The 57,671-nt window shown below is 60.4% G+C and carries 39 protein-coding genes and 3 pseudogenes; 13 read left to right on the forward strand and 29 right to left on the reverse strand.

Features of this window, described 5'->3' with window-relative positions; all coding sequences use genetic code 11:
• Positions 1 to 80 precede the first annotated feature (80 nt).
• Both F0169_RS07790 and F0169_RS07795 read right to left on the reverse strand, forming a co-directional pair.
• The gene (locus F0169_RS07790) at positions 81 to 2,336 is read right to left on the reverse strand and encodes an ATP-dependent DNA helicase (protein ID WP_152746175.1); all 2,256 of its coding nucleotides are present in this window, start codon (positions 2,334 to 2,336) and stop codon (positions 81 to 83) included.
• The gene (locus F0169_RS07795) at positions 2,333 to 3,979 is read right to left on the reverse strand and encodes a VRR-NUC domain-containing protein (protein WP_152746176.1); all 1,647 of its coding nucleotides are present in this window, start codon (positions 3,977 to 3,979) and stop codon (positions 2,333 to 2,335) included. The genes F0169_RS07790 and F0169_RS07795 overlap by 4 nt, the downstream gene beginning before the upstream one ends.
• 187 nt (positions 3,980 to 4,166) lie before the next feature.
• Between F0169_RS07795 and F0169_RS07800 the strand changes: the two genes are divergently transcribed.
• Positions 4,167 to 4,391, forward strand: a complete 225-nt coding sequence (locus F0169_RS07800) for a YgdI/YgdR family lipoprotein (protein ID WP_058411561.1) — start codon at positions 4,167 to 4,169, stop codon at positions 4,389 to 4,391.
• Positions 4,392 to 4,448: 57 nt separating this feature from the next.
• Here F0169_RS07800 and F0169_RS07805 read toward each other — a convergent pair whose 3' ends face one another.
• The 8 genes and pseudogenes from F0169_RS07805 to F0169_RS07840 form a co-directional block, all read right to left on the reverse strand.
• Positions 4,449 to 5,879 carry a polyurethane esterase gene (locus F0169_RS07805; RefSeq protein ID WP_152746177.1) on the reverse strand — a complete coding sequence of 477 codons (1,431 nt, stop codon included), beginning with the start codon at positions 5,877 to 5,879 and terminating at the stop codon, positions 4,449 to 4,451.
• Between the two features lie 111 nt (positions 5,880 to 5,990).
• Positions 5,991 to 9,010, reverse strand: a pseudogene (locus tag F0169_RS07810) (autotransporter domain-containing protein).
• 239 nt (positions 9,011 to 9,249) lie between these two features.
• Entirely contained in the window at positions 9,250 to 12,207 is a 2,958-nt protein-coding gene (eprS, locus tag F0169_RS07815) for an autotransporter serine peptidase EprS (protein ID WP_152746178.1), read from the reverse strand.
• A gap of 30 nt (positions 12,208 to 12,237) precedes the next feature.
• Positions 12,238 to 13,572, reverse strand: a complete 1,335-nt coding sequence (locus tag F0169_RS07820; protein ID WP_122251189.1) for a TolC family outer membrane protein — start codon at positions 13,570 to 13,572, stop codon at positions 12,238 to 12,240.
• A gap of 2 nt (positions 13,573 to 13,574) precedes the next feature.
• On the reverse strand, positions 13,575 to 14,888 hold the full coding sequence (locus F0169_RS07825; RefSeq protein ID WP_058411566.1) for an HlyD family type I secretion periplasmic adaptor subunit: 1,314 nt from the start codon (positions 14,886 to 14,888) through the stop codon (positions 13,575 to 13,577).
• Positions 14,885 to 16,639 carry a type I secretion system permease/ATPase gene (locus F0169_RS07830; protein ID WP_152746179.1) on the reverse strand — a complete coding sequence of 585 codons (1,755 nt, stop codon included), beginning with the start codon at positions 16,637 to 16,639 and terminating at the stop codon, positions 14,885 to 14,887. Before F0169_RS07830 ends, F0169_RS07825 begins: the two co-directional genes overlap by 4 nt.
• Before the next feature lie 103 nt (positions 16,640 to 16,742).
• Complete coding sequence (locus F0169_RS07835; protein WP_152746180.1) at positions 16,743 to 17,111, reverse strand: AprI/Inh family metalloprotease inhibitor; 369 nt, start codon at positions 17,109 to 17,111, stop codon at positions 16,743 to 16,745.
• A 48-nt stretch (positions 17,112 to 17,159) separates the two neighbouring features.
• On the reverse strand, positions 17,160 to 18,593 hold the full coding sequence (locus F0169_RS07840) for a serralysin family metalloprotease (RefSeq protein ID WP_152746181.1): 1,434 nt from the start codon (positions 18,591 to 18,593) through the stop codon (positions 17,160 to 17,162).
• A 741-nt stretch (positions 18,594 to 19,334) separates the two neighbouring features.
• Between F0169_RS07840 and F0169_RS07845 the strand changes: the two genes are divergently transcribed.
• Entirely contained in the window at positions 19,335 to 19,607 is a 273-nt protein-coding gene (locus F0169_RS07845; RefSeq protein ID WP_058411570.1) for a DUF1652 domain-containing protein, read from the forward strand.
• A 223-nt stretch (positions 19,608 to 19,830) separates the two neighbouring features.
• On the opposite strand, the gene F0169_RS07850 is transcribed toward F0169_RS07845, so the two are convergent.
• Positions 19,831 to 22,278 carry a UvrD-helicase domain-containing protein gene (locus F0169_RS07850; RefSeq protein ID WP_172979369.1) on the reverse strand — a complete coding sequence of 816 codons (2,448 nt, stop codon included), beginning with the start codon at positions 22,276 to 22,278 and terminating at the stop codon, positions 19,831 to 19,833.
• Positions 22,279 to 22,495: 217 nt separating this feature from the next.
• On the opposite strand from F0169_RS07850, the pseudogene F0169_RS07855 reads away from it, so the two are divergent.
• Positions 22,496 to 23,189: pseudogene (locus F0169_RS07855) on the forward strand (pirin family protein).
• A 73-nt stretch (positions 23,190 to 23,262) separates the two neighbouring features.
• Here the strand turns inward: F0169_RS07855 and pgm are convergent.
• From pgm to F0169_RS07875, 4 genes and pseudogenes are all read right to left on the reverse strand, one after another.
• Positions 23,263 to 24,909 (reverse strand): phosphoglucomutase (alpha-D-glucose-1,6-bisphosphate-dependent), encoded by a 1,647-nt coding sequence (gene pgm, locus F0169_RS07860; protein ID WP_152746182.1) that lies wholly within the window; start codon positions 24,907 to 24,909, stop codon positions 23,263 to 23,265.
• Between the two features lie 105 nt (positions 24,910 to 25,014).
• Positions 25,015 to 26,413, reverse strand: a pseudogene (locus F0169_RS07865) (aminotransferase-like domain-containing protein).
• Positions 26,410 to 27,840, reverse strand: coding sequence for a hypothetical protein (locus tag F0169_RS07870; protein ID WP_241679072.1), 1,431 nt, complete (start codon positions 27,838 to 27,840; stop codon positions 26,410 to 26,412). Before F0169_RS07870 ends, F0169_RS07865 begins: the two are co-directional and overlap by 4 nt.
• 719 nt (positions 27,841 to 28,559) lie before the next feature.
• Complete coding sequence (locus tag F0169_RS07875) at positions 28,560 to 29,582, reverse strand: zinc-dependent alcohol dehydrogenase family protein (protein ID WP_099238018.1); 1,023 nt, start codon at positions 29,580 to 29,582, stop codon at positions 28,560 to 28,562.
• A 289-nt stretch (positions 29,583 to 29,871) separates the two neighbouring features.
• On the opposite strand from F0169_RS07875, the gene F0169_RS07880 reads away from it, so the two are divergent.
• Positions 29,872 to 30,786: a LysR family transcriptional regulator gene (locus tag F0169_RS07880; protein WP_058411577.1), complete on the forward strand. Its 915-nt coding sequence runs from the start codon at positions 29,872 to 29,874 to the stop codon at positions 30,784 to 30,786.
• Positions 30,787 to 30,931: 145 nt separating this feature from the next.
• Here the strand turns inward: F0169_RS07880 and F0169_RS07885 are convergent, their stop codons facing one another.
• A complete protein-coding gene (locus F0169_RS07885; protein WP_058411578.1) occupies positions 30,932 to 32,107 on the reverse strand; it encodes a sensor histidine kinase in 1,176 nt (391 codons plus the stop codon).
• A 5-nt stretch (positions 32,108 to 32,112) separates the two neighbouring features.
• Complete coding sequence (locus F0169_RS07890; protein ID WP_058411579.1) at positions 32,113 to 32,802, reverse strand: response regulator; 690 nt, start codon at positions 32,800 to 32,802, stop codon at positions 32,113 to 32,115.
• 97 nt (positions 32,803 to 32,899) lie between these two features.
• Here F0169_RS07890 and F0169_RS07895 point away from each other — a divergent pair, with 97 nt between their 5' ends.
• From F0169_RS07895 to F0169_RS07910, 4 genes are read left to right on the forward strand one after another with little or no spacing between them, the layout of a single operon-like run.
• A complete protein-coding gene (locus tag F0169_RS07895; protein WP_152746183.1) occupies positions 32,900 to 34,381 on the forward strand; it encodes an efflux transporter outer membrane subunit in 1,482 nt (493 codons plus the stop codon).
• On the forward strand, positions 34,378 to 35,190 hold the full coding sequence (locus F0169_RS07900) for a MipA/OmpV family protein (RefSeq protein WP_058411581.1): 813 nt from the start codon (positions 34,378 to 34,380) through the stop codon (positions 35,188 to 35,190). The genes F0169_RS07895 and F0169_RS07900 overlap by 4 nt, the downstream gene beginning before the upstream one ends.
• A 16-nt stretch (positions 35,191 to 35,206) precedes the next feature.
• Entirely contained in the window at positions 35,207 to 36,325 is a 1,119-nt protein-coding gene (locus F0169_RS07905) for an efflux RND transporter periplasmic adaptor subunit (RefSeq protein ID WP_152746184.1), read from the forward strand.
• Entirely contained in the window at positions 36,322 to 39,381 is a 3,060-nt protein-coding gene (locus tag F0169_RS07910) for an efflux RND transporter permease subunit (RefSeq protein WP_152746185.1), read from the forward strand. Before F0169_RS07905 ends, F0169_RS07910 begins: the two co-directional genes overlap by 4 nt.
• Positions 39,382 to 39,598: 217 nt before the next feature.
• Here the strand turns inward: F0169_RS07910 and F0169_RS07915 are convergent, their stop codons facing one another.
• From F0169_RS07915 to F0169_RS07925, 3 genes are all read right to left on the reverse strand, one after another.
• On the reverse strand, positions 39,599 to 39,910 hold the full coding sequence (locus tag F0169_RS07915; RefSeq protein ID WP_058411584.1) for an Mpo1-like protein: 312 nt from the start codon (positions 39,908 to 39,910) through the stop codon (positions 39,599 to 39,601).
• Between the two features lie 16 nt (positions 39,911 to 39,926).
• Complete coding sequence (locus F0169_RS07920) at positions 39,927 to 40,688, reverse strand: SDR family NAD(P)-dependent oxidoreductase (RefSeq protein ID WP_341869086.1); 762 nt, start codon at positions 40,686 to 40,688, stop codon at positions 39,927 to 39,929.
• 98 nt (positions 40,689 to 40,786) lie between these two features.
• The gene (locus F0169_RS07925) at positions 40,787 to 42,211 is read right to left on the reverse strand and encodes a flavin-containing monooxygenase (protein WP_058411586.1); all 1,425 of its coding nucleotides are present in this window, start codon (positions 42,209 to 42,211) and stop codon (positions 40,787 to 40,789) included.
• Between the two features lie 222 nt (positions 42,212 to 42,433).
• On the opposite strand from F0169_RS07925, the gene F0169_RS07930 reads away from it, so the two are divergent.
• The gene (locus F0169_RS07930) at positions 42,434 to 43,480 is read left to right on the forward strand and encodes an AraC family transcriptional regulator (protein ID WP_058411587.1); all 1,047 of its coding nucleotides are present in this window, start codon (positions 42,434 to 42,436) and stop codon (positions 43,478 to 43,480) included.
• Positions 43,481 to 43,623: 143 nt separating this feature from the next.
• Here the strand turns inward: F0169_RS07930 and F0169_RS07935 are convergent, their stop codons facing one another.
• The 8 genes from F0169_RS07935 to F0169_RS07965 are packed head-to-tail and all read right to left on the reverse strand — an operon-like array spanning position 43,624 to position 51,245.
• A complete protein-coding gene (locus F0169_RS07935) occupies positions 43,624 to 45,057 on the reverse strand; it encodes an SDR family oxidoreductase (protein ID WP_241679074.1) in 1,434 nt (477 codons plus the stop codon).
• Positions 44,949 to 45,464, reverse strand: coding sequence for a hypothetical protein (locus F0169_RS27765; RefSeq protein WP_241679075.1), 516 nt, complete (start codon positions 45,462 to 45,464; stop codon positions 44,949 to 44,951). Before F0169_RS27765 ends, F0169_RS07935 begins: the two co-directional genes overlap by 109 nt.
• Before the next feature lie 24 nt (positions 45,465 to 45,488).
• Complete coding sequence (locus F0169_RS07940; protein WP_152746186.1) at positions 45,489 to 46,109, reverse strand: hypothetical protein; 621 nt, start codon at positions 46,107 to 46,109, stop codon at positions 45,489 to 45,491.
• A gap of 10 nt (positions 46,110 to 46,119) precedes the next feature.
• Positions 46,120 to 47,601, reverse strand: a complete 1,482-nt coding sequence (locus F0169_RS07945; RefSeq protein WP_152746187.1) for an aspartate aminotransferase family protein — start codon at positions 47,599 to 47,601, stop codon at positions 46,120 to 46,122.
• Positions 47,598 to 48,275 (reverse strand): class II aldolase/adducin family protein, encoded by a 678-nt coding sequence (locus F0169_RS07950; RefSeq protein WP_152746188.1) that lies wholly within the window; start codon positions 48,273 to 48,275, stop codon positions 47,598 to 47,600. Before F0169_RS07950 ends, F0169_RS07945 begins: the two co-directional genes overlap by 4 nt.
• Positions 48,272 to 49,900, reverse strand: a complete 1,629-nt coding sequence (locus F0169_RS07955) for a xylulokinase (RefSeq protein ID WP_058411592.1) — start codon at positions 49,898 to 49,900, stop codon at positions 48,272 to 48,274. The genes F0169_RS07950 and F0169_RS07955 overlap by 4 nt, the downstream gene beginning before the upstream one ends.
• 10 nt (positions 49,901 to 49,910) lie before the next feature.
• On the reverse strand, positions 49,911 to 50,792 hold the full coding sequence (locus tag F0169_RS07960; protein ID WP_152746189.1) for a TorF family putative porin: 882 nt from the start codon (positions 50,790 to 50,792) through the stop codon (positions 49,911 to 49,913).
• Between the two features lie 27 nt (positions 50,793 to 50,819).
• The gene (locus tag F0169_RS07965; RefSeq protein ID WP_152746190.1) at positions 50,820 to 51,245 is read right to left on the reverse strand and encodes a DUF2147 domain-containing protein; all 426 of its coding nucleotides are present in this window, start codon (positions 51,243 to 51,245) and stop codon (positions 50,820 to 50,822) included.
• A gap of 162 nt (positions 51,246 to 51,407) precedes the next feature.
• Here F0169_RS07965 and F0169_RS07970 point away from each other — a divergent pair, with 162 nt between their 5' ends.
• The 4 genes from F0169_RS07970 (at position 51,408) to F0169_RS07985 (ending at position 55,967) form a co-directional block, all read left to right on the forward strand.
• On the forward strand, positions 51,408 to 52,082 hold the full coding sequence (locus F0169_RS07970; protein ID WP_058411595.1) for a TetR/AcrR family transcriptional regulator: 675 nt from the start codon (positions 51,408 to 51,410) through the stop codon (positions 52,080 to 52,082).
• 210 nt (positions 52,083 to 52,292) lie between these two features.
• A complete protein-coding gene (locus tag F0169_RS07975; protein ID WP_341869087.1) occupies positions 52,293 to 53,441 on the forward strand; it encodes an amino acid deaminase/aldolase in 1,149 nt (382 codons plus the stop codon).
• A 54-nt stretch (positions 53,442 to 53,495) separates the two neighbouring features.
• Positions 53,496 to 54,932 carry a coniferyl aldehyde dehydrogenase gene (locus tag F0169_RS07980; RefSeq protein WP_152746192.1) on the forward strand — a complete coding sequence of 479 codons (1,437 nt, stop codon included), beginning with the start codon at positions 53,496 to 53,498 and terminating at the stop codon, positions 54,930 to 54,932.
• A gap of 21 nt (positions 54,933 to 54,953) precedes the next feature.
• Positions 54,954 to 55,967: an AraC family transcriptional regulator gene (locus F0169_RS07985; RefSeq protein WP_122251365.1), complete on the forward strand. Its 1,014-nt coding sequence runs from the start codon at positions 54,954 to 54,956 to the stop codon at positions 55,965 to 55,967.
• A gap of 9 nt (positions 55,968 to 55,976) precedes the next feature.
• On the opposite strand, the gene F0169_RS07990 is transcribed toward F0169_RS07985, so the two are convergent.
• Entirely contained in the window at positions 55,977 to 57,512 is a 1,536-nt protein-coding gene (locus tag F0169_RS07990; protein ID WP_152746193.1) for an aldehyde dehydrogenase family protein, read from the reverse strand.
• Positions 57,513 to 57,671 lie beyond the last annotated feature (159 nt).

Raw genomic sequence — 57,671 nt, forward strand, 5'->3', positions numbered from 1 at the left:
CTGGGTATGCCTGATGGTCCGAGGTGCCTGCATCGCGAGCAAGCCCGCTCCCACCAGAAGCATCAATAACCCCGGCGCACTTATTCCACTGCCCACCAGCGTGGCAACAACTGCCGCACGCGCGCCTCGCCGAAGCGGTCATCAATCAACATCACCACGCCGCGATCCTGTTGGCTGCGGATCACCCTCCCCGCTGCCTGCACGACTTTTTGAATGCCGGGGTACAGGTAAGTGTAGTCATAGCCTGCGCCGAAAATCGCACCCATGCGTGCCTTCATTTGCTCGTTGACCGGGTTCAGTTGTGGCAACCCCAAGGTCGCGATAAACGCCCCGATCAAGCGTGCGCCCGGCAAATCGATGCCTTCGCCAAACGCGCCGCCCAGCACCGCAAAGCCGATGCCCCGGCTGTGCTGGGTGAACTGATCGAGGAAGGCGTGCCGCTCGGCCTCGGCCATGCCGCGTGATTGCAACCACAGCGCAACCTGCGGGTACCGCTGTGCCATCAACTGCGCCACTTGTTGCAGGTAATCGAAGCTTGAGAAAAACGCCAAATAGTTGCCTGGCTGTTGCGCAAATTGCCGGGCGATCAATTCGACTATCGGTTCGAGGGAGGCGTGGCGATGCACAAAACGCGTCGAGATTTGATCGACGATGCGCACCTGCAATTGCTCGGCCTTGAACGGCGACTCCACATCGATCCACGCGGTGTCTGCCGGCAAGCCGAGCAAGTCGGCGTAATAATGCCGAGGGCTCAAGGTCGCAGAAAACAGCACGCTACTGCGCGCGGCCGTGAGCCTGGGCCGGATAAATTCGGCGGGTACCACATTGCGCAGGCACAGGGTTGAGGCGCTGCGTTTGCCGCCGAACTGGCGCTTGCTGATGTCGAAGATGAAGTGTTCGTTGAACAGCTCGGCGACTTTGGCAAATTGCAGCGCCTCGAAGTAGAAGGCTTGCAGGTCACCGCTGAGGGCTTCGGGGTAATCGTTGAAATAATCGCCCATCGCGCTCGCACAGAGGCTCAGCGCCTGGAGCAGTTTGTCCGGCTTGCTCGCATAGGCCTGGTAAGGCGCGAGCTGGTCCTTGTGCAGGGCGTTCCATTCGCGGTTGAGGCGTTGCAAGGGTTTCTTCAGTGGCTCGGGCGCGGTGTCGCGCACGGTCTTGAGGCTGTATTGGTCAAGGCTCGCGCTGTACATCGAACGCGCACGCTCGACCAGGTTGTGGGCTTCGTCGACCAGCGCCGCGACCCGCCATTGATTCAATTGGGCCAGGCCGAACAGCATGGCGCCGAAGTCAAAATAGTAGTTGTAGTCGGCGACCACAAGGTCGGCCCAGCGCGCCATTTCCTGGCTCAGGTAGTACGGGCACACATCATGCGCCAGCGCCACCTCGCGCAGGTTGCGCTGGTCCAGCAGGCGCACCCTGGAGGCGGCCGTGCGCGCGGCGGGCAAGCGGTCGTAAAAGCCCTTGGCCAACGGGCAGGAGTCGCCATGGCAGGCTTTGTCGAGGTGTTCGCAGGCCTTGTCCCGCGCAACCAGTTCGAGCACCCGCAGCGGTAATTCGGCATGGCTGTCGTACAGCACTTGTGCGGCGTCGAGGGCCAACTTGCGGCCGGGAGTCTTGGCGGTGAGGAAGAAGACTTTGTCCAGTTGTTGTGGCGCCAGCGCCTTGAGCAGCGGGAAAATCGTGCCGACGGTCTTGCCGATGCCGGTGGGCGCCTGAGCCATCAGGCAGCGGCCGGTGCTGACCGCCTTGTACACCGATTCGGCCAAGGCGCGTTGGCCGGGGCGAAAGTCAGCGTGCGGGAACGCCAGCGCTTGCGCGGCGCTGTTGCGCGCTTCGCGGTGCTGCATCTCCTGGCGCGCCCAGCCGAGGAACAGCGCGCATTGCTGGTTGAAAAACAGCGCCAGATCGGCCGCCTGAAAGCGCTGGTTGAGCAGGGTTTCGCCCTCGCCGACAATGTCGAAATACACCAGCGCCAAGTCGATTTCGCCAAGCCCGAGCTTCTGGCACATCAGCCAGCCATAAACCTTGACCTGCGCCCAATGCAACAGCCGGTGGTTAGCCGGCTGGGCGTCGAGGTCGCCGCGATAGGTTTTGACCTCTTCCAGGCGATTGCGGTCAGGGTCGTAGCCGTCCGCCCTGCCCCGCACGGTGAGCTGCTGGTATTCGCCTTCCAGCGCGACTTCATGCTGGTAATGCGCGCTGCGCCGCGAGGCGACGGTGCGGTGGCCGACGATGCCTTCCTGGGCGCTGGGCGACGGTGTGAAACGCAGGTCGAGGTCGCCGACCTTGCCCGTGAACTCGCACAGCGCGCGCACCGCGACCTTATAGCTCAAGCGGGTGTTGCCCAGCGCACATAGCAGACGGTGACCGGCATCTGGTATTCACCACAAAACTCCAGCCAGCGCAGTTGGTTGTCTTGCAGGCGATCGCCGGGGCCTTTGACCTCGATCATGCGGTAGGTCTTTTGCGCCGGCCAGAACTGGATCAGGTCGGGCATGCCGGTCCGGTTGGCGCGAATGTCGAGCAGCAGGCGTTCAAACCAATAGCGCAGGTGTTCGGCGGGCAAACACGCCAGCGCCTGCTCCAACAGCTCTTCGCTGAGCAGGTTCCAGAACACAAAGGGCGATTGAATGCCCCATTTTTGCGCATAGCGTTGGCGGATGGTGGTTTTGTAGCGACCATCCGAGAGTTGTTCAAAACACGCGGCGAACAAGCTGGCGCGGCGCTGATGAAAATCTTCGCTGTGCAGGTCCACCGGCCCGCGCTGGAACGGGTGGAAAAACGCGCCCGGCAACGGCGCGAAAATCACCTCCCAGCACAACAGCCCGAACAGCGAATTGATCAGCCCATTCTCGACGTAATGCACCGGCGCATCGGGCTCGCTGAGGTGCGCCTGCACGCAATATTCCACCGACATCAGCGGCTCCGGCACGGCCAGCGCCAAGTCCAGGCGGGTCACCGCACGCGGCTTGGGCTTGGGCTGCGCCGGCTCGCCAAGTTTGCGCCGCAGGCGCGGCAGCACCCGCAGCATATGCTGGTGTTCGGCGGCGCTTTCCGGCGCTTGTTGCGCGGCGCACGCCAGGGCCATGGCTTGGCTGTAATCGGCTTGGCGCTCGAGCACCCGAATCAGCCGTGAACGCGCGCCGGGGTAGGCGCAAGCACGGTAAATCTGTTGCGCCAGGTCGAGTTCGGCACTGCGCTCGCAGCATTGGCCGATCTGGAACAGCAGTTTGGCACGGCGTTTTTCCAGCCAGGGATTGTCGGTGGCAAGCGTCGCTATTTGCGCTAACACCTCGTCCAGCGCCTGCCCCGCTTCAAAGGCCTGCTGGCAGTGGTGCAGGAACAGAAACCCGTGCACATCGTCGCGATTGCGCAGGCCACGCGACTCGGCGCAGAACTCGACTTTTTCGTAGGTGTAGATGCCCAGGTCAGCCAGCACGAACTCCGACCAGTCCTGGTACAGATTGCCGAAGAACATCAACCGCAGGCGGTCGCAGAGGTCCATCACGGTGAGGCTGTAGAGCGCATCGCCGACCTGCGGGCACCACTGCGTAAAGCTGCGCTGTTCGGTGAACTGCTCGGCCAGCGACGCCAGCCAATCGGCCTTTTTGGCCTTGGGTTGATCAATCCACGGTTTGAACGCGTCGAGAACTTCGCCCTTTTGCAGCAGCGCGAACAGCGCTTCAAACGCCAGCAGGCTGCGCTCATCCACCCAGCCCTGTTCGACCAGCGCGAGCGCGGCGGCGTGGGTGCAACCAATTTCGAGGTAGTTGAGTTTGCTCGCACGAAAGTGCACGCCCTTGCGCATCACCATGCGCACCAGCAGCGCTTGCGAAGCCTGCGGCAACCTGTCGAATTGCTGAATGAAGTGCAATTCATCGGCGTCGAGCAAATCGGCATAGCGCTGCGCAAGCCAATGCAGCACTTGGCGGAAGTTGTGCAGGTAATACAAGGGGTCGTCGAGGGGGTTGGCCATGGCGCGCGCTGATCAAATACTGGTTATGCATACAGAGTGCCGATGCAAACCGCTTGTTGCAATCGCTAATAGATAAATGGCGCACGCAACTTTTCGTATAAAAGTGATCAGATAGGGCTGTTGATCGAGTAACATTTATCGGCCCGCAGCCCATGGCGCGGGACTTTTCAGGGTTAAAGGCAGGGTTATGAACATGAAGAATTTGGGTCTACCGATGGTTGCACTCACTTTTCTGGTACTGGCCGGTTGCGCGACGCAAACCGTGGTGACATTGCAAAATGGCACGCAGTATTTGACGAAAGACACCCCCAAAACCAAAACCGCCGACGGCTTCTATGAATTCACCGACATAGCCGGCAAGCACATCCGCGTGAAAGCGGATGACGTGGCCACAGTGCGCGACGAAAAGTAATCACAACCGTGCCTGTGGCGAGCGGCCCTTTGTGGTTGCTCGCCACAGGGCTTTAACTCAGCCGATCATAATACCGTCCGTCCACAGCCCGCCATGCCCGACGCCCACCAGGGTCACCGAGTCGGCGCCAAACGTGAGCACGGTATCGGCGCCGACGACCTTGGCGTGGTCACGCACGTCGGTGCTCCCCGCCACATCCTTGAACACCAGTTTGTCTGTCGGTTGGTAGCCAATCACGCGGTCGTTGCCGAAGTGGCCGCTGAACAAAAAGGTGTTATGCCCACTGTTGTCGCGGATCGTGTCATTGCCCTTGCCTCCCTCGATAAAGTCCGCACCTTTGCCGCCCTGGATCAGGTCGTCGCCGTGACTGCCGATGATAAACGTGTTGCCCTTATGCGGTTCGGCATTGCGGTTGAGGTCCTGCACCCAGGTGTTGGCCCGCGCCGGGTCGGACAGGTTGGCGACGATCACCGTGGCATCGCGAGTCATCTGGTTGTAGAAGCCGGATTCGAGGATGCGCGTCATACCGTCGCCATACGCCGTGGGCAGGTGCGACACCCAGGTCGGCAGGTTGACGATCGAAAACGGCAGCACATTCCACATCGTCGACGCGTAGTGGTCGTTGAAGCTGACGATATTGTCGGTGGTCGAATCGTGCGGCTTGTCGTGCACGCCAAGCGACGACAGGTTGAAGGAATAGCCGTCCAAAGCGCGGAACACCGGGTCGTTTTCGTAACCGATATTCAGCACCTTGTCGCCGGCACTTTGGGTTGGCGAGGCGAAGGCCACATAGTGGGCGTCCTTGTAGAAACCCGACCATTTGCTGCTGCTTAAATCCGCCAGGCTGTTGACCGCCAGCCCGCCCAGGCTGTGGCCGCTGACCACGATGTCTTTGCCGCTCAAGCCCTGCGCACCGGCATAGTCGGCGACATTTTTGAGCAGGCCGCCGAAGGCTTCACCCGCGTAGTTTTTCGCGTAATCCTTAGGCCCCAAGGCGGCGAGCAGGTCGCTGATCAGGTCGCCGATGGCATCGCTGATCAGGTTTTCGCGTGGCCCCGAGGTGCCACGAAAGCCGATGCCGATTTCGAGCAACTTGCCGGCGTGATCGTATTTGCCCAGCACCTCGACTTGCGCCGTGGTGTAGCCGGCTTTTTCGCCAAAGAAGGTGCCGCGCGCATCGACCTTGCCGCCATAGCCCAACGCACTCGCACTGATCGGCGTCCAACCGGCTTTTTGCACCGCCTCAAGCGCGGCTTTTTCCGAGTCGGGGTTCCAGGGAATGCCGGGAATCACGCCTTGTGAATCGGTGCTGCCGAGCAGCGCACCGACCAGTGTGGCGGGTAAGCCCACGCCCAAACCGTTGTGCTGATAGCCCACGGCAAAGCCGTTATCCAAGTTGTGGTAAGCATACAAGGTGATCGCCATTGCATCGGCGAACAACGTTTTGGAACCCTCGTTGCCAAGGTTTTTATAGTCAAAGATACCCATGGTAATGCCTCTCTTTTGTTGGATTTGTCGAGAAAGCGAAAACACTTGTACCGCTGATGCATAAGCCCGGCGCTAACAAGCGCCCGGCGTATGCATCAGGTTTGTCACCCTTTAGAACGCCCAGTCGAGGCTCAAACCCACCCCGTGCACCTTGTCTTTACTGGCCAGCAGGCCGTTGTAATCAAAGCTCACCCGCGCCTCCTTGCTCAGCGCCAGGCTGACGCGAGCGCCGACCAATGCCGCATCACGCGCGCGCGGCGTACTTTCCACCGCAAACGAAGGCCCGCCCGAGGCAAACGCCAGGTGCTGTTCGGAATCGACGCTGCTCAGGTTGTGCTGCCAGCCCAATGTGCCGGACACCTCCAGTTGCTGGTGGTCGTTGACGTTGAAGGTCTTCAAGGCACGCACGCCCAAGGTGCTCAGCACCACGTCGCGGGTGTCGTCACGGCCTTTCAACGCAGCGGCATCGCCTTTTTCAGTAAAACCATCGCTGTCCAGGTGCACGTAGGCCAGGTTGGCGAACGGTTCCAGCGCCAACGGTTGCAGGTTGACGCGGTACGCCGCTTCGGTGAACACCTGAGTGCTGCGTGCATCGACCTTGGCGGTCTGCTTGCCAGCTACAGCGCCGTATTGCAGGTCGCGCTTCACGTCGCGCGATGCCAGCTGTAGGTCGCGCCGCCACTCAAACGCCAGGCGCCGATCTCACGCCCGGCATAGGCGCCGAAGTGGTAACTGTCGACCGAGGCACGGCTGTGAGTGTCGCTGCCCATGTTCAACGAGGTGTCGCTGTAGCCTGCCACCAAGCCGATGCGGGTGGCGTCGTCCAGCGCGCCGTCGACGCCGGCCAGCAGGCCGCCGATGGCGCTGGTGTAGCCTGCGGTGTCGTTGCGGCTGTCAGTCTTGCCCCACGCACCGAGTGCCTTGACCCACACGTTGCCACGGCTATCGAGGGTTTGGCTGCTCGCGCCCATGTCGCCATTGCGCAAGCGTTCACCCACCGCTTCGCGCACGTAGCGGCTGTCGTTGACCAAGGCATTTTCCAACGCCGGGTAGATTTCGCCGGACAGTTGCTGGAACGCGCCTTGTGCCGAAGCCGCAGTCGGCGCCAACAACAGGCTTTCATACACCGCGTTGCCCGCCCCCAATTGCTCGGCAGCCGCCGCGACGGAACGCTGGTTTGGGGTGGCGGCGACGCTGGCGAAGCTGTTGGCATTGCGCGCCACAGCCAACTGCACGCCGTTGGCGGCGTAGTTCAGGGTGCCACCGATAAACAGGTAGTCGGGCAGTACCGCAGCGAAATTGCCGGTAATGCCACCCGCCGCTTGCAGGATGTTGTACTGACGACCGATCAGGCTTGCGGCCTGCGCGCTGCTCAGCAAGGTCGGGCTGTTTTCCAGGGCCAGGGTCACGGTGCCGCCGTTGAGCGTGGCGGTGCCGCTGGCGACGATTTGGTCGCTGCTGGTCGGCGACAACTCCACCGCATAAGTCGAGCCAGCGTTAAAGGTCACATCGCCCGCCACGTTCAGCGTGCCAATCGAGTTACCCGGCGCCACGGTGCCGCCGCTTTGCGCAGTCAGCGAACCGATGCGCCCCGAGCCACCGACGATGCCGCTCTGGCTGACGGTGACGTCAGACGTCACCGAGCCGTTGATGGCCAGCAAACCCTGGTTAACCAACGTCGGGCCGCTGTAGGTGTTGCTGCCGGTCAGCAGCAACGTACCGATACCCTGCTTGGTCAGGCCGCCATGGCCCGAGATGTCATTGCTCCACACATCGCGGCCACAATGCACGTCGGTGCACACGCGTTCGGTCGGTTTGCCGGCATCCACCACCGCGCCGATGCCTGGCAGGTCAGCTACAAATTGCCCGCTGCCATACGCACCGTCGATGCGAAACTCAGCCGGAATATCTTCAGCCGTGACGAACATTCCCGGCCCGTTTACTGCCTTGCCCAGGTTGATCATGCCCCAGCCATACAACGAATCGATGCCCGGCGCGCCGAGGTCGGTGGCGGTGGTTTTCAGCAACGTGGAAATTTGCTCGCCATTCATGTAAGGGAAGCGCTCCATCAACACCGCCGCGCTGCCGGCCACGTGCGGCGCGGCCATGGAGGTGCCGTTGAAGTTGGCGTAGTCGGTGGTGAGGTTTTCCAGGCTGGTGCCGTTGATGATCGAACTGTAGATGCGCGTGCCGGGGGCCGACACGCAAAAGCTCGCCGCATAGCCGCAGCGCGACGAAAAGGTGCTGATCACATAAGGATTGGCGCTGGTGGTGTCCGGGTTTTGCTGCAAGGCCGCCACCGACAGCCAGTTCGGCGCGATGTCCGGCACAAAATACGCGAGGCCGGAAATCGCGTCCGGGTTGTTGCGGTTGTAATCGTTACCGGCGGCAAAGATCGTCAGCACACCGCTGCGCGCGGCATCAATTGCACCTTGATAAGCGCCACCGGCAAGAGTGCCGAGGATCGGCCGGATGTTATTGAACTGCGCCTGCGCTTCATTCACGGTGAAATTCTGAAAGGCCGGGTCACGCCCGCCTTTCGCGTACTGCTCACCGATGCCGATGCCCCAGCTGTTATTGATGATTCGCGCACCGCTTTCGACCAGTGCGTCCCAGCCGGCTTTGTAGACCGCGCCGTCGTTGCCGAGGATGATCCCGTCTTCCGGGCCAGGGTCGCCGTTTTCGGCGCTGATGATTTGCGCATTGAACGCCACGCCATGCATCGGCCCGCCATCGCGGTTACCCGCAGCGATGCCGCCGACGTGGGTGCCGTGGTTACCCAATTTGCCGTTGGAGCCCAACGACGGCGTGCCGTCGTAGCGGAATGCATCGCCCGCCTTCACCGGAATGTACGGGTCGGTGTATTGGCGAATGCCCTCGGTGACAATCGTCACCACTTTGTTGGGGCTGGCAAATTCCGGGTGCGCGGCGTACACCGGCTGATCGAAGATCCCAAGCTTGACGCCCTTGCCGGTGTAGCCGGCCGCGTAGGTGGTGTCTGCATGCACCGCGCCCAGGCCCCAGTCGGCCTTGAACTCGTCGCTGCGCCAACTGGCGGCGTCGCCCAGTTTGCCGGTTTCTACATAGGGCGCGGCCTGGGCGCTGCCCAGACCTGCCAGGCAGCACAGCAGCGCACTGAGCGGGTAGCCCGGGCCTGTGCGAGTCGGGGAACCCCCCCCCTGATTTGCGTTTGTTCACGTTGACCGTCCTTAGTTTTTATGACGTTTTTGATCGTTGCCACGCGCTGCGTGGGAATGCCGCCCCAGGCGCTCTGCGTCCCGCTGTTGGCGAGGTTGTCAGGCGTCACGGGAGGCATCCTTGGCTGCGCGTGGGAACGCTCAGTGGTGGAGCTGGTTTGAATGAGGGTGTTTTAGAACTGCCAGTTGAGGCTCAAACCCACGCCCTGGGTTTTTTCGCGGCCGCCCAACTGGCCGTTGTAATCCAGGTTGATTCGCGTCTGCGCGCTCAGCGCCAGGCTGGCCTGCACACCGACCAGCGCGGCATCACGCAGCAACGGCGTACTGCGCACCGCGAACGAAGGCCCGCCTGCGACAAACGCCAGGTGCTCGGCGGATTCGACGGCGCTGAGGCTGTGTTGCCAGCCCAGCGAACCGGACAATTGCAGTTGCTGGTGGTCATTCAAAGGAAGGCTTTTCAGCGCCCGCAGACCGAGCGTGCTGAGCAGCGCATCGCGCTGATCGCTGCCGCGCTCAAGCGCTGCGGCATCACCTTTTTCGTGAAAGGAATCGCTGTCCAAATGCACGTAAGCCAGGTTGGCGAACGGCTCCAGCGCCAACGGTTGCAGGTGAATGCGGTAGGCGGCCTCGGTGAACAACTGCGCAGTACGCGCCTCCAGCTTGGCCTTTTGCTTGCCACTGACCTCGCCATAGTTGAGGTCACGCTTTACATCGCCGCGATGCCAGCTGTAAGCGCCGCCGACGCTGACGCGCCAATCACCCAACTCACGCCCGGCGTACGCGCCGAAGTGGTAACTGTCGATGGACGCCGATGAATGCGTGCCGTTGCCCAGGCTCAATGAACTGTCGCTGTAGCCGGCAACCACACCCACGCGCGTCTGCTCATCAAGGGCGCCGTCGACACCCGCGAGCAGGCCGCCGATGGACGTCGTGGCGCCCGCCGTTTCGCTGCGGCTGTCGGCCTTGCCCCAGGCGCCAAGCGCCTTGAACCACAGGTTGCGCTCGCCGCTGACCGGCACATGGCGCAGGCGCTCGCCTACCGCGTCGCGCAGTTGCAGGCTGTCGTTGATCAGCATCGCGCCAAGCGCCGGGTAGATTTCGCCCGACAACTGCTGCAAACCTTGTTGGGCCGCCGCCACCGAATCCGACTGCAGCACGCTTTCATACACCGGGTTGCCCGCGCCCAATTGCTCGGCGGCGCCAGCCACAGCGCGCTGGTTGCGGGTGGCCCCGACGCTGGCGAAGCTGGTCTCATTGCGCACCACGTTCAATTGCACGCCATTCGCCGCGTAGTCGAGCGTGCCGCCAAGGAACAGATAGTCAGGCAGCACCTGACCAAACTGCCCCTGTACGCCGCCGGCAGCCTGAAGAATGTTGTATTGACGGCCGATCAGGCTTTGCGCCTGGCTTTGGCTGAGCAACGTCGGGCTGTTTTCCAGCGCCAGGGTGACCGTGCCGCCACCCAGCACGGCCTTGCCGCCCGCCACAATGCGGTCGCTGCTGGTCGGCGTCAGTTCCACCGCGTAGGTAGAGCCCGCGCCCAAATTCACGTCGCCCGCCACCTGCAAGGTGCCCACGGAATTGCCTGGCGCCACGCGGCCGCCACTGTTCACCTGCAGCGCTGCAATGCGCCCGGAACCGCCAAGCGTGCCGCTGTTGTTGACGGTCACCGCCGAGGTCAACGAACCATTGACCGCCAGCAAGCCGCCATTGATGGTGGTTGCGCCGCGGTAGGTGCTGTCACCGCTGAGCACCAGGCTGCCGGCACCGGACTTGATCAGGCTGCCTGCGTACACGCGGTTCGCCGCAGCCAGGTCGCGTGCGCTGCCCACCGCGTAGTCGGTCTGGTCCTGCTGGCTGGCGGTCGCGCTCACGCCGTTTTGCCAGCCCTTGTCGATCAGGGTTTGCTGCCAGGCGCTGTGTTCGCTGCGATCCTCGGCCTGGCGTTGCAGCAACGCCTGGTCAGAGATGCCGTTGCTCCATACATCGCCCTGCCCGGCCGCCAGGTTTACGTCCATCGCGCCAAGCAATTGCCCTGGCCCGTGCATCGCCCGGCCCAGGTCCGGTACGCCCCAGCCCACGCTGCTGTTGGGGGCTTGGGTAATTGAGCCGTCGAGCTGCGTGGCGGTGGTCAGCAGCACCTGCAAGGCCTGCTCGTTATTCATGTACGGATAGCGTTCCATCACCAGCGCCAAGGCGCCGGTGGCATGCGGCGCCGACATCGAGGTGCCGGATTTTACGCCGTAGCCGCCACCCGGAACGGTGCTGTTGATCAACGCGCCGGGGGTGGAAATGCACCAGTACTTGGCGATGCCGCACTGGTTGTATTTCTGGTTATTCGCCTTGTCCAGGCCCGACACGGCCAGCCAGTGGCCTTCGAGTTCCGGCTGAAAGTACGGCAGCGCCGAACGCACGCTGGCATTCGCGTAGCCGCTGTTGCCGGCGCTGAACACATTGATCACCGAGGCCTTGGCCACGTCCGCCGCCGCATCCAGCCACGTGCCCTGCTGGTAATGCTGCGCGTAGGCGGCATGCAGGTCGCCGAGGGTTTGGTAGCTGACGTCTTTGGGCTGGCTGCCCCAACTGTTGTTGATCGCGCGCACGCCGGAATCGACCAAGGCGCTGTACACGGCCTTGAAGTACTTGGGGTCTGGCGTCGGGCCAAACAGAAAACTGTCATTTGCGTTGGTGTTGCCCACATAGATTTGCGCGTTGTAGGCCACGCCGTGCATGCCCTCGCCATCGCGGGCCGCGCCCATGGTGCCGGTGACATGCGTGCCATGCGAGTCGTTGTTGGGGTTGAGCGTGCCGGTGGTGCTGAACGCGCTGCCATCCACATAAGTACCGGTGGCGCTGACCGCGTGGTAACGCGCTGTGGAGGCTTGCGGGTGATCGGCATCGAACCCCGAGTCCAGCGCACCGATTTTCACCGCGTTGCCGGTGATTCCGGCGGCGTAGGCTTCATCCGCCTTCATGCGGCCCAAGCCCCAGTCGCTCTGGAATTCGGCAGAACGCCAACTGGCCGGGTTACCCGGCTGGCCGGTCTCGGTGTAAGCCGCTTGAGCCGCAACGGACAACAGCAGCAATGAGCCTGCGGTAAAGGGTTTGAAGCGCGGTGAATCGGTGATCATTAAAACCATCCTTATTGTTGTTATGGCGGCTCATTTCACAGGGCCGAAGGCCTCGTCGACTTTTGCCAGGTCGGTGTCGCGCAAGTTGCCCGCGTAGTAGTGCAATTTGGTCCAGGCCATTAAGTAGTCGTAACGCGCCTGGGCCAGGTCGCGACGGGTGCTGTAAAGCTGTTGCTCGGCGTTCAGCGCATCGAGGTTGACGCGCTCGCCGCCGAGGATGCTTTGCTTGGTCGACACCACCAGCGCTTCGGCGGAGCTCAGCGCCTTTTGATAGGCGCGCAGCTTGCTCACGCCCGACAGGCAGGCGCTGAACTGGCGCCGCAGCTCGATCAGGGTTTCGCGGGTTTTGCCTTCCAGCTCAAATTCGGCCTGTTCCATGCCGCGACTGGCCTGGCGGGTGGATGCCGAGATGGCGCCACCGGCATACAGCGGCACGCTGACTTCGATGCCGATGGTGTTGGTGTCGTAGCGCTGGTTGTAGGTGTTACCGCTGTCGGACTCCTGCTTGCGCGAGCTGGCATAGGCGGTGACCCTGGGCAAGTGCCCGGCGCGGTTGCGCTCGACTTCATAGCGCGCCACTTCCACGGCTTGGCGCTGCGACGCAAGGGTCGGGTTATTGCTGATCGCCAGTTCATGCCAGGTGTCGTAGTTGGCCGGGGTCAGCGTGAAGGCGGCAAAGCTCTGGTTCAGCGGTGCCAGGTCATTGATGTTGACGCTCTGCACGCCGATCAACGCGCCCAATTCCCTCAGCGATGCGTCCTGCTCATCCAGCGCCTGGATCTCTTCGGCGGTGGCCAACTCATAACGTGACTCGGCTTCCAGAATGTCGGTGCGCGTGCCCTCGCCTTGCTGGAACAGGTGCTGGTTTTGCTGGAATTGCTGCTCGAAGGCCTTCTTCTTGGCGCGGGCAATGTCGATCTGGTCCTGGGCAAACAACGCCTGCGTGTAATAGGTCAATACGCGCACCAGCAGCGCCTGGCTCTTGTCACGAAAGCTTTCATCGGCAAACAGCGACTGCGCCACGCCCTTGCGGTAGTTGGCATAAGCTTCGTAGTCGAACAACGGCTGTTGCAGGCTGAAGGTCGAGCCGTAACTGTTGTAGTTACGGTCGTCGCGGTAGTTGCCGCCGCGCCCGTCCGGCAGGTGCGCTTCAGAGTTATTGCGGCCCTTGTTGTAGTTGTAGGACAGCCGCGGCAACAGCCCGGCGCGGCCGATGGTGCGGTTCTCCAGGCCCGCATCGCGCTCCTTGATCGCGCCCAAAAACACCGGATCGTTACGCAACGCCTGCTCATACACATCGAACGGGCCCATGGCCGCGTGTGCACTGGTGCAGCACAGCAGCAAGGCAATGAACACAGGTTTCATGCTCATTCCTCAGTCAACGCGGAGCCGGCGCGATCGAGCAGCGGCTTGAACAGGTAATTGAGCAACGAGCGTTCGCCGGTGCGCACAAACATCTCGGCCGGCATGCCTGGCTTGATCACCAGGCCATGCAGTTTTTGCAGGCCGGACTCACTCACCGTGGTGCGCAGCACGTAATACGGCGCGCCGGTTTTTTCATCGAGCATCTGGTCGGCGGAAATCAGGCTGACTTCCCCCGGCACACGCGGCGTGCGGCTCTGGTTGAAGGCGGTGAAGAGAATGTCGACCGGCAAATGCGGGCCGACCTTGTCGACCAGATGCACCGGCAAATGCCCTTCCACTTCCAGGCGAGTGCCTTGGGGCACGATTTCCAGCAAGGTTTCACCGGCACGCACCACGGCGCCGACGGTGTGCACACCGAGGTTGACCGCAATGCCATCGGCCGGCGCGTTGATTTCGCTGTGCTGCAGGTCGAAGCCTGCCGAGGTCAGTTGCTGTTCGAGGGTGACGCTGCGCAATTGCGCGTCGGCCAATTGGCTGCGCACCTCTTTTTGATATTCGTCGCTGTGCTGCTGCAACTTGAGCCGCGATTCAACGATGCCCTGCTCCACACGGCCGGTTTCGCCGCTGTTCTGCGCCAAGTCCTGCTGCACCTGGGACAGCTGGCGCTGGTATTCCATCAGCCGGTTGCGCGGGATATAGCCGTTGTCGGCCAGCGGTTGCAGGTTGCTCAGTTGGTCGCGCAGCGATTGCGCCTGGGCGGTCAAATCGCTGCGGGCGCGGCGCATGCCGTTCAACTGTGCGGTGGCGCCGTCGATATTCGCGCGAATGCCCGCTTGTTCACGGGCAACCGCTTCGCGTCGGCTGCTGAACAGTTGGCGCTGGCCTTCGAGTACCAGCGCCAGCGCCGGGTCGGGGCTGGCGCTCAGTTCGGCCGGAAAGCTGATGCTTGCACGGTTGTCACGCTCGGCCTGCCAGCGTGCCACGCTGGCCCACGCCATGCGGTACTGGGCTTGCAGCGATTGCACATCGGCCTGGTTCTGGGTCTGGTCAAGGCGAAACAGCGGCTGGCCCTGTTTCACCCACTCGCCCTCCTTCACCAGAATCCGGCTGACCACGCCGGGGCTGAAGGTTTGCACGGCTTTGCGCTTGCCCGACACCACCACCGTGCCTTGCACCGGGATGCCTTGATCGAGCGGTGCCAAGCTGGCCCAGAGGAAAAATCCACCCGCGCCGACGAGGGTCATCAGCCAGCCGATGCGCACAAAAAAACCGGCGTCGCGTTCTTTAAAACGAGGTTCAACAGTGAGGCTACTCATGCGCCAGGGTTCCCTGCGGCTTGATACTGACGGCTCAGGCTGACGCCGGCCTTTTCACGCGGTGCTTCGTGCGGCTGGCCCGACAAGGCCCGCAGCACTTCCTGGCTGGGGCCGAAGGCCTGCAAACGCCCGTCGTTCAACACCAGCAACTTGTCGGCCTGGGCCAACGCCGAGGAACGGTGCGTCACCAGCACCACGCTGCTGCCTTGGGCTTTCATCTGCACGATGGCACTGGCCAAGGCGGCTTCGCCGACGGTGTCGAGGTTGGAGTTGGGCTCATCCAGCACGATCAGGCGCGGCCCGCCGTACAGCGCACGCGCCAAGGCGACACGTTGCTTTTGGCCACCGGACAAGCCGCCGCCGCTGTCACCCAGCAGCGTGTCGTAGCCTTGTGGCAGGCGCAGGATCAGCTCATGCACGCCGGCTTGTTGCGCGGCCTTGACCACCAGCGCCGGGTCGGCATCACGAAAACGCGCAATGTTGTCGGCGATGCTGCCGCTGAACAGCTCGATGTCTTGCGGCAAGTAACCGATATGCGGGCCGAGGTCTTCACGGTCCCAGCGATGGATGTCGGCGCCATCCAGGCGCACAGTGCCGGCCAGGGTTGGCCATACGCCCACCAACACGCGGGCGAGGGTCGATTTACCCGAGCCCGAGGCGCCGAGCACACCGAGCACTTCACCGGCGCCGAGGTTAAAGCTGACCTGCTGCAAGGTCGGCACGCGCCGCCCGGGCGGGCCTGCGCTGACCTGCTCGAAGCTCACCTGGCCCTTGGGCGCAGGCAGCGCCATGGGCGCCTCGTCGGCGGCAAATTCACGCAGCAAATCGTCCAACCGATGGTAGGCCAGCTTGGCCGAGCTCCATTGCTTCCATACGGCGATCAACTGGTCGATGGGGCTGAGCACGCGGCCCATCAGGATGGAGCCGGCGATCATCATGCCGGCGGTCATCTCGCCTTTGATCACCAAAAACGCGCCCAGGCCCAGCACCAGCGATTGCAGGCACAGGCGCAGCGACTTGCTCAGCGAGGTGATGATTGAGCCAGTGTCGCTGGCCTTGTTCTGAAAACCGAGAAATTGCGAATGCACGGCAAACCAGCGTTTGCGCAACGCGCCGAGCATGCCCATGGCCTGGATGGTCTCGGCGTTGTGCAAATGGCTGGTGGCCAACTGGGTCGACTGCTGGGAAAACGCGCCCGCCTCGCCCAGCGGTTTTTTGGTCAGGTATTCATTCAGGCACGCCAGCGCAATCAATAGCACCGCGCCCGCCGTGGCCAGCACGCCAAGCCACACGTTGAACAGGAAGATCACCAGCAGATAGATGGGAAACCACGGCGCATCGAAAAACGCGAACAGCGCAGGCCCGGTGATGAATTGACGAATAACCCCGAGGTCGCCCAGCGACTGCCCGGCATTGCCCTGGCCGCGTTGCAGGTTGCGTTCAAACGCGGCTTTGTACACGCGCAAGTTGAACCGCCGCTCTAACTGGCTGCCGATGCGAATCACGATAAAACTGCGCAGGGCTTCGAGTGTGCCAATAAAGGCAAAGAAGCCCACGACCATCAGCGTCAACATCTCCAGCGTGGTTTCATTCTGCGAAGACAACACGCGGTCATACACTTGCAGCATGTAAATCGACGGCACCAGCATCAATACGTTAATCAATGCGGTGAAACAGCCGATGCTGATCAAAATGCTCTTATATTCACCCAGCGCCCTGAATAAGGGTGCAACCGCACGGGACGTCGCCATAGTGTTTGATCTTCCCTGAACCGAATGACGCGCAACAGTTGCCCGCGCCCCTGACACGGGACGGCCAACTATTAAAATCGAGTTATATGCTTATTACTGTTAACTAAGGTATTCGTTGCAGAACAACTTTTGTGCCTGCGGGAGTATACCCTTTATATTCGCCGGGTTTCTCGCGATTTAAATGGGTAATGCCAGTGCCTTCGGCGTTCATCAGCCAAATACCGTCGGGCGTCGGCGACCAGCTCAGCGGTTTATCACCCAGCCATTGCTCGGCGCAGGCGACATCACCGGCCAGGGCGTTGGCCTTTTCCAACAGGTCCAGCGCGCAGACCTGATCCTGCTGGTGCAACTGCCAATGGCCGGCCAATTGCGCGGTTGAGAGTAAAACGAGACTGCTAGCCATTGCATGGGCTCCTGCCGACACGAACAACACCTGTGAAACACAGGCGATCAAATAAAAAAAACGCGGCATCTTTAACTCCGGCAGAGTGCGCGGCGCCGCAGCGCCGCGCGCTTTACATCACGCCACGATGTCGCTGACGGCTGCCTGGCCCACGGTAGTGACGAGGAAATCCGCCACGCCATGCCCAGAGAAGTCTACGGCGAAGGTGCCCAGGTTAGTACCCGAGGCATAACTCAGCACGGCATCGCCGGCATGCCCGGTGAACGCACTGACGAAGCTCAAGCCCGCACCTTTGGTAATGCCGGACACGTCGATCTTGTCCGAACCCGAGGTGAAGTCAAAGATCTTGTCCGAAGCACCTGGCTTGGAGTCGCTGCTGGCGCCGTACACGAAGGTATCGCTGCCGGTGCCGCCCCACAGTTGGTCCGCACCGCCGCCGCCGTAGATGATGTCGTTGCCGGCACCGCCTTTGATTACGTTGGCTGCGCTGTTACCAATGATCAGGTCATTACCCGAACCGCCGAGGGCGTTCTCGATGGTGACCCCCTTGGCGATGGACACGTTGCCGACCATGCCGCCTACGTCGGAGAACGAGGCCTCATTGAGGTTGATTTTCTGGTTCTGGGTAAAACCGGAGAAGTCCAGGGTGTCGTTGCCGCCACCGTCCCATACCGAAAATACCAGCTTGTCGGCACTGGATTTTGCGCTATAGAAATCACGACCGGTGTTGGAGTTGAAACCGTAGGTGGTGTCATCTGCGCGGGTCGCGTAGTTGGCGCCGTAGAGCTTCTGAACCGCGGCAATGTCATCGATCAGCGGGCCGGAAGCATAAGCCTCGACGCCACCTTTACTGAAGTTTTGCTTGGTGTTGCTCTCGTTCCAGTAACTCATGATGCTGTAGCCGCGCGTGTCCTGTCCGTAGGTCGCGTCGTTGTAGGTTGGGTTGCCATTACCGGCGTTGTAGTCGCCAGGGTGGGACAGGCCCAGGGTGTGGCCGATTTCGTGGGTCAGGGTCTGACGGCCGTAGTTATTCACGTCCGGCGTGGTGTTTTCCCTGTAGCCACTGTTGGTCAGGTACCACGAGACGCCGTCGTAGCCTGCGCCGTTGCCGGGCAGGTAGGCGAACGCCGCTGCGCCATCCTGGCCGCCGCTGTAGTTACCGAAGGTCATGTGGGCATCACCGCCGGTGGCTTTTTCGGTAAAGCTCACGTTGGCGACATCCGACCAGGATTGCATGGCCAGGGCGGCCTGTGCTTTCTGCTGGGTATTGAACTGGCTGAACCCGGAGATGCCATGTTTGTTCATGGTGGCCGTGGTAGCCGAGGTCAGGAAGGTGTAAGTCAGGTTGATCTTACCGTTGCCATCGACGTCCCGGTAAGCGGCACCATCACGCAGCAAAAAGTTGGCTGCCTGGTCGACGCTGTAGGACGGTTTGCCATTGACCGTGAGGTTGCCGCCACGGTCGTACAAATGGCTGAAGCTATCGATTTGCGAGTAAGCCGTGCTGGCTTGCGCGGCAGAAACAATAGCCTTCTCTTTTACTTTTGACATAAACGGACTTCCTTGTTTGCAAATGCATCAGTCTTGGTCGATAGGACCCACGCGGGCGAGGTCGTCCTATCACTCGCCTCTTTTGAAGGCGTAAGAAAATTGACACAATTTGAAATCTTCCGTCTACACATATTTCCGCAGTGAATAGGTGGCGCTCATTCAATAAGATAAAGTCGCGCGCAGTGTTTGTTGGGCGCAACTGCTTTTGTCCGACAGTTTCAGACTGGGTGTTATTTAAATATTAAATAGCGTTGCGCACGGACACGTTTTAACAGCCTAGTTGTTGAATGGATCCAATATATTGCCACCGTGCCAATTACCGCATTGGCGACAGGCTACTTGCGCTATTAATCAGGCTTGTCCCCCATTACCGGGCCACAAAAGTGCAAGGCATAGTGCCACTAAGTTGTACTTAGTCGCACTTCGATAGAGCGCGGGCAACAACGCATGACCCAGCGATGGTAAGGCCGAGGCAATACGCGGCATGTGCAGCGCCGTGACGGGCAGACGGCGGTTACATCCTGGGTTTGACCGCGCTGTCAATGGCGAAACGGCGTCTATCAATAGTGGCAATTCGCCTGATTTGCAGACGGGCATGACGCAGATCAAATTAATCGCAAACAACCGCCAAACGGCGCCAAAAAACTCACCTTGGGCGCCCGCGCGAATGCTACTTTGAAGTCCTACACTGCCACGACCAGTGAAGGTTATGGCCCTGCCGCGAGCTTAAGGAAGCGCTCAATGAACCAGGTGGGCAACATGAACAAAGTGACGTTCCCCAACGCCTGCCAGCTGATGCGCTGGCATTTCCATCCGATGGGCTTCGAGGGCAGCATGGACGCCCCCGGCAGCATGGTTGCCCGCCTGTTCGACCGTGCCAGCGGCGAGACGCTGATCGCGATTGCCGGCATCCCGTGCGCCACCGTGATGAATGCCGCCGATGTTGAGCGCATCATCGAATCGGTGGAGTACGAGCTGGAGTGTTTCGTGCCACCGCTGTCCTTGCGCGCCTGATTCGATTCCAGCATTGCTTGCCGGGCAACTGTGTGCGGGCTTGCTCGCGATAGCGGTGTGTCAGCTGAAAAATACGTGTCTGACACACCGCTATCGCGAGCAAGCCCGCTCCCACATAAGCCCGCTCCTACACAAGCCCTCTCCCACACAAGCCCGCCTCCACACAAGCGCGTTTTATCCGACCATTCAGGCCTGCTTTTGGGCCGCCTGCTTTTGAGCCGGTTTAGCCGCGCTGATCGTCAAAAAACGCTTTTGCGCCGTCTACCCGCTCAGATGCTCTGGGCAGATTCACGCCCTGGCCTTCGGGCTTTTCCACATACCAATAACAATGGCTTACCGCCCGCGTGATGCCGACATAGGCCAGGCGCAGCACTTCGTCCTTTTGCGCGGTGTCATACGGTTCACTGTCGCCATCCTTGCCCAAGCCCGCCATGCGGTACACCTGGTTTTTGTAGGGCGAACTCGTGAGGTGCTGACAGTCGCCGAGCAGGAATACCGAATCCGCTTGCAGGCCTTTGGCACTGTGATACGTCAGCTGTTTTAACCGGCGGGCTTGTGGCGGCAAGCTAGAATCCAGATTAACTACGGGCTGAATATGCTGTTCAATCAATAGCTTATCGCTACTTTTTCGATACAGCATTAACACCGAATCGCCCTGTTGATAGCGTTCCAGTAACTGCCGACCCAGCGCAGCGTCGTCGCGCGTCAGCACAGTCACGGGCACCCGCTCTCGGGGTTGACCACTCGCCTTGGCCTTCTTGCCGGGCAGCGACGGCGCTGCACGCACGATATGCTCGGCAGCGTCGATGATGTGTTGATGGCTGCGGTAGTTCTCGCTGAGCATCACGCGCGTAGTGCTGGGTGACGGGAATTGCTGGTCGAATTCTATGAAGTACTTGGGCGAACTGCCGCGCCAGCCATAAATCGATTGCCAGTCATCACCCACACACAGCAACGACGAGCGTTGCGCGCCACGGCCGACGTGCATTGCCGGGCCACGGCTGCGGATTTCGCGCAGGCTGGCGCGCACCCACGAGACGATCTGCGGCGATACGTCCTGGAATTCATCGATCATCAGGTGCGACATCGGTCGCAGCAAGGGGTCACTGAGCAACTTGAGATTTTCCGGGGTGTTCTCGCCGAACAGCGAGAACATGCGGTTATAAGTCATGATCGGCGGCGACTGGTCGAGCAGGTGCTCTTCCAGAGCTTTCCAGAAAATGCTCAGGGCTTCAAAAAAACAGCGGTCCGGGTCGTCCTGCGCAAAGCTCATCTGCCCCACAGCGGCGGGTACGTCCAACCCGAGGTTCTCGATAAACCCGGCGGCCATGACAAAACTGTCCAGTAGCGGTGCTGACGTGAGTTCGCCTTTCACCTTGTAATCAAAGCCAGGCCCGGCGCTGGCATCACCCGCCAGGCTGCTTAAAAGGCGCTTGGAAGACTCGTAGCTATCCAACCATATCAATGGCTTACGGCAGAAAGCTTGAAACAAGGTGCGCTTTACCGCCCACTCTGCGCGTACCGACAGTTTTGAATTCGGCCGGCTGATCCGGGCGTCTTCCCGTGCGTCGAAGCCGAGCACCACCCAGGCATCCAGTTCCGGGATGTAGCCGTGGCAATGAAATTGCGCGCCGTTGATTTCGAAGGCCTGGCGGCTCGGCTCAATGCCCTTTATCGGCCAGGCGCCAGCGCGAAACCACAGGTCTTCGATCACATCACAGAGTTCTTCATCGCGCTTGGCGGCCAGCTCGGTTACCGCTATGCGCTTCTGTACATCCGGGTGATCGCGCTCCAGCTCCTTGAGTTGCAGGCCATGGCGTGCCAATGGCGCGATCAGCTCGCGAAAACGTTCATGTCGGCCCTGCAGCCGGTGATAGCAGGCGTTCATCTGTTGGCGCTGCGCGTCGCTGATGCGCAGGTCGAACGGGTTGCTGTCCGCGTCCTCGACACCGCTGCCGAGGTTCTCGAAGGCTTGCAAGCGCTCGAACCCCGGCAAGCTGCGCACCATCGGCAGAATGCGTGAATGAAAGGTACGCACCACGGCCTGGGCTTCTTTAATGCCAAGGGGTTGGCCCCACAGGCTGAGAATGTGCATGAGCTTGTTGATGAAATCTTTGCGCGACTCGCGGGTGAAGGTCACCACGGTCATCGAGCTCAATTCAAAGCCCAGGTAATGCGTGAGCAACAGAATGCGCAGCACCAGCGAGGTGGATTTACCCGCACCGGCACCGGCAATCACCGAGGTCGAGGGCGTGTCACTGAAAATCATCTTCCATTGCGCGGCACTCGGCTGCGCATGGGCCGGCAGCAAGCGCGCTACATCGGCCTTCATGCGCTTTTTAAGGTCGGCGCCGAGTGGCAGTCGCCAATCGTCGAACAGGTTGTGATCCACGCCTGGCGCCGTGTGCTCATCGGGGCGAAAGTCACGGATCAACAATACTTGCCGCCCCTCCTCGATACCGTCTGCCTTACCCTCGCGGTAGCCATATTCCACACCGGCCTCGTGCCCGCTGCGGAACCCATCGGCTTGCCCGTGCAGCCAGGAAAACCGGTGCTGGGCACGCAAGCGCGTCAGGCCGTGGCCGAACAAACGGGCGGCCAGCCGTTTAAGCAGGGGCATTTGCGCCAGTGGCAGCAGATCGGGGGGCAAATCGGGCGTTTGTTGCGGCACGCGGACTCCAGCGATGAGGATGTTTTGGCGAAGCCGCCATGGTCGCCGGAATCGGCGTTGAGTTCCAGCCAATTGCTTTCACGTCATGCAGTTAGCCGATGAAGTGAAAGTCAAAACGCCAGGAACCAATCGAAATATTGGATGGGAATAAGGCATTTTTTACGCTTTTTATCGATCATGCACGGGTGGATCATGGCGACATCAACAGGAGACGATCATGCTTGAACTTCGACCTTTCAATACCTTGGGCGGCGCCCACCATGGCTGGCTTGATGCCCATCACCACTTTTCATTTGCCGAGTACCACGACCCCGAACGCATGCATTGGGGCAACCTGCGGGTATGGAACGACGACATCATCGCGCCCGGCACCGGCTTCCCGCAGCACGCGCACCGTGACATGGAAATCATCACGTATGTGCGTGAAGGCGCTATCAGCCATGCCGATAATCTGGGCAACAAAGGCCGCACAGAGGCTGGCGATGTGCAGGTAATGAGTGCGGGCACCGGGATTGCGCACAGCGAGTACAACCTGGAAGCGCGCCGACGAAGATTTTTCAGATCTGGATTATTCCGAATGAGGCGGGTTTGCCACCTTCCTGGGGTGCCAAGCCGTTTCCGAAAGGCGACCGTGAGGGCTTTGTGACGCTGGCCAGTGGCAAGGCGGGGGACAGTGAAAGCTTGCGGATTCGTGCGGATGCGCGGTTGGTGGCGGCCAACCTGAAGGCTGGGGAAAGCGCCGAATACAGGCTGGACGGCGGGCGCGCGCGTACTTGGTGCCGGCGACGGGGGTGATTGAGGTGAATGGGCTGCGTGCACAGGCGCGGGATGGTGTGGCGGTGGAAAATGAGCAGGTGTTGCGCGTAACGGCGCTGGAAGACAGCGAGATCGTGCTGGTTGATCTGGCCTGATTGATCGTTCCCGCGCTCCGCGCCAGCTTCTAGAGCTAGACGCAGAGCGTGGGAACATCATGCGGCCGGGTTATCAGTTGGAACTGATCGCACCGTCCACCAACACTTGGGCCTCTTCAACCAACTGCTTGAGGTGATCCTCACCGACGAAGCTCTCGGCGTAGATCTTGTAAATATCCTCGGTGCCCGATGGCCGTGCGGCGAACCAGCCGTTTTCGGTCATCACCTTCAAGCCACCAATCGCCTGGTTGTTGCCCGGCGCATGGCTGAGGATTTGCTGAATGCTCTCGCCAGCCAATTGCGTGGACGTGACCTGCTCAGGCGACAGTTTGCCTAACAAGGCCTTCTGCGCCGGCGTGGCTTTGGCGTCGACGCGAATCGCAAATGGCTCGCCGAGCGCGTCGGTCAGGCCACGGTAGATCTGGCTCGGGTCTTGCCCCTTGCGCGAGGTCATTTCCGCCGCCAGCAAGGCCGGAATCAGGCCGTCCTTGTCGGTGCTCCACACACTGCCATCCTTGCGCAGGAACGAGGCGCCGGCGCTTTCTTCACCGCCAAAACCCAGCGAACCTTCGAACAGGCCATCGGCAAACCACTTGAAGCCAACCGGCACTTCATACAGGCGACGGCCGATACGCGCCGCAACGCGATCAATCAAGCCGCTGCTGACCACGGTTTTGCCCACGGCCGCATCGCTGCGCCAGTCAGGACGGTTCTGAAACAGGTAATCGATGCTCACCGCCAAGTAGTTGTTCGGCGCCAACAGGCCGCCGGACGGGGTGACGATGCCGTGACGGTCGTGGTCCGGGTCGCAGGCAAACGCCACGTCGTAGCGCTCTTTGAGGCCGATCAGGCTTTGCATCGCGTAGCTGGAAGACGGGTCCATGCGGATCTGGCCGTCCCAGTCGACGCTCATGAAGCGGAAGGTGGCATCGACTTCGGTGTTGACCACGTCGAGGTTCAAACGGTAGTGCTCGGCAATCGCCGACCAGTAGCGCACCCCTGCTCCGCCCAATGGATCGACGCCCAGGCGCAGATCGGCGCTGCGGATGGCATCCATGTCGATCACATTGATCAGGTCAGCCACGTAGCTGTTGAGGTAATCATGGCGATGCGTGGTGTCCGCCTTGAGCGCCTGTGCGTGAGTGATGCGCTTGACCCCGGCAAGCTTGTTGGCCAGCAGTTCATTGGCCTTGGCTTCGATCCACTTGGTCACGTGAGTGTCGGCCGGGCCGCCGTTGGGTGGGTTGTACTTGTAACCGCCGCTCTGCGGCGGGTTGTGCGACGGCGTGATCACGATGCCGTCGGCCAGGCCGCTGGTGCGGCCACGGTTGTAGCAAATAATCGCGTGGGAAATCGCCGGCGTCGGCGTGTATTCATCGCCTTCGGCCAGCATCACGTGCACGCCATTCGCGGCCAGCACTTCCAGTGCACTGGCACCGGCCGGTGTCGACAGCGCATGGGTGTCCAAGCCCACGAACAACGGGCCGTTGATGCCTTGCGCTTCACGGTACAGGCAGATGGCCTGGCTGATGGCAAGTACATGCCATTCGTTGAAGCTCAGCTCGAACGAGCTGCCACGGTGCCCGGAAGTACCAAAGGCCACGCGCTGGGTGGAGATCGCTGCATCAGGCTGGCCGGTGTAATAGGCCGTGACCAGTCGCGGGATGTCTACCAGCAACTGGGCTGGCGCTGGCTTGCCCGCAAAAGGACTGATTGTCATGCATAAACCTCGAAAAGAAGGATTCGGAAAAAATGGCAGTTTACTGAGAGTTGGACTACTGCGCGACGGTATCGATCCTACAACCTGAAGAGAAATTTCACAGGCCTAGCCTATCTGCGCCCGGCGCAGTGCTTCGCTCAGCGCCGCCAGCGCAATCTCAAGGTCAGGCTGCCCATGAAACGTGTGGCTCAAGCGAAAATGCTGGTGGTGCAGCCCGCCGACGCTGAACAACTCACCGGGCGCGACAACCACCTGCCGGGCGAGTAAATGCTGGAACACCTGGCGCATGTCGACCGCATGGGTAGAGCCTAACCAGAGGGTGGCGCCACCGGCGGGCATGCGGCAGGTCACTTGATTACCCACGTGTTGCGCCAGGCGCTGACTCATTTCGTCCGCCTGTTGGCTGAGCAACGGGCGCAAATTGCGCAGGTGCTGATCAATGCGCCCGCTGTGGTACAGACGCGCAATTGCGCGCTGGCGAATCGATGATAACCGGAACGAGCGCAGCAAGAATTGGCGCTGCAACTCGCTGCTCATGTGCCGGGACAGCGCATAAGCATACGGCGCCTCCGGCCCGAGTATTTTTTCGAAGGAGGAAAACACCACCAGCCGCTCCGGATTGACCACATCGCGCAGCGCCGCCGGGGGCGGCTTGAACCCCAGCTCTCCGTAGGTATCGTTCTCCAGCAGCCAGCAACCGTACTGGTCCAACAGGCGCGCCACACCCAGACAATCGTGCGGCAGCATGGCGAACCCCGAGGGCAGGTTGATCGCCGACGAAAGCAACACCAGGCGCACCGACTCACCGCGCAACATGCCTTCGAGCGATACCAGGTCCAGGCTGCCATCGTGCGCCCAGGGCAACTCTAGAATTCGCACCCCGGCATCCTGCAGCAGGCGCAGGATCAGCCAGTCGCAGGGCGACTCGACAATCACCGTGGCACCGCGCAGGCCCAGCACCTCGATAAGAATATCGAGCACGCCTCGCAGGTCGGCACCGATATAAACATCGTCGGCGTGCCAGCAGCGGGTGGGCGACGAGGTATAGCGCGCCGCCAGCGCCGCGCGCAGCTCCCAGCCCCCGCAAGGCTGCGACCAAGGCTGCGAAGGGTGCGGGTATTGGCGCACCAGTTCGCGCTCGAGTCGCAGCAACGTGCCATCAGCGACGCCAACAGCGCTGGCTCATCGCCGCTGAGCACCACCATGCCCGGGCGCGCGCGGCTACGTAGAGGCGCTCAAGCAAATCCCCGCTGGGCATGGCCATGGGGTTGCTCGCCAAGGGCCACGCGTAATAACCCGACTTGGCCACCGAATACACCCTGCCCTCTTTTTCCAGTAGCGAGTACGCGTACTGAATGGTCGAGATTGATACATTCAGGCGCAGCGATAACTGGCGCAAAGACGGCAGTTTCACCCGGGTATCGGTGCTGACCTCGTTAATCAGGTTGATCATGTAGCGGTAAACCGCCTGGTAGGCGAAATCCCGCACACCGCGCAGCGTCATCGTCCGTACAGCTGGAAGTTCAGGTCGCCGTCGGGCAGGGCGTGCTCATGGCGAGTGCCGCGTTCGCCGCCGCCTGGAGCAATGGCCCGCGGCCGTTGACGGTATAGATGCTGGAGCAACGGCAACGACATGCCGCTGGTGTCAGCCACCCATTGCTGCAACATCTCAGCTGCAGGCTTGCCCTGCAGCACTTTGTGCAGTTCAGGCAGCGCCACCAGCATGCCTGGGTGGCACTGGCGCAAATAACCTTCCAGCCGTTCGCCGTGATGGATAAAAGGCGAAAACAACAGGCAGACCAGTTGGCTTTCATCCAGGCCGAGGGCCTGCTGGGCATACCCGGCAGCCAAGGCGCGCCCGTCACGGCTGCCGGCTTGCGCCATCAGTGCTTCGGGAGCCTGCAGGCTCTGCAGATACGCCTGCGCCTGCAGCACGAAGGCTTCTACGGCTGCCTTGTAGTCCAATGCCCGCACGCATTCGGCCTGCAGGCCTCGCAGGTGTGCCATCAACCTCGGGCTGGCAAAGGCCGGGTGGCTGAAATGAAAGCCCAACGGATCCGGGGCATAGGCCATGAACTCGGTGAGCAAAGGCGCGCAACTTCTGTCGATACCTTCGAACAGGTCGACAATGCCGATGTACGCCAAGTGATGGTGCCCACCCAGGCAGGGGTCAGCCTTTGGCACATAAAGCTCACCATAAATGTCACGATAGAAGTCATCGCTCCAGGCGTCCATGCGCGCAAACAGCCCATTGAGCGATGCGGGATTGACCGTGGCCTTGGCCCCGGTGGCCTGAGCGGCTTTTTTCAACCAGGCAATGAGCTGGCTTTGTTTACGCGCGCAATCGCCGCTGACCAGCGCATGCACGCCGCCGTTCCAGGCGGTGACACGCTGGTAGAAATCACCCAAGGCCAAGTACGTGTCGTTGCACAACGTTGCGCAAATATCGCCGGACGTCATATGCCCGATTATCAACTTGTTGCGTTGACTGATACCGCGCCCAACGGGTGACACCAGGCGCTGGTGGTTGAACGGCAGTACCTGTTGGTCTTCCACCATCAGTAACTCAACCCGGTCGTCATCGTGCATAAACAGTTGCGTGTAACCACGATGGATCGTATCCAGCGTGGCCTGGGTCATACCCGCGTGGCGCAGCGTGGCGACCCGCAGCTGAAACGTCTTGGGCGCTCGTGCAGCAATACTCAGTTGTGCAGCACGCAGCAACGCCAGGGTGTAACTGCTGACTTCACCACCGCCATGGGCCACAAGCACCTTGTAACCGCCCACCTGTTCCATGCCGCCCGCCGCCACGACGATACGCTGGATCAACAATTGAAGTGTGGTGCGTTCGGTGCGACTGAAGTGCCCGATCAACCGCTGCTGAACTTGCTGGTAAACATAATTCATGGCCTGTTCGTGAATGGCGCTCATAGTTCTACTACCTGAGTGAAAATATCAGTTTCAAACAACTACCGAGCGCAGTTGCCTGATCTATTACGTCTGTAAGAATGTCGCTCACGCAGCAGTGTTCTTCCTATACAAACACTAGCACTTTGCAACAAATCGACAGGTGCCGGGGGCGTGACCGCGCTGAGGGCATTCATGGCGCTGACGCCCGTGCGCCAAGCGCCAAGGCCTCTTACGGCATCACTCCTAGGACCTTTCCCACGACGTCCTACACCCTTTTAACCCTGAACTTAAAGATCTGTCCGACAAATAAACCTCTTCAAACTTTAATCCTGATCGGCTTATTTGATTGAGATGCGCCTTGCAAATGCCCGAGGCGTCCGGCCCAGGCAGACGCCAAACTTTTAGTTGCTGAAAGCCCGTGCGGCCGTATCAAAATTCGGATCATTACTCAGTCCTTGAGTTGAAAGTGAAGACTCAATTATCAGGACTGACATTTTTATTAACAGATACAGAACCGGGTCGAAAACCAGTTCAGATAGTTACCCGGGCGGTAATTTGATAACGCACACACGCAAGCGCCGCGCTGAAATTCAGGGCGGCGCGAAGAAGAAAGGTATGATTTACGGGGGCTAAAGGCGGATGCGCGCTTCGGACAGCGCGCGGGTACAAGTCATGTCAGATGGCGCATCTGCCGCATGCGCCAGGGGTTTGGAATACTCGTTTGCGAATACTCCTACACCTCAAACAGCTTCGACCTGCAGCGCAACGCGCTCGCGGCAAGGGCACTCGTCCATATAACGGTGTGCTTCAACGAACTGATTGAACGGAAACACTGTGGTTTTCAATGGCACCAGCACCCGGTCGGCGGTCAGTTGGTTGATGTCGCGCAACGCACGCTGCAGCGCAACCTGGTCCTGAATGATGCCCAACTCCGGTTTGCCGGTGAAGTTGCCGATACAATGCACAAAGAACTGAATGTTCTTCTGAAACGCGGCACACGCCGGGAACGGCGTTTGATTGCCGCCTTGCAGGCCGTAGAGCACCAGGCTGCCACGTGGTGCAAGCACATCACCGAGCAATGACATCTGCGGGCCACCCAAGCCATCGAACACCACGTCAACGCCGCGGTTATCAGTGAACTTGTTGATCTGCATGAGCAAGTCCTGCTCCTCGGTGACAATCACCTTTTCTGCGCCCAGCGACAGCAGGTACTCACGCTCCGCACTGTCTTTGGTGGCGGCAATCACCCGCACACCCAGGGCTTTGCCCAACTGCACGAACGAGGGGCCGGCACAGTGGCTCGCGTCGGTGACCAAAGCAAATTGCCCGGGTTTTACGCGTGCCAGGTCAACGTAGGCAAAGTAGGCGATCAGCAACGGCGTGTAGTGCACGCTGGCTTCAATCGGGCTCAGCACATCCGGGTACCGCACCAACGCTGAACGGGGCAGCACGATCTGTTCGCCATACACTGGGTAATCGTTGGGGCTCTCGGCCGGAAAACTGGCCACTTTATCGCCCACTGCCAAGTCATCCACGCCGTCGCCGAGGGCTACCACCACCCCAGCCATCTCATGGCCGAGGCCAGACGGCAGACGTGCATGCGAGGACGCCAGGTTCTGGCGCCACAGAATGTCGTACCAGCTGATGCCAATCGCGTCGACACGCACCTGCACTTCGCCCGGTGCGGGCTGCGCGGCTACATGCTCTTCGCATTTGAGCACCTCGGCCGGACCAAACTTGTGAAAACGGATCGTGCGGGACATCGCAAACCTCGTCAAAGTAACCTCTAATGCCATGAACTTTATCTGGGCTTTCCAGGTAAGGCCACCGGTCGCCATTAATAGTCGACATGCTTGTCATTGATTCCGCAGCTGAATATTTGTGCTCAGCCGTTGTGGGAAAACTCAATTTGCGCGTAGGAAAACGCAATTAGCCGGTGCAGAGTAACAGCCTTTGCCCGTAAGATTAATGCCGGTCGTGCCTCACAACGGAACCTCAAGGGTTCCTGTATGGCCGCTCTCGTCAAGTAAGCTGACTCTACCAGGACACAAGATGAACCGTAACGACCTGCGTCGTGTCGACCTTAACCTCTTGATCGTATTCGAAACCTTGATGCATGAGCGCAGCGTGACCCGCGCCGCCGAGAAGCTGTTCCTCGGCCAACCGGCCATCAGCGCGGCGTTGTCGCGCCTGCGCGGTTTGTTCGATGACCCGCTGTTTGTGCGCACCGGGCGCAGCATGGAGCCATCGGCCCGCGCCGTGGAAATCTTCGCCCTGCTCTCCCCAGCCCTCGACTCGATTTCCACTGCGGTCAGCCGCGCCGCAGAATTCGTCCCGGCCACCAGCACCGCCGTGTTCCGTATCGGCCTGTCGGACGATGTCGAATTCGCCCTGCTGCCACAACTGCTCAAGCGCCTGCGCGCCGAAGCCCCTGGCATCGTGCTGGTGGTGCGCCGCGTCAACTACATCCTGATGCCCGGCCTGCTGGCCTCCGGCGAGATCTCCATTGGCGTCAGCTACACCGCCGACCTGCCCGCCAACGCCAAGCGCAAAGTGCTGCGGCGCAGCCTGCCGAAACTGCTGCGCGCCGACAGCGTGCCCGGCTCGCTGAGCCTGGACGACTTCTGCGCACGCCCTCACGCCCTCGTGTCGTTCGCCGGTGACCTGAGCGGGTTTATCGATGAAGAGCTGGAAAAGTTGGGGCGCAAACGCCACGTTGTGCTGGCCGTGCCACAGTTCAATGGGCTGGGCACGTTGCTGGCGGGCACTGACATTGTGGCGATCGTGCCGGACTACGCCGCGCAAGCGCTGACCGCAACCGGCGGCCTGCGCGCGGAAGAACCGCCGTTGCCGGTGCGCTCGTTTGAACTGCACATGGCGTGGCGCGGGTCGCAGGATAACGATCCGGGTGAGCGCTGGTTGCGCTCGCGGATTCAGATGTTTTTTGGCGACCCTGAGAGTCTTTAGAAGTCCCCGGACAGGCTATTTATCTGATCATTTCTGCCTTTCAACAAACCATGTAGCTCCATTCACTTCCAGTGGATTACTACATTGGGGGCACGTCTGAGGGCATGATTTACATAGCCATCTGTATAGGTAGATGGGTCCACGGTTACAACGGAAATACCGCGCTGATCATGGTGCCACCCTGGTCACGATTGCTGGCGGTAATAGCGCCACCATGGGCCTGGCAAATCGCACGGGCGATGGAGAGACCTAATCCGCTGCCGCCCGAGTAACGCGCCCTCGAACGCTCCGCACGCCAGAAGCGATCAAATACGCTGTCCAAGTGCTGCGCCTCGATACCGGGGCCGCGGTCCCCGATCTCAATCACCACCCGATCTTGGACCTGCCGCGCCATGATGCTCAGCTCGCCGCCGCCTGCCGCGTAGCGCAGCAGGTTATCAATCAGGATATTCAGCACCTGGCCCAAGCGATCGCGATCAGCATGGATACAACACCCATCGGCAATACTCACGTGCGTACGCACACAGGCGTCATCCAATTGCGGCTGGAACCAGGCCAATCGTTCGCTCACCAGGGCCGCGAGGGGAAAGTCGCTGCGTTCCAGCACCAACCGACCCGCCCTGGCCATCGACAACAGGTGCAAGTCATCCACCAATTTTCTGAGTTGATCGAGCTGACGCTTGACCATGCCCAATTGTGCTACATCGCTGGGGAACACCTCATCGAGCATGCCCTGCACGCGTCCCATGGCGGCATTCAGGGGCGTGCGCAGTTCATGGGCGATGACCGCGCTTGACTCGCGCACATCCCGCTCGTAACGCTCCAGTTGCGTGGTCATGCTGTTGAAGTCGCTGATCAGGCGTTGCAGTTCGTCGGGCGTGTGTCGGTGAATCGGCAGGCGCGTGAAGAAGTCTCCACCGGCAACCTGCCGTGCCCCTTGCGCTATCGCCGAAAACTGGCTGGACAAGGGGCGCGAAAACCACAAGCCACAGACGATGATGATCGGGATGGCCGCCAACACCAGGCAGGCCAGGATCAGCCAGTCGCGATTGGCGATATCCGGCTGGAAAAATTCCACTGGGTAGTATTCGGCTACCAGTTGGCGCAAGCGTGTCTCGTTGAGTTGCGGCTCGGCGCGCAGGTGCAGCAATTCCTCACGCGCTTGCGGCGGCAGGCGCTGCAAGAAATACCAGTCCGAAAGCCTGAAGTTGCCCCACATGCACAGGGCAATCACCACCACGGCGCCGATCGCCAATAGGCTCATGCGCATACCGACCCAGCGCCACAGCGGTTTGTCGTTGACCCGAGACTTCTCAAACATGCGGGTTACCTGAACCGATAGCCAATGGAGCGTACGGTCACCAGTACCCCGGCGATGCCATGGGTTTCCAACTTGCGTCGCAGGTTGTGAATATGGGCGTCAACGACCCGGGCCAGGGCTTCGCTTTCCGGTAGGCAGATTTCCAGCAACTCATCCCGGGTGAACGCCTTGGACGGTGTCTTGAGCAACGTGACCAGCAGCTTGAACTCCGTCGGCGTCAGGTCCAGCAACTGCGTTGGCGCATCGCGGTGCTCAATGGCCGCCGTGAAGGCAGTGAGGTCAACGCGCAGGTTTTCATGGCGCAGCAGTTGCTCAACCGGCTGGCTGCCCAGGGTACGTCGCAATACCGCATGCACCCGCGCCACCACTTCCCGCGAGCTGTAGGGTTTGACCACGTAGTCATCCGCGCCATAACGCAAGGCGCCGAGTTTTTCCGGCTCATCGCCCATGGCCGTGACCATGATCACCGGCGTATCACTGCTGCGGCGCACGGCGGACAACACTTCAGTGCCACTCAAGCGCGGCAGCATCACGTCCAGCAGGATCAGGTCGGGCTGCCAGCTTTTGTGCAGGTCCAGACCACGCTGACCGTCTTCGGCCAAGGCTACCTCAAAACCATCCCGGCGCAGATAGGCTTCGAGAATATTGGCGCTGTCGGCATCGTCTTCGACAATGAGGATACGTTTTCCTGACACAAAGAAGCCTCTTGATGAAACCTTGATAATTCACGAACGGTTTATTGAAAGTCCGCTGCCAGTATTGCCCTACGCCCGACTTTCGCGAACCGATCCTATGCCGACCACTGCACCGCTGTCCAAGCCTATCAAGCTGCCTGAACACCTCGGCGCGGTTTTGCTGCTGTCCGGCATGCTGGCCGGCTGTTCACTTACGCCGACCTATCACACGCCTGCGTTGCCGGTACCGGACAACCTGCAAGGCACACGGGTAGCGGACGCCCCCTCCTCCACGATCAACGATGTAGAAGCGCTCAGCGAAGAAGAGAAACAGCTGCTGGGCAGCCTGGACTCATCGGCGCAGCTGCTGCACCTGGTTGGACAGGCCCTGGACTACAACCGTGACCTGCGCCTGGCGTTGCTGCGTGTCGAGCAAGCCCGCGCCCAGTTCGGTATTTCCCGCGCCGATCGCCTGCCCACCGTGGCCTTAGGGCTGCAACGCGACCGCCAGCACTTGCACGACAAGGCCGCCGACGAACGCTATGGGCAGGACATCGCGGTGGCGTCCGTGGGTATTTCGGACTTTGAGCTGGATTTTTTCGGACGCGTGCGCAGCCTGTCCGAAGCGGCGCGACATGATTACCTGGCCACGCGCTACGGTAACCAGGCCGCGCGCAAGGCGCTGATCGTCGAAGTGGCGCGGCTATATTTGCAGGAACGCCTGCAGGCCAGCGTGAGGGCCGACACACAGTCCATTCTCGACAACCAAAACCAGCTGCTGAGCGTACTCGACGGCCAGCAAAAAGCAGGCCTAGTGGCGCAGGACACGGTTGACACTCAGCGCATGCAGGTCCGTCGTTCCGCGCTGCAACTTGAGGATGCGAACGCTGAACATGTGCGTGCGCAACAGGCGTTGTCGTGGGTCACAGGGTATCAGGTCGCCCCTCTGGCAGCGGCGGCACAAAGCCAAGTCATCGATCTCAAGCCTCCGTCATGGCTGGTCGATCTACCGTCACAGCAGCTGTTGCAGCGCTTCGATGTGCGCCAATGCGAGGAAACCCTGCGCGCCGCGAATGCCAACATCGGCGCCGCGCGAGCGGCGTTCTTTCCCTCGATCACCTTGAGCACCGGTGCGGGCATCGCCAGCCCGCGCTTGAGCAACTTGTTTTCATCCGGCAGCGGCGCCTGGCTGTTCACCCCGCAACTGAACCTGCCGCTGTTCGACGGTGGCCGCAACCAGGCCAACCTGGATCTCGCGACCGCTCGCCAACAGTCCGCCGTCGCCCAATATGAAAAGACCGTGCAGGACGCTTTTCGCGAAATCGCCGACCTGTTGACTCAACGTCAACAAGCGTTGGCCAACGCCACCACGCAAATTGATCTGGCGGCATTGACCGCATTGAAGACCAAGCGTCTTGACCAACAAATTGCCGTGGGCGCGGCTGCGCACTCAGACCACCCGGCCGCTTCAATTCGCCTGACTGAATCCGCCATCGAGTTACGCAAGGCGACCTACCAACTGTTGTTCAACCGCCTGGCGCTGTATCGCGCGCTGTCCGGCGCACCGCTGTTTTCCTCCATAGAAAGGGTTTCACCATGAACTTGACCACTCCCCCTACCCGTGCCGTGCTCTGGGGCGCCGCCGCCTTGATGTCCTGCACACTCGTGACCCCGGCACAGGCAGCCGATGCTAGCCCGGCGGCCGACAAGACCACCGCCACTCTGGGCCTCGGCATGGGCGTCGCACCTCGCTACATGGGCGCCGACCGCTACCGTGCGCTCGTGCTGCCGATGTTCAGCATCCAGCGCGGCGTATTGTTTGCCGACACCACCCGTGGCCTCGGTGTGCAGTTTCAATCCGACAGCGGCTTTGCTGCCAGCGCGGCAATCAACTACGACCTGGGCCGCAAGGAAAAAGACAGCACCACCCGCCCGGGCGGCCGCGACTTGAATGGCATGGGCGATATCAGCGGCGCCACCGTCGCCGACTTCACCCTCAGCCAGCAACTGTTCGACTGGCTGTCGGTCAGCGGCGAAGCCGAACTGCGCATGGCCGGCGAGCACCGCGGCAACCGCTACCGTTTCGGCCTGGAAGGCATCCTGTTCCACACAGGCAGCGACACCGTGGCCCTGGATATCGACGCCCATGCCGGTGATGGCCGCTACAACCAGACCTTCTTCGGCGTCACCCAGGCACAGAGCCAACGCACACTCTACGGGCGATACAACGCCGACGCCGGGATCTATGCCTACTCCGCCGCCTTGAACTGGCAGCACAGCCTGGACGCGCACTGGTCGACGCTGGTCAGCCTGACGCTGACCCAGTACGCCGACCAGGCCCGTAACAGCCCGCTGGTCCGACGTGAAAGCGCCGGCCTGGGCATGTTCGCTATCAATTACACCTTCTGATAACGAGGCGCCAGGCATGCAGGGTTTTGCTCAGTTGTTCCGTCCTTGGGGCCGTCCCCTGCTGCTCGGCGTTGCCTGCCTCATGGTGGCGGCCTGTTCGCGCGAGGAAGCGGTGTCGCAGCCGGCCGTAAGGTCGGTGAAAATCACCACCGTACACGCCGCATCGGCCGACGCTGCGCCATTGACCGGTGTGGTGCGCCAACGCCAACGCGCAGCCCTGGCCTTCGAAGGCGCGGGGCGATTGGTGACGTTGAACGTCGACGTCGGCGATACCGTAAAACAAGGCCAGGTGCTGGCAAGCCTGGACACTGCAGCCGTGCGGTTACGTTTGAAACAATCGCAGGCGGCCTTGTTGGCCAGCGCGGCGCAAACCGGCGAGCGCAAGCGCAACAAGGTCCGCCAGCAACAGCTGTTTACCCAGGGCAGTGTTGCGGCCAGCGCGATGGAGCAAGCTGAAGCGGCGTGGCAAGCGGCCGTCGCGCAGCAGACCGCCGATGAAGCGGCGCTGGATCTGGTACGGCGCGATCAGCGCCAGGGCCAACTGACTGCGCCGTTTGACGGCCGCGTCGTGGCAAGACCCGCGCAGTTGTACAGCGAGTTGTCGCCCGGCCAAGTGGTGATGGAGCTGGAGGCCGGCGGCGCGTTGCAGGTCATCGTGCAAATCCCGGTGGAACAGGCCGCCGGCCTCAAGCCTGGGGACCACGCCGTCGCAGCCGACCCGGCCGCACCCGGATCAACCCTGCCGTTGGTGCTCGAAGGCTTGTCGGCGCGGGCGCAGAACGGCCTGTTGCAAAGCGCGCGTTTCCGCTTGAACGCCCGCGACCTCGCACTCCCCAGCGGCGTAAACCTCAACGTGCGATTGGCGGCCCCTGCCGCGCCCGCGTTGTCGATTCCAACCCAGGCCCTGCGCATGGGCGGCGACGCCAGCCAGGTGCAGGTGTTTGTCTATGACCCGACCCAGGGCAAGGTCGCCCTGCGTGACATTACGATCGGCCTGATCGACCAGGGCCGTGTCGCCATCGACAACGGCCTCAAGGACGGCGAGCAAGTGGTCGTCACCGGCGTCGCGTTTCTCAGTGACGGTCAGCCCGTCAACCTGCTAGTGCCTTCCAGTCGCTTGAGCACAACCGAATGATCAACCTGACCCGACACGCCTTGGGCGCAAGCCGCCTGACGCTATTCACCGCGCTGTTGATCCTGATCGCAGGCGTGGCAACGTTTCTGAGTTTCCCGACCCAGGAAGAACCCTCGGTGACCATCCGAGATGCGCTGGTGAGCATCCAGTTCCCCGGCCTGCCCAGCGAACGCGCCGAAGAGCTGCTGGCGCGGCCAACGGAAGAAAAACTGCGTGAGCTGTCGCAGATCAAAAATATCGTGACCACCGTTCACCCCGGCAGCGTGGTGATCCAGGTGACGGCGCGCGACGAAATCAAGGACCTGGGGGTGCTGTGGCAACAAGTGCGCAACAAGGTCGCCGACGCCGGCGCCGACTTTCCACCGGGCACCCAAGGGCCGTTTGTCGACGATAATTTCGGGCGCGTCGCCGTCGCATCCATCGCGATTACCGCGCCCGGCTACAGCATGAGCGAGATGCGCGGGCCGCTGAAGCGCCTGCGCGACCAGTTGGGCGGGCTACCCGGCATCGGCCAGGTGACGCTGCACGGCATGCAGGACCAGCAGTTGTCGATCGACTTCAACCCTCAGCGCCTGGCGGGGTTGGGCTTGTCTCCCCAGCAACTGTTCCAGCAATTGCAGCAACAGAATGTGTTGGCCCCCGGCGGTATCGCCAACATTGGCGGGCAGATCACCACCCTGACCGTGACCGGTGAAGTGCTCAGCGTGGAGCAACTGCGCCAGCTGCCGATCCAACTGCCTGGTGTAGACGGCACCACGCAATCGTTAGCACTCGGCGCAATCGCGCAGATCTCGGTGATGGCTGCCGACCCTCCGCAGACCGCTGCGGTGTATCAAGGCCAGGACGCGGTGGTGCTGGCGGTGTCGATGGCTGCGGGACAGAACATCCATCAGTTCGGCACAGCCCTGCGCGCTCGTTTGGCACAGTTGGAACAGCAACTTCCGCTGGGCTTTACCGCCCATGTGGTGACGTTCCAGGCCGATGTGGTCGATCAGCAGATGGCCAAGATGAAGCACGTAATGATCGAGACGGTGGTCATCGTCATGGCCGTGGTCATGCTGTTCCTCGGCTGGCGCACCGGGCTGGTGGTCGGCGCCATTGTGCCGCTGACCATCCTGGGCACGTTGATCGCCATGCGCATGCTCGGGGTCGAGCTGCAAACCGTGTCTATCGCCGCGATTATCCTCGCCCTGGGCCTGCTGGTGGACAACGGCATTGTGATTGCCGAGGACATCGAGCGCCGACTGCATGCCGGTGAGGATCGACGCCAAGCCTGCGAGGATGCCGGGCGTACGCTGGCGATTCCGTTGCTGACCTCCTCACTGGTGATTGTGCTGGCCTTCTCGCCGTTCTTTCTCGGCCAGACCAGCACCAATGAATATCTGCGCTCATTGGCCATCGTGCTAACACTGACGCTACTCGGCTCCTGGCTGTTGAGCGTCACCGTCACGCCGTTGCTGTGCCTGTATTTTGCCAAGGTCCCAGGCCATAAGGCAGCCGAGGACAGCTACGACAACGGCTTTTACCGAGGCTATCGGGCCGTCATTCGCCAGGTGCTGCTGCACAAGGTGCTGTTTCTGATTGCGATGCTGGTGCTACTGGCCGCCGCCGTTTTCGAGTTGATGCGCGTGCCCTATGACTTTCTGCCTCAGTCGGACCGCATGCAGTTCCAGGTGCCCATCACCCTAGAGCCCGGAAGCGGTTCGCGCAAAACCTTGCAAAGCGTGCGCGAGATCAGCCTGTGGTTAGGCAAGGAGCCTCAGGTGGTCGACAGCATCGGCTATGTGGGCGATGGCGGGCCGCGCATTGTGCTGGGTCTCAACCCGCCCTTGCCCGCATCGGAAACCGCTTACTTCACCGTCAGCGTCAAGGCCGGTACAGATATTGATGCAGTGATTGCCAATATGCGTCGCTATCTGCTCAAGCAACACCCCGAGCTGCGTGCCGAACCCAAACGGTTTTCCCTGGGCACTACCGAGGCCGGTGTCGCCATCTATCGCGTGATTGGCCCGGACGAGAACGTCATACGTACGCTGGCCGGCCAGATCGAACAGGCTCTGCGTAACATGCCGGGCACACTGGATGTGCGCAATGACTGGAGCACGCGCCTGGCACGCTATACCGTCGAGGTCGACGCACACGGTGCGCGCCGCGCAGGGGTGGACACCCAAGCCATTGCCCAGGCCTTGCAACTGCACTTCGGCGGCATCCAGGTTTCGTCGTTGCAGGACAACGAAACCCGCGTGCCCCTGGTGGTACGTGAACCCGCTTCGGCCAACCATGACGCTCCCGATTTGCGCGGCATTCTGGTCTACCCGGCCGACGGTTCGACGCCTTTGCCGCTGACGGCCATCGCACGCATCGTCGCGTCCAGTGAGCCCTCCACCCTGGTACGCCGCAATCAGGAACGCTGCATCACCGTGGTCGGGCACAACCCGTTGCTGACCGCAACCTCCATCGTCGAGCAACTGGCGCCACAGGTGGTTGCGCTGGCATTGCCGCCGGGGTACCGCATTGAGTTGGGGGGCGAAATCGAAGACTCGGCAGAGGCCAACCAGGCGCTGTTGCAATACCTGCCCCACGCGCTGATCGCCATGCTGCTGTTGTTCGTCTGGCAATTCAATTCGTTGCGCAAGGTGCTGATCGTCATCTCCGCAATCCCCTTTGTATTGATCGGCGTTGCGATCGCGCTGCTGATCACAGGCTACCCGTTCGGCTTCATGGCCACGTTCGGCCTGTTGTCCTTGGCGGGAATTATCGTCAACAACGCCGTGTTGCTGCTGGAACGGATCGAGGCGGAACTCCACGATGGCCTGCCGGTGTACGAAGCGGTGGTGAATGCTGCCGTGAAACGCCTGCGCCCCATCGTCATGACCAAGCTGACCTGCATTATCGGGTTGATCCCGCTGATGCTTTTCGCCGGCCCACTGTGGGAAGGCATGGCGATCACGCTGATGGGTGGCCTGGCGCTGGGCACATTGGTGACCCTTGGGTTGATTCCGGTGCTCTATGTGGTGCTGTTCAATAAAAAATCGGCCGACACCGCTGTGCAATAGTCGCGCGAAACATGGGAAAAAACCGCTACACGTTCCTATGATTTACAGGTGATGCGTTCAAAAAGGCGTGGTTATCATGACCCTCTAGTACCCAAGGCCTGCCGATGGCGACGCTGTCAGCACGCATCTGAGCGTAGAGTGGGCCTCATGAGCGGCAGATTGCTTCATACACCGGCCGGCCAGACACTTCGTCTGGCGGCCTATCTTCCAGCATCTGTCAGAACGGTATTTTTCCCGTCAGTATTTCCCACCACATTCGCCAATCCCCAGCAAAACTCTTCAAGGGGTGCTTGAAAGTGGCCGGTCGGTTTTTCTCGAAGAAAAAATGCCCGACCCAGGCAAATGTGTAAGCCTCAATAAATGCCAGCACCAGCAACCACCACACACCGGTTACTAAGCCCACCACCAGCAGGACGACTGCAAGCGTCGATCCGATAAAATGCAGTCGACGTGACGTTCTATTCAGGTGTTCACTCAGATAGAACCTGTAGAACTCACCGACTGCTTCGCCCTTCTCTGCTCTGTTCATATTACCGCCCCTTGGCTCATTTCAGGCGCCAGCCTTCACCGTCTCTGGTTATCAACCCTCGCTGCTCGAGCGACACGACATAGTTGCGATGGCCCTTTTCGCTCTTGCGCCGGAACAAGGGCAATATGTGCGGTAAAATTCCCGGCACCAGCATGGCTAACCGCGCAGTCCAGGATTCACTGGGACGAACGAACAGTTCCAGCCGAGGTTTTTCCAGCGCTTTGATGACGGTTTTAGCCACGTCTGCGGGCATTTGAGGCGGATCCATAAACTGCATCTTGTTGCCATTTTCAATGGCCTCACGCATCAGCATCGGCGTCTCCGTCGCGGACGGATTCACAATGGTAAATTTTACGCCTAAGCGTTTGCCATCCAACCCCAAGCAAAGCATGGCGCCACGCAGGCCAAATTTTGTTGCCGAATAAATGCATGTTTCCGGCATGGGAAATAATCCCCCTAAGGAAACAATTGAAATAACCCGTCCGTCACTGGCTTGTTGCAACAAGGGTAGAAACGCCTGACACAGTTCCAAAGGAACCATCATATTGAGCTGGACTTCACGCGCAATCGATACAGTTGGCCTGGTCTCGAATGGAATATTGCTTAATATCCCGGCGTTATTGACCAGCAGATCGAGGCGACCGATCTCACTACTTACATAGTTCACAAGCCCCCCAAGCGCTTCACGATCGGTAAGGTCCGCCTGATAGGTCAATGCCTGGGGCCCGAGGGCAGTGGCGGCCTCGGCCAGGCGCACCGCATCAATATCGACCAGCACGCATTTGACACCGCGGGCGATCAGCGCCGCCGCGATCGCCCGCCCCAACCCACCGGCGGCCTCCCGTAATCAGCGCTGTCCAGCCCGTAAATGACGTATTACTCGCCATGCAGACTCTCCCCCAGCACTTCATGAACCACAGGAGCAGCGCTCTTTGGAAAGGGCTGATCGAGCTTGATGGCTGCATACAGATCCTCAGTCAAGCGCGGCCAATGCATGCGTGTGCGTAGCGTCTCCAGGTAAGCAGTGAAGGACCGAGCATCCAGATAAACCGCATGCCGGTCCGATTGAACAAACTGAATCCCGCCACTGAGGTCCGGCTCGTCGCTCTGAATCAATTGATCGAATTGGCGCGCGGTGTCGAGCCCATCCAGCTGCGCCCGAAAATACGCAGCCAGGGTGAGCGCCTGGGTATCGAAAAGCTTGAAAGCACTGGAGTTCTGGTCGAGGTAACCGATGGCGCAGAGGTTACGGTGAGTGCGGCTGAACATCGACAGATAAAGCAGGGGCCTGCCATGCTTCCATTCGAAAAACTGCGCAGCGCATTCAGCGCCCCATTTGAAGCCTGTGGCACAAAGAATCAAGTCGATCTTTTCGCGTGCACCATCTGAAAAAATGACGAAATCACCCTCCAACCTGTCGATGTTTTTACGCACCGCAATATTGCCGTGCTGAAGATGATGCAGCAGTTGCGAGTTCACGATCGGGTGGGTCTCGAACAAACGATGATCAGGCTTCGGTAAGCCCCATCGTGTCAGGTCTCCCACAAGCAGCTTCAATAAGAACTTGAAGACAGGCCTGGCCAGCCACAAAGGGAGGTGCGGCCCATTTTCACCGAACACATCGGCAGGTACACCAAACACATGCTTGGGAATGAAGTAGTAACCACGGCGCATGCTGATAAAGGCTTGTTTTGCGTGAATGGCGGCCTCGCAGGAAATGTCCGCGCCAGAATTTCCCGCGCCCACCACCAACACGTTCTTACCTTGGAATTCCGATCCGGATTGAAACGAGTTGGAATGGCGTATTTCCCCATTAAACTCACCACGAAACGCTGGCAGGTTGGGCTTCCAGTTTGTCCCGGTCGCTAACACGATCCAACGGTATCGCCGTGTAGAACCATCACTCAGGCTGACGGACCAGTGCCCGTCAGGATCCTTTCTAATCAGGGTTACCGTTGTACTGAACTGAATAGACTCACGCAGCCCGAATGCTGCAGCGAAGCTCCTGAGATAGTGCGCGATTTGACGGTGGGAGGGGTATTCCGGAAAGTCCCTGGGCATTGGAAACCCGACGAATCCCGACAGATCCCTGGACGAGATAAAATGCGCCGAATCGTACATCGGTGTGCCGACATTGTTGATGTCCCAAATCCCTCCTACATCCGAATGCCGCTCGAACTGGTCATAGGTAATTTTCTTTGCTTTGAGTGCGCGTGCGGCACTCAGCCCACCAGGCCCGGCGCCAATAATGCAGGCGCTATTTCCTCGGTCGATAATCGCTGCGTCTTGTTCTGATTTCATAGCGCTTCCCTTGAATATCCAGTTCGGTGTTGAACCAAAATCTAAAGGGAAGTCGGTGCTTTTGATGAGCCTTTCGCGGCCATTCAGGGGACCATGGAGGACAGATAAGCTGCGCGCACAGGAAACTCACCCGTTATGCCCGCAATAGCAGAAAGGGAGGTGTTAGATTACCGACCGAAAGGTATCGTCTACAGACTCATTCTGATGGAGAGCGTGTGATCTATGTTAGAGCCCGCAGCCGCTGCCCAGCACTGGAAGCAGCATCCCCAACAAAATGAAGCGGTGGTGGTTCCCAACGTCGCGCGGGCGTTGTTCAGCCTGTTAATGGAAAGCGGGCTCTCGACGGAGCGCATTTGTCGCGGGCTCGGCTTCGGTTATGCCGAACTGCTTGATCTGGACATGCGCTTGTCTTATCGGCAAACCCGAATGCTGATTACTCGAACGCAGCGAGTGGTCAAGGATCCTGCGCTGGGCCTATCTACCGGCGCACGTCAGACCCCGGTGTCTTGGGGGTTTGCGGGCCTGGCCATGCTGACCTGTAAAACGCTGGGTGAAGCCATCACCTACGGTCTCGAACACCAAGGTGATACCGGTGCTTTACTGGAGCACCGTGCCTGCGTCCATCCCAATGAGTTCATCATTGAGGTCAAACCCAAAGTGTTTGATCTGGAAATTGAGCCCTTCTTGATCGAAGAAGCCTTTTCGAGCGCGGTGTCCGTGGTAAGGCGGCTTATCGGGCCAGCCTTCAACCCCCTCAGGGTAGAGTTGTCGTACGCTCGCCCGAATTATGCCCAGGCCTATCGGCGCGAATTTCGTTGCCCGATAAAATTCATGGCCGGGAAAAATCGCTTGATCTGCGAAGCCCATTGGTTGAACGCACGCCTGCCGGATTACGACGACATGGCGTGTGGACCCTTGCGGGCGAAATTGGATCAGTTGATGAACAGAGGCGATTCACGAAATGATTTGATCGAAACCCTCTCCAGTCATATCCGCCTCAACCTCGACGATCCTGAAGCGCTTCAGACCTTTTCCAAGGCGCTCAACATGAGTGAGCGTACCCTGCGTCGTCGCCTGACGGACCTGGGCGTGACGTACAGCGGGCTGCTGGATCGAGTCAGGCACGAGCGTGCTTGTGACTTACTGCAAAACACCCGTATGTCGATAGCTGACATTGCGCACACCATCGGCTTTAGCGACGCACGGGGCTTCAGGCGCGCCTTCAAACGCTGGACGGGTGCGTTGCCGAATACGCAGCGCACCACCTGATGTCAGACTTTATGCCGAGGTGTTCTTGAAGGTAATCACGGGTGAAGACGCGCTGCTGTCATTGGCCAACACCGGCAACTCTCGACGCAATACCCAGAGCGTGATCGGTTTGGGCAGAACTCTGGCCAAACGGATCAGCCACCTCATCGATAAAGGAAACAAGTAGTCCCAGCGCTGGCTGCGCATTGCGTAGAGCATGTGATCGACGGCTGCCGCTTCGGAAATTTCCAGCGGTGCCGGCATGCCATCGTTTGCGGTTTTAGCGGTGGCCACAAACCTGGGTAGAGCGACAGAAAGCGAATACCTCTGTTACCAAACTCAATGCGACATGTATCAATCAACAGGCGCAGTGCGCCTTTAGCGGCGCAATATGGGCCCTGCAACGTCACCCCCAGGAACCCCGCCAGTGAATTGGTGTGCACGACAAAACCATGCCCCTGGCGACTCATATGCTCCAGGGCGGGGAACAGATAATTGACCACCACATCATAGTTCGAGCGCATATACGCAGTGACGTCGGACGCACTCATCTCACGCATATCCAACGCAGGTGCACCGCCTGCATTCAGTACGACCACATCCAGACGACCGTACAGCTCGACAATTTCACCCACCAGATCGGCCGCCGCATGCTCATCCAGGGCGTCCACTGCCGAGACCAGGCATTTGCCACCCTGGAGCGTGATTTCCAGTTGCAGGTCGTTCAACAGCTCCTTGCGCCGAGCCGTGGCCACAACCCAGGCGCCTTCCTGCGCCAGACGCACCGCCAGAGCGCGCCCCATGCCTGAGGACGCCCCCACCACCAGGACCACTTTGCGTGCAAAGCTGACGCGGTTGCTTGCCGGGCACCGGCGAAGCAAGCCGACCAACGTCAATGCAATCAGCGAGAACACGGCGCTGACCAACAGCACGTACTCGGCGTTCTCCCCCACCACCCATTGTGACGCCATCAAGGGCCCAAAAGCGCACCCCAACAACTGCATGCCCGGCACCAACGCGGCAACTCGCCCCGAAGGATCAAGTTGCAGAGCAATACGTACCTGGAAGGGTGTCAGCATCAGCCAGACCAGGCCAAATGCGCCGCACAGCAGCAGAAATACCCTGACGCCCATATCCGCAGAAAAATACATACCCAGCGCGATGCCGCCCAACAACAAAGCGGCGACGGCCAACAACGAAAAGTCCGAGACCCGGCGTACCAGGACGATCCCCAGGCAGCCGCCCAATACCTGCATGAGCAAGGTACCGGAGATCAGCAATTGTGCGTTTTGCGCATCAAGCCCCACGTATTTGCTTAACGGCTCAAGATAAGCCCAAAGCCCACCAATCGCGCTGAGCTGCATAAAGACCAGCCCGAGCAATAACAGGTGATTAAGACCCCAACCGAACCCGGCATCATCCGTTCGCTGTGCTTGCTGATTGGCCAGCCGAATGGGTTGCCACCGAACCAACAACAAAGAAGCTGCCGTCAGCGTACCCAGGAACACGAAACCATAAGACGAGGTGCTCTGAATAGGCAGCACCCAATACGCCAACACCGCAGCCACCAAGGCCTGGCCAAGGGTTTGCACCACCATGAACACCCCCGCCACGCGGTCAGGTGCCGGGCCTTGACGATCAGGTTCACGGTGCCCCATAACAGCAAACCTTCGGCCAGGCCGGCCAAGGCCCGCGCCACTGCCAGTGCGCCATCCCCGGTGGTATTGGCCGTGACCAGGTCCATACCCGATGCCGCCAGGATAGCGACGACGGTGAGCTGGCGCAGGCTGAACACGGAGCGCAATAAATCGCCCAGGACGACACCCAGCCCCAGCGCGAGAATTTCGCCCATTGCAACCAAGCCGACGCCCTCAAGTGAAAGCCGGTTCTGCGCCAGCAACTCTCCCAGCAACAAGGGTTGCAGCCCCACCATCAGCACGGCGATAGAGCCCAGCGCCAAGGCGACACTCAGGTGTTTACGGGAAACAGCGGACGGCATGTGCATGGCGTTACACCTCTTGAAGGGTTTTCAGTAACCACGGTTTTCCGGCGGAATCTCGCCTTGGGCAAAACATTGCGTCGCACGTTGCTCATCCTTCATCAGTCGGCTGTTGGCAACTCGCACTACCCACCAAGGCAGCAGTGTCATCTTGGCACCGGAGGCCTTGGCGAGGGTGAACGCCTTGGCGCATTTTTCAAACAGCTGCGCATTCATCGCCATCCGGGTACCGGTGGTGCCCAGGGTCGCGGGCACGCCCTTGATCAACACGGCATTGCCGCCCCGCTGCAAGGCGCCGGCAATGTCCTGGACTGACGCCGCCGGCGCCCCCATGTGGCCAATATGCCGTGCCTGCTCATCAAACAGAATGGGCATAACCCCGCCAAAGTCTGCCAAGCGCTGGGCGAAGTCTCCTCCGCCCAGCAAAATGGCACCGACGTCACTCCGGGCACGGTAGATCGCCTGGTGGGTCTGGCTGTCACCCAGCACATGTACCGGCCAACCGACGTGGGTGGGGGCCAAGTCATCCAACGGGCCCCACCACATGCTTTGCTCGCCCGGTATACGCAAGGAAAAACTGCTCCCCTCCTGTACCAGACCCACCAGCCGTTGCCGGATTTCCAGCCATTGTTGCCGCAGTACATCCTGCATCACGCTCACCTCACACCAGTTGAAAAACGGCGTCGAATCGCTCGAGCGCGTCGTCGATGACGTCGTCGGTATCAGCCAGGCTGGTATAGATCCGGCTGCCGGCCAGCGTGATCAACCCATGTGCCGTATAAGCCGCACCCATTTCTTCCATCATGTGTTTACGCGACTTGGCTTCATGACGTGCACGCAGCAACTTGAGCGGGTTGCTGGTATCCAGCAACAACACGCCTGAGGTTTGCAGGTGCACGATCGAGCCCATGTTATAGGCCACATACGGTAGGCCACGGCGGTTAATGATTTCGTCCAGCCCCTTGCGCATACGGTCACCAGCGCGTCCCGCCAAAGCCGGCGCATTCAGTTTGCGCGCCTCGGTCAAAGCGTAGTAGCCCGCCACGCAGGACAGCGGGTTGGCCGACAACGTGCCGCCGACAAAGGCCCGTCGTGCAGAAGTACCAATACCGCCGGCGAGCAGCTGCATCACCTCCCTGCGCCCGCCGATGGCACCGGCCATGGGGTAGCCGCCGGTCAGGCATTTGCCAAGTACGGTGATGTCCGGCATCACGTTGAAATACGCTTGTGCGCCCCCCAGGCCCGCACGGAAACCCGTGACCACTTCATCGAAAATCAGCAACGTGTCGAACTCGTCGCAGAGCTTGCGCAGTTGACGGTTGAAGTCCGGGTGCACCGGGCGCGTGCCGCTTTCCGGGCCAAAGGGTTCGACCATGATCGCCGCCGTGCCGCCGCGCAGGCGATTGATCTGCAAGCGCCGACGCAACGCGTCCAGGTTATTCGGCGGGCTTTCCTGGGTGTTAGCCGTGGCGCCGCGTGGAATGCCGACGGCCTCCATACGGCCGGTGCCCGGCAATCGCATGCCGTATACCAACTGGTCACTCCAACCGTGATACGCCCCGCCGATCTTGATCACCCATTTCTTGCGGGTATACGCGCGCGCCAGGCGCACCGCCGCCATGACCGCCTCGGTACCGGAGCCCAGCAGGCGCACCATGTCGACGCCAGGCATCACTTCGCAGACCAACTGCGCCAGCTTCACCTCGTATTCATGCAGCAGGCCGGTGACCGGACCGCAGTCGTCGAGGATCCGATTGACCTGCTCACGAATCGCCGGATGGTTGGAGCCCAGCAAAGTCGGCCCGCCGGCCTGTAGAAAATCGATATAGCGGTTGCCGTCCACATCGGTCAGGTGCGCGCCCTTGGCCTGGGCGATGGCGAGGGGGAACGGGTGATTGAACGCGAGGTTATGCTGCACGCCCCCCGGTATGAATTTTTTGGCCCCCTCGGCGAGCCGCTTCGAACCCTGGCAGCGCTCGTCGAAGTAGCCCATGACCTTGTTCAGCGCCTCACGCTTCAAGGGGCGAATGGGTTGCTTGACCAGCGCATCGAACCGTCGATAGAGCGAGTCAACATCAGGCCATTGCGAAACTGCGGAATCTGCCGCCGCAGGCAATGTGATGGGGTCCAGGGGTTTGTTCATGATGGGATCTCGGAAGAAGAGTGAGCATCGACAGCGCTGCAACGCACCAAGGCGTCGACCAGGCGTGCCACGGCGGCAGGTGACTGTGATTTATGACGGGACTGTTCGGTGATTTGGCGTAACAGGTAGTCACGGCAAAAGGTCTCGAGGTCCTCGAGGCGCGACAGAGTTGTCTCGACATCCGGGCCACAGCACAACACCCCGTGGTTGCGCATCAGGTACGCGTTGTAATCCCAACGAATGGCCCGGCCGAACTTGCCGGCCAGCCAGTTGGACCCTGAAGGCGCGTACCCGACCAGGGGAATGTGTTTACCCAAGGAATCCCACAGTTCAGGGTTGGGCACATCCATTGGTTTACCGAGCAAGGTGCAAGCACTGGCTACGGGCTGATGCGTGTGGATGCTGCACTGCACATCCGGGCGCGCCCGCAGGATTTTTGCATGTAGCCCGCTTTCAACCGTGGGGGCACGGTCACCGGAGAGCTGCGCCAGATCCTTGAGGCGCAGCACACAGACATCCTCGGGGCGCATGGTGAAATAGTCAGTAGCCGACGGCGTGACCGCGATGTGCTGCGCATCGATACGCAACGCGAGATTGCCGCCCGTGGCCGCAAAAAAGCCGCGGTGACACAGATGCTGCGAGAGCTCGACAATTTGCTCTTGGACATGACTCATGAGGCCGTCTCCTGTATGGGGTTCAGTCGCCGGTAAAGCGGCGCAAGGCGCGTGCGCACCTCCTGGAACGTGGCGAATTGGTCGTCGTACAGCGCGCGGGTCACGCGGGACGGTTCAAACAGGCGGTGGGGGCGCTTGAGGCGGGAAAGGTCGTGGAACTGCAGCTTGCCCAACGCCACCGCCGCAATGAACGCCGCCCCGCGTGCATTGGTCTGGATGGCGTTCTGCGGCTGCTGGATAACGCGCCCACAGACGTCAGCCATGATCTGGCACCACACATCCGATTGGGCACCGCCACCGGTGGCCACGATCACATCGCTGGGCTGGCCGAGAAAACGCGCGAACGGCTCGAACATCCAGCGCGTATTGAGGGCGACTCCCTCCATGAAGGCGCGGATGATGTCCTCCCGCGAGTGCTCCAGCTTCAGATTGAACAGACCGGCGCGCAGGCTTGGATCACTGATTGGTGAGCGCTCACCACACAGCCAGGGTGTGTAGATCAACCCTCTCGACCCCGGTGGCACGCGTGCGGCGATACGGTCAAGCAAGGCATAGACGTCCGGCTGCTGTTCATCACTGAGCAGCTCATCCGGGTGGTACAGCACCTTGTCGCGCAGGAATGAAAGGTTTGCGCCCGCCGCCGACTGCATGGCCATCGCCAGGTAGCGACCGTTGACGGCACTGGGTACCGCAGCTATGTGGTGACGCACGCTGGTTTTCTTGAAAGGGACGTGAGCCCCTACCCACGACGAGGTGCCCAGATAGAGGTGCGGAGCAAAATCGCTGACGCTGGCGCCGACGGCCACCGCCGAGGTGTCGACGGCACCCGCCACCACTTGCGTAGTGCGCGCCAGTCCGAGCGTCTCGGCAAGCTCCGGGCGCAGCGTGCCGATAACTTCGGTGGAGCGGACAAGCTCAGGCAGTTTGCCGGCCTCTATTCCCAGTGCCTTGACCAGCCCGTCGTCGTAGCGGATGCGGTGAGGGTCGCGGTTATCGGTGATCCATGCGGTCAACATCGAGTCGCTGGTGGCGCAATAGCGACCCGACAGCCGTAGGTTCATATAGTCGAGCACGTTGAGAAACTTGTAGGTTCGCTCATAGCGCTGCGGCTCGTGATCGACGATATAGGCCATGTGCCCGGCGGCATCCATGCCGGACAACGAGGCCACGCCACCGGTCAGGCGCAATGAACGCCAGAGCTTGAGCGGTCCATAGCCAGCCAGGCTGAACCGCCCTCCTCCCATGCGTTTTTTCACCGCGCCGGCCCCTCGTTTGTCCAGCCACAACATGGCACGTCCAATAGCCACGCCGTCCCGATCTACACACACAGTGCCTTCGCCCTGTGTTGAGCAACACACCGCGATCACCTGGCGCCGCCGGACTGGATCGGCGCTGAGCAGTTCATTGGCGCCACGCAGGAAAGCATTCCACCAATCCTGCGGTTCCTGTTCGACGCTCAACCCGCTCACATGCAGCGGCACACTGTGAAACGCCCACGCCCGGATATCGCCTTCCAGTGAAACCAGGGCGCACTTGCAACCGGAGGTGCCGAGGTCCACAGCCAGGACGAGTTGCTCCAGACCGGTGGCCGCCTGAGGCGTCCGGGATAAGAAAAGCGAAGTCATAGAGGTTTACTCAAAAAGTACGCGAAATCGATGCGACCCAACGGTTGTCATCCGTGGCACGCACATGCCCATCGTCCTCGACCATGTACAGTTCACGCGCCTTGGTCTTGACCGCTATCCAGTCGATGCCCCAGTCGAATCCCAACCAGCGGTGGCTCAGGCCGATGTCATAGTCGGCCGCATCCGCCTCGGAAAAATTGACGAGTTGCTGGTAACCAGCGTGCAGCTTCAGCGTGGTGTTCATCCCCAGCGCATATTTGTAGTCCAGGTCATAGAGCATGCTGCCACGGGAGTTACGGTCGCCCTTGGCGTAGCATTCCAGGCCCTTCGTGGGATCGTCACGAAACTGCAACTGGGCGCCGCACACACCGCCGGTGTTGGCACCACGGTAGGTTTTGGACAGCACCCGAGCGACTCGACCTTCCAACGCACCGTAGCCAATTTCCAACACCGCGAACTGGCTGTTGTAGTTGGTCGTGCGCTCATCGGTGGGGGTGAAGGTTTCAAAGTCAAATTTGTTCGGCGCCTTGAACTGTGCGCCGGGGAACATTTCCGCGGCCACGCCCAGGCCGTAATGCCATGCCTCCGGATCGCCGAACCGATAACCACTCGCCAGTAAAACGCCCACTCCGTCGCCATCAATGAATTGTTTTTTGCTGACGGTGGTGAACTCGGCAAGCGCGACCAGGCCACTTTCATGGGCAACCTGAACGGTGACCCGGGCGCCGGGATGGTTTAACGAATCCGAAACGCCCCGGGTCCTGACATCGGATACAGCCTTGGCTGTGACATCAATGGCATAGCTGGCCATTTCGTCGGCGAATGCCAAGGACGGGCTGACGATAGGCCACAGCAAAGCAGCCATCAGACAATGGTGTGTCGTTGCACGCATGAGGCGCTCCTACAAGAAAGGTCGGATTTACAAAGTGCAAACCGGTGCAGGAGGCAGTGAGGCAATACGTTCCAATTGCTCTGTCTTGCCGAGTATCTCGGTACCGACAAAAGCCCGGACATTGAGGAGACCCTCTTTGACGCGAACAACGCCTTTGTATTTTTTATGATCGCGGGGATCAAACACCCAACCATCGCGCCATGCTTCCTGGTCGAAACGATCCAGTTGCATGATCTGTACGCCGCAATCGCTGGTGGTGGAGGCCATGTCCTTGACCCAGACCACCTTTCCACACAGCGCGCCGGGTTTATCGACGCAATCGTCGACTTTGACCACCGCATCCTTTTCCGAGGTAAGCCATAGGCCTTTGGCTTCCTGTGGACCCGCCGCCGCATAACCGATGGAAGAGCACGCCAGTGCCAGTGAAAGGAACAGCCATTGCCGAGCGTTCATAGTCATCACCTGTATTTTTTGTTTTAAGAGACCGTCACACTAGCGACGCATCGGTTATGATAGTCATCGCTACACGATAGTTATAACTACCATTTCTAAGCTCAGCAACATTTTTTTTCATCTTGATAAGCTGATTCTTCAACCTTTCTTTGCTAGGTGCCTATGGCCAAGCCCAACACTGCCAGCGCCCGCGTCGTTACCGCCGGGAAAACGCAAGACCAAAAGAAATCGCCTGCACAGCAGCGCAGCACCGAGACCTACGAGCGGATCCTGGTCGCGACCGCGCAGACCCTGTGTGATGTGGGAATCGAACGTCTGTCCACCAACCTGGTTTGCGAATGTGCAGGGCTGACGCCGCCTGCGTTGTACCGCTACTTTCCGAATAAATACGCGCTACTGAGCGTGCTGGGTGAGCGCCTGCTTGAAAAACAGAACGGCCTGATCGACCACTGGATTACCCCGCAATTGTTGTCCGGCCCGCCCGAGGATCTGGAATCGGCGCTGGCCGAACTGATCCTGGAAACCTACCGGGTCACCGACGCCACCTTGGGCGGTATGTGGATTCTCAAGGGACTGCGCGCGGTACCGGCGCTGGAGCATGTGAGGATCGACTCCCACCGGCAGGTCTCAAGCGCACAGGCAGAAATCCTCGCGCAGGTGTTCCCGCAGGCAGATCCACAGCAACTCGCCACCGCCGCCAGGGTGGCGGTAGAGATGATCCACGCAACGATCGAGTTGTTGTTTGATGAGTCCCTGGACCCCAAGAGCGTGTGTGCCATGGTTGCCTCGATGATTATCAGTCATCTGGACCGGTTGACCCCGGCTCCAAACGTGTAAAGAGAGAGGAGCGAACATGGCCGGTGCGGACCCGTTGCCCGGCCGGATCGCACCTTCAACAGCAGCCATGTGCCCTTTACCCTCTCAGCAGCGAGACCACGCGTCACCTCACTTACCGCTGAACTCATTGGGTCCTTCATGCGCCGTGTCGAAAATCCCCCGCCGCCCCCTGTTCGCAATTACGCCCATTTCCATCAGGCGCTGGCTGGGGTGCAGCTACCCGCCGCCTTCATCGATCTGGAGGCACTCATCGTAAACCTGCAGCGCCTGGGCAAACGCGCCGGGGGCTTGCCCGTGCGGTTGGTGACCAAATCCATACGCTCGGTGGAGATGATTCGCACGATCATGGCCGCGGGGCCATTTATGCAGGGCCTGCTGTGCTACTCCGCCGCCGAGGCCGCCTGGCTGGCCGGCTTGGGGTTTGACGACATCGTCGTGGCTTACCCGACGGTCGATGAGCGCAGTCTGGTAAAAGTCGCCTGCCAATTGCGCCGCGGACGCTCGATTACCTTGATGGTCGATAACCGGGCCCAGGTGCAGGCGATCAACGAGATAGCCGTGACAGAAGGTGTGGTCATGCCGTTGGCGATTGATCTGGATATGTCATCGGCTTTTCCGGGGCTGTACTTTGGCGTGCACCGTTCGCCGATCAATGACGTGGGGACTGCGCTCCGGCTGGCCGCCAATATCGCCTCGTGCCAGGGCGTCGTACTGCGGGGGCTGATGGGCTATGAAGGGCAAATTGCCGGGTTGATGGACGCTGTGCCAGGCCAAGCCGTCAAGAATGCAATCATCCGTTTTCTCAAGCGCCGCTCCATTGCCGAAGTCAATAAACGCCGTGAGCAGGTCGTGCAGGCATTGCGTAAGGCCGGCCATACGCTGCAGTTCGTGAACGGCGGCGGCACGGGCAGTTTTGAAAGCACCCGACTCGACCCTTCGGTTACCGAGTTGGCTGCCGGATCAGGCCTGTACGCACCGACCTTGTTCGACCATTACCAAGCCTTCGAACTGACGCCCGCCGCCGGTTTTGCCTTGCCGGTGACACGCACCCAGGCTCCCGGCGTGATGGTGTGCTCAGGCGGCGGTTACATCGCCTCCGGGCCGGCGGGTAAGGACCGATTGCCCCGGCCCTGGCTGCCCAGCGGCTGCCGCTTGATCGACAACGAAGCCGCCGGCGAAGTACAGACCCCACTGCTGCATACCCTGGCGCAAGCGTTGAACATCGGTGACCCGGTACTGTTTCGTCACGCCAAAGCGGGCGAACTGTGTGAGCGTTTCGATGAACTGTTGGTCATCAGCAACGGGCGCGTGGTGGACCGTGTACCGACTTACCGCGGCGAGGGCAAAAACTTCTCCTGATGGCGCACGCGTTCTCACCACTCCTCTTCCTGCACTTTGCTCAAGGATAACGTCATGAATCAGCCTCTCAGCAACCTGCCCTCTTCGCTTGAGCCCGTGCCGTTACTCAGTGAACTGTTCACGGCCCAACAAGCCGCCGTGTATGCCCAGGGAGCCCCCACCTACGAGCAGCGTATCGCTGCGCTGGACGCCGTGTTGCGCCTGGTCAGCGATCACCACGACGAACTGCTGGAAGCGGTGTGTGCGGATTTCGGCAACCGTTCGTTCGCCGAGACCCAACTCAGTGAGCTGATGCCCATCGTCAACGGCATCAAGCATATTCGCTCGCACCTCAAAGCCTGGATGCGCCCCAGCAAACGCAAAGTGGGCATTGCCTTCAAGCCCGCCACGGCACGGGTGATCTACCAACCCCTGGGCGTAGTCGGCATTCTGGCGCCGTGGAATTACCCGCTGACACTGACCCTTGCACCGCTGGTGGAAGCGTTGGCGGCGGGTAATCGGGTGATGATCAAACCATCGGAACTGACGCCGCGTACCGCCCTGTTGCTGCAATACTTGCTGGCCCAAACCTTTCCCGCCGACCACGTCAGTGTGGTCATCGGCGACGCGCAAGTGGCCAGCCGCTTCAGCGAACTACCGTTTGATCACTTGTTGTTTACCGGTTCTACACAGGTCGGGCGTCTGGTAATGGCGGCTGCGGCGCGCAACCTGACCCCGGTGACCTTGGAATTGGGAGGCAAATCGCCAGTGGTACTCACTGCGGATTTCCCACTGAAGAAAGCCGCGCGGATGATCGCCATCGGCAAGCTATTCAACGCCGGTCAAACCTGCGTCGCCCCCGACTATGTGCTGGTGCCGCGCCATTTGGTCGAGCACTTTGCCACCGAATGGGTGGCGGCGGCCAAGCAGCTGTATCCCACCATTGACGGCAATAAAGACTACACCTCGATTATCTCGCGGCGTCACTACGAACGCCTGTTGTATCTGGTCGATCAGGCCATCGTGGCCGGGGCCAAGGTGTGGCAGGATAAGGCGTTCGACCGGACCACCGAGCGCAAAGTCCCCCCAACCTTGCTGACCGACGTGCCCTTGAACACCGATATCATGCGCGAGGAAATTTTTGGCCCACTGTTGCCGGTAATCGCCTATGACACACTCGACGAGGCGCTCGCCTTCATCAATGCGCGACCCAAACCGTTGGCGCTGTATTGCTTCTCCAATGATCGAACCAGCATCGCGCATGTGGTGCAGCAAACTCGTTCAGGCGGTGTGACCATCAATGGCACCATGCTGCATGCCACCCAGGACGACCTTCCCTTCGGCGGCGTCGGTGAAAGCGGCACAGGCGCCTATCATGGCTATGAAGGGTTCGTGCGCCTGTCCCATGCACGGGGCGTATTCAAGCTAAGCCCCTTCAATATGTCTGACAAGGTCTCGGCACCCTATGGGCGGCTGACCCGCCTGGTGGTCCGCCTGATGCTGGGCAAGTAGGCGCACAACGAGGAGCACTGCATGCTTGCCCCCCTATGGCACACCGCGGATTTACCGGTCAACCTGCTGCGCAGCCTGGCGGATCTCATTGCGCAATTAGGCCTGGACCCCAGCCGGCTGTGCTTGGGGCTGGGTTTCAATGTCGCAGACCTGGCCAACCCGCAAAGCCGGGTCTCGATTCGTCAAGCCTGCCTGATGATCAAACGCGCCCTGGAGATGACTAACGGCCGCGACCGAGGGCTGGGTCTGGACATGAGCGCGACTGAGTCCATCACCTCCATGGGCCTGGTAGGTTACGCCATGCTGACCAGCGCCACCCTCGGCAGTGCGATAGCCCTGGGCATCGACCTGCAGAAGCAGACCGGCGCGCTGTTGAGCTTTGAGCACCTCCAATCCCCTGGGCATATCACGCTCCAAGTCACTTGCCCATTTCATGAGCCCGACATTCTGACCTTTCTCGTTGAAGAAGCCTTCGGGATGCTGCTGAATATCGCCCGCGCGCTGGCGGGCCCGATGTTCAGCCCATCGTCGATCGAACTGAGTTACCCAAGGCCCGCCTACGCCGATCACTATGAACACTTGTTTAGATGCCCGGTGCACTTTGATCGCAAGGACAATCTATTTGTCTGCGCCAATCACTGGGCGAATACCCCCATCGGCACCCACGATGCGCTGAGCAATCGACAAGTCGTTGAGCTACTGGAGATGAGTGCTGATCGAGGCGGTGAACTTGAGTTCATCGAGTCCGTCGAGCGCATTCTGCGTCGTGATCTACGTACGCCTGTCAGCCTGTCAGCAGTTGCCTCACAACTGTGTATGAGCGAGCGAACTTTGCGCCGCCGCCTCGCCCAGAACGACATGTCCTATCAGGCCATCCTGGATGACCTGCGCAAACAACGGGCCTTGGCGCTGCTGGGCAATGTGCGCATGACCCTGGATGAGGTTGCCTACGAGGTGGGTTTCAGCGACGCGCAGAACTTCCGCAAGGCGTTCAAGCGCTGGACCGGGCAGGGTCCACGGCAAACGCGCGCTTGAACATTTCAATTAGTCACGCGGCTTTTGGCTGAAGGCTTCAAGCCTGAAGCCATGCCAGGCGATTGCCAGCAGGCGCAAACGCCGCGGCCCATACAGCGCCTGGATGAAGCGTTCGAACAGTTGGAATTTGCGCGGTGTGTAGGGGTACCAATTGGCTTCGATCTTGCTTCCGGCCTTGTCGATCAGTATGGCTTTACTGCGAGTGAACCCCAGCAACCCTTCCGGCCCACGCAGTTTTCCGAATCCACTTTTCTTCGCCCCACCGAACGGCAGGCCTGGGTTGCCTTCGCTCATGTTGACGTTGTTGATCGAAACACCACCGACCTCAAGTGCACCAGCCACCCGCAGCGCGCGCTGCGCATCAGCACTGAACACACTGGCGCACAGGCCGTAATGGGTGTCGTTGGCCAACTCGATGGCGTGGGCTTCGCTGGTAAACGCCATGATCGGCAGTACGGGCCCGAACGTTTCCTCGTTCCAGACCCGCATGTCCGACGTGACACGGTCCAGAATGATTGGCCGCACTGTCAGGGAATTCGCATCGGGTATGACACCGAATCGCAGGCGGGCACCGCGCTCCAGAGCGTCTTGAACATGTTCGATGACCTTGTCGCGCTGAAAGCCGACGGTCATACGCCCGACGTCGGCGTCGCCGTTATCGCCACAGCGTACTACGACGTTTTCCGCCGCCTGCACCAGACTGTCGACGAAACGATCCAGCACGCTGTGTTCTACCAATAAACGCTCCACACCACTGCAGGATTGCCCGGCATTCGTGAAACCGCCCCACAACGCACCCGCCACCGAACGCGCTATTGGCGCGTCGGCAAACACAATCATCGGATCTTTACCGCCCAGCTCCAGCTCAACGGGGATCAACTCGCGACTGGCCTGGGCCATGATCTTGCTGCCGGTGGGGCCGCTGCCGGTAAAAAAGATCTTCGCCGGCTGTTGGTCGATCAACGCCGAGCCCAGGCTGCCGTTGCCGTACACCACCTGGACCAGGGCCTGGAGTATCGGAGAGCATGCAAGGACCTGTTCGACCAGGCCTTCGCAGGGGGCATGTTCGGAGGGTTTGTAGACCACCGCATTGCCCGTTGCAATCGCTGCTGCAATACCAGTAATCGCGTTATGGAACGGGTAGTTCCAGGGACAGATGATCAGCACCACACCCAAGGGTTCATGCAGCAGCAACGATTGCTTGCCCAACAATGTAATTGGCGTCTTGACCTTTTCAGGTTTCAGCAGCTGTTGGGCATTATTCTCCAACCAATTGAGCCAATCGAGGGTGCCAAGGATTTCCGCGATCAAGGCATCTGTTCGACATTTGCCAACCTCGTGCATCACCCGCGCGATGATCATTGAGCGGTGAGCCAGAATCGCGTGTTTGAGCTTGCACAACTCGGCCAGACGCGCCTGGATCGACAGTTGTGAATGAGTACGCAAGGCCGTGCGGGCATTTTCGAATGCGACCCGGGAAATCTCAGCCTCATATGACAGCACAGTGTCGTGCGGGCGGGATTCGAATTCATTAGGGTGGGTCATTCAACGCTCCTCGGGATCATCGGCCAGCCGCCACGATAACGGGCTGTCGGGCACTGAGGCAGGGTTGATACGGACGAAAAAGGGTTCAAACCGGCTATATCGCGATAGCCACCTGCGAGCCCCGCGAGAAAACCCTAAACCATGAAATTAGTGATCGGA

The organism is Pseudomonas kitaguniensis (assembly GCF_009296165.1).
Taxonomy (GTDB): Bacteria; Pseudomonadota; Gammaproteobacteria; order Pseudomonadales; family Pseudomonadaceae; genus Aquipseudomonas; species Aquipseudomonas kitaguniensis.

What these genes read in the sequence shown, in the direction of transcription:
- F0169_RS07990 (WP_152746193.1), bottom strand. Translation starts at nt 57,512, where the DNA reads ATGACCCACCCTAATGAATTCGAATCCCGCCCGCACGACACTGTGCTG.
- F0169_RS07880 (WP_058411577.1), top strand. Translation starts at nt 29,872, where the DNA reads ATGAACCGTAACGACCTGCGTCGTGTCGACCTTAACCTCTTGATCGTA.
- F0169_RS07840 (WP_152746181.1), bottom strand. Translation starts at nt 18,593, where the DNA reads ATGTCAAAAGTAAAAGAGAAGGCTATTGTTTCTGCCGCGCAAGCCAGC.
- F0169_RS07970 (WP_058411595.1), top strand. Translation starts at nt 51,408, where the DNA reads ATGGCCAAGCCCAACACTGCCAGCGCCCGCGTCGTTACCGCCGGGAAA.
- pgm (WP_152746182.1), bottom strand. Translation starts at nt 24,909, where the DNA reads ATGACAATCAGTCCTTTTGCGGGCAAGCCAGCGCCAGCCCAGTTGCTG.
- F0169_RS07980 (WP_152746192.1), top strand. Translation starts at nt 53,496, where the DNA reads ATGAATCAGCCTCTCAGCAACCTGCCCTCTTCGCTTGAGCCCGTGCCG.
- F0169_RS07985 (WP_122251365.1), top strand. Translation starts at nt 54,954, where the DNA reads ATGCTTGCCCCCCTATGGCACACCGCGGATTTACCGGTCAACCTGCTG.
- F0169_RS07795 (WP_152746176.1), bottom strand. Translation starts at nt 3,979, where the DNA reads ATGGCCAACCCCCTCGACGACCCCTTGTATTACCTGCACAACTTCCGC.
- F0169_RS07805 (WP_152746177.1), bottom strand. Translation starts at nt 5,879, where the DNA reads ATGGGTATCTTTGACTATAAAAACCTTGGCAACGAGGGTTCCAAAACG.
- F0169_RS07830 (WP_152746179.1), bottom strand. Translation starts at nt 16,639, where the DNA reads ATGGCGACGTCCCGTGCGGTTGCACCCTTATTCAGGGCGCTGGGTGAA.
- F0169_RS07825 (WP_058411566.1), bottom strand. Translation starts at nt 14,888, where the DNA reads ATGAGTAGCCTCACTGTTGAACCTCGTTTTAAAGAACGCGACGCCGGT.
- F0169_RS07820 (WP_122251189.1), bottom strand. Translation starts at nt 13,572, where the DNA reads ATGAAACCTGTGTTCATTGCCTTGCTGCTGTGCTGCACCAGTGCACAC.
- F0169_RS07835 (WP_152746180.1), bottom strand. Translation starts at nt 17,111, where the DNA reads ATGCCGCGTTTTTTTTATTTGATCGCCTGTGTTTCACAGGTGTTGTTC.
- F0169_RS07875 (WP_099238018.1), bottom strand. Translation starts at nt 29,582, where the DNA reads ATGTCCCGCACGATCCGTTTTCACAAGTTTGGTCCGGCCGAGGTGCTC.
- F0169_RS07935 (WP_241679074.1), bottom strand. Translation starts at nt 45,057, where the DNA reads ATGGTGGTGCAAACCCTTGGCCAGGCCTTGGTGGCTGCGGTGTTGGCG.
- F0169_RS07955 (WP_058411592.1), bottom strand. Translation starts at nt 49,900, where the DNA reads ATGACTTCGCTTTTCTTATCCCGGACGCCTCAGGCGGCCACCGGTCTG.
- F0169_RS07905 (WP_152746184.1), top strand. Translation starts at nt 35,207, where the DNA reads ATGCAGGGTTTTGCTCAGTTGTTCCGTCCTTGGGGCCGTCCCCTGCTG.
- F0169_RS07945 (WP_152746187.1), bottom strand. Translation starts at nt 47,601, where the DNA reads ATGAACAAACCCCTGGACCCCATCACATTGCCTGCGGCGGCAGATTCC.
- F0169_RS07885 (WP_058411578.1), bottom strand. Translation starts at nt 32,107, where the DNA reads ATGTTTGAGAAGTCTCGGGTCAACGACAAACCGCTGTGGCGCTGGGTC.
- F0169_RS07900 (WP_058411581.1), top strand. Translation starts at nt 34,378, where the DNA reads ATGAACTTGACCACTCCCCCTACCCGTGCCGTGCTCTGGGGCGCCGCC.
- F0169_RS07915 (WP_058411584.1), bottom strand. Translation starts at nt 39,910, where the DNA reads ATGAACAGAGCAGAGAAGGGCGAAGCAGTCGGTGAGTTCTACAGGTTC.
- F0169_RS07870 (WP_241679072.1), bottom strand. Translation starts at nt 27,840, where the DNA reads ATGAGCGCCATTCACGAACAGGCCATGAATTATGTTTACCAGCAAGTT.
- F0169_RS07925 (WP_058411586.1), bottom strand. Translation starts at nt 42,211, where the DNA reads ATGAAATCAGAACAAGACGCAGCGATTATCGACCGAGGAAATAGCGCC.
- F0169_RS07910 (WP_152746185.1), top strand. Translation starts at nt 36,322, where the DNA reads ATGATCAACCTGACCCGACACGCCTTGGGCGCAAGCCGCCTGACGCTA.
- F0169_RS07960 (WP_152746189.1), bottom strand. Translation starts at nt 50,792, where the DNA reads ATGCGTGCAACGACACACCATTGTCTGATGGCTGCTTTGCTGTGGCCT.
- F0169_RS07895 (WP_152746183.1), top strand. Translation starts at nt 32,900, where the DNA reads ATGCCGACCACTGCACCGCTGTCCAAGCCTATCAAGCTGCCTGAACAC.
- F0169_RS07965 (WP_152746190.1), bottom strand. Translation starts at nt 51,245, where the DNA reads ATGAACGCTCGGCAATGGCTGTTCCTTTCACTGGCACTGGCGTGCTCT.
- F0169_RS07930 (WP_058411587.1), top strand. Translation starts at nt 42,434, where the DNA reads ATGTTAGAGCCCGCAGCCGCTGCCCAGCACTGGAAGCAGCATCCCCAA.
- F0169_RS27765 (WP_241679075.1), bottom strand. Translation starts at nt 45,464, where the DNA reads ATGCACATGCCGTCCGCTGTTTCCCGTAAACACCTGAGTGTCGCCTTG.
- F0169_RS07800 (WP_058411561.1), top strand. Translation starts at nt 4,167, where the DNA reads ATGAACATGAAGAATTTGGGTCTACCGATGGTTGCACTCACTTTTCTG.
- F0169_RS07950 (WP_152746188.1), bottom strand. Translation starts at nt 48,275, where the DNA reads ATGAGTCATGTCCAAGAGCAAATTGTCGAGCTCTCGCAGCATCTGTGT.
- F0169_RS07940 (WP_152746186.1), bottom strand. Translation starts at nt 46,109, where the DNA reads ATGCAGGATGTACTGCGGCAACAATGGCTGGAAATCCGGCAACGGCTG.
- F0169_RS07845 (WP_058411570.1), top strand. Translation starts at nt 19,335, where the DNA reads ATGAACCAGGTGGGCAACATGAACAAAGTGACGTTCCCCAACGCCTGC.
- eprS (WP_152746178.1), bottom strand. Translation starts at nt 12,207, where the DNA reads ATGATCACCGATTCACCGCGCTTCAAACCCTTTACCGCAGGCTCATTG.